Annotated in this window: 48 protein-coding genes and 3 tRNA genes (2 of these 51 cut by a window edge); 41 read left to right on the forward strand and 10 right to left on the reverse strand. The window is 65.6% G+C overall.

The genetic code is table 11. The features are described from left to right. Positions 1-1,265, reverse strand: partial view of a DNA mismatch repair protein MutS gene (gene mutS / locus BLR71_RS03055; RefSeq protein WP_092523027.1) — the 5' portion only. The gene continues 1,339 nt to the left of window position 1, outside the view; 1,265 of the gene's 2,604 nt are visible here — the first part of the coding sequence; its start codon is at positions 1,263-1,265; its stop codon lies off the left edge, out of view. Positions 1,266-1,460: 195 nt separating this feature from the next. Between mutS and BLR71_RS03060 the strand changes: the two genes are divergently transcribed. From BLR71_RS03060 to BLR71_RS03115, 12 genes are all read left to right on the forward strand, one after another. Next, entirely contained in the window at positions 1,461-2,003 is a 543-nt protein-coding gene (locus BLR71_RS03060) for a CinA family protein (RefSeq protein WP_092523029.1), read from the forward strand. Between the two features lie 116 nt (positions 2,004-2,119). Further along, positions 2,120-3,181: a recombinase RecA gene (gene recA / locus BLR71_RS03065; protein WP_092523031.1), complete on the forward strand. Its 1,062-nt coding sequence runs from the start codon at positions 2,120-2,122 to the stop codon at positions 3,179-3,181. A gap of 3 nt (positions 3,182-3,184) precedes the next feature. After that, positions 3,185-3,682: a regulatory protein RecX gene (locus BLR71_RS03070; protein WP_092523033.1), complete on the forward strand. Its 498-nt coding sequence runs from the start codon at positions 3,185-3,187 to the stop codon at positions 3,680-3,682. Between the two features lie 135 nt (positions 3,683-3,817). Then, positions 3,818-6,427 (forward strand): alanine--tRNA ligase, encoded by a 2,610-nt coding sequence (gene alaS, locus BLR71_RS03075; RefSeq protein WP_092523035.1) that lies wholly within the window; start codon positions 3,818-3,820, stop codon positions 6,425-6,427. A gap of 103 nt (positions 6,428-6,530) precedes the next feature. After that, positions 6,531-7,784: an aspartate kinase gene (locus BLR71_RS03080; RefSeq protein ID WP_092523037.1), complete on the forward strand. Its 1,254-nt coding sequence runs from the start codon at positions 6,531-6,533 to the stop codon at positions 7,782-7,784. 211 nt (positions 7,785-7,995) lie between these two features. Then, positions 7,996-8,196, forward strand: a complete 201-nt coding sequence (gene csrA / locus BLR71_RS03085) for a carbon storage regulator CsrA (RefSeq protein WP_092523039.1) — start codon at positions 7,996-7,998, stop codon at positions 8,194-8,196. Between the two features lie 260 nt (positions 8,197-8,456). After that, a tRNA-Ser gene (locus BLR71_RS03090) sits at positions 8,457-8,549 on the forward strand. Positions 8,550-8,605: 56 nt separating this feature from the next. Continuing rightward, positions 8,606-8,682, forward strand: a tRNA-Arg gene (locus BLR71_RS03095). Between the two features lie 87 nt (positions 8,683-8,769). Beyond that, positions 8,770-8,846, forward strand: a tRNA-Arg gene (locus tag BLR71_RS03100). A gap of 546 nt (positions 8,847-9,392) precedes the next feature. Continuing rightward, the gene (locus BLR71_RS03105) at positions 9,393-10,148 is read left to right on the forward strand and encodes a 5-oxoprolinase subunit PxpA (protein ID WP_092523040.1); all 756 of its coding nucleotides are present in this window, start codon (positions 9,393-9,395) and stop codon (positions 10,146-10,148) included. Continuing rightward, complete coding sequence (gene pxpB, locus BLR71_RS03110) at positions 10,145-10,867, forward strand: 5-oxoprolinase subunit PxpB (RefSeq protein ID WP_092523042.1); 723 nt, start codon at positions 10,145-10,147, stop codon at positions 10,865-10,867. The genes BLR71_RS03105 and pxpB overlap by 4 nt, the downstream gene beginning before the upstream one ends. After that, entirely contained in the window at positions 10,864-11,826 is a 963-nt protein-coding gene (locus tag BLR71_RS03115; RefSeq protein WP_217629306.1) for a 5-oxoprolinase subunit C family protein, read from the forward strand. Before pxpB ends, BLR71_RS03115 begins: the two co-directional genes overlap by 4 nt. 41 nt (positions 11,827-11,867) lie before the next feature. On the opposite strand, the gene BLR71_RS03120 is transcribed toward BLR71_RS03115, so the two are convergent. Next, complete coding sequence (locus BLR71_RS03120; RefSeq protein ID WP_092523043.1) at positions 11,868-12,857, reverse strand: tRNA dihydrouridine synthase; 990 nt, start codon at positions 12,855-12,857, stop codon at positions 11,868-11,870. A gap of 159 nt (positions 12,858-13,016) precedes the next feature. Between BLR71_RS03120 and BLR71_RS03125 the strand changes: the two genes are divergently transcribed. The 3 genes from BLR71_RS03125 (at position 13,017) to BLR71_RS03135 (ending at position 16,490) form a co-directional block, all read left to right on the forward strand. Continuing rightward, complete coding sequence (locus tag BLR71_RS03125) at positions 13,017-13,265, forward strand: OadG family protein (RefSeq protein ID WP_092523045.1); 249 nt, start codon at positions 13,017-13,019, stop codon at positions 13,263-13,265. A gap of 66 nt (positions 13,266-13,331) precedes the next feature. Then, a complete protein-coding gene (gene oadA, locus BLR71_RS03130; RefSeq protein WP_092523046.1) occupies positions 13,332-15,155 on the forward strand; it encodes a sodium-extruding oxaloacetate decarboxylase subunit alpha in 1,824 nt (607 codons plus the stop codon). Positions 15,156-15,167: 12 nt separating this feature from the next. Continuing rightward, the gene (locus BLR71_RS03135) at positions 15,168-16,490 is read left to right on the forward strand and encodes a sodium ion-translocating decarboxylase subunit beta (RefSeq protein WP_092523048.1); all 1,323 of its coding nucleotides are present in this window, start codon (positions 15,168-15,170) and stop codon (positions 16,488-16,490) included. Positions 16,491-16,573: 83 nt separating this feature from the next. Here BLR71_RS03135 and BLR71_RS03140 read toward each other — a convergent pair whose 3' ends face one another. Together BLR71_RS03140 and BLR71_RS03145 are read right to left on the reverse strand one after the other, a co-directional pair. Continuing rightward, positions 16,574-17,191 (reverse strand): IMPACT family protein, encoded by a 618-nt coding sequence (locus BLR71_RS03140; RefSeq protein ID WP_092523050.1) that lies wholly within the window; start codon positions 17,189-17,191, stop codon positions 16,574-16,576. Beyond that, entirely contained in the window at positions 17,191-17,661 is a 471-nt protein-coding gene (locus tag BLR71_RS03145) for a LexA family protein (protein WP_092523051.1), read from the reverse strand. The genes BLR71_RS03140 and BLR71_RS03145 overlap by 1 nt, the downstream gene beginning before the upstream one ends. A gap of 235 nt (positions 17,662-17,896) precedes the next feature. Here BLR71_RS03145 and ccmA point away from each other — a divergent pair, with 235 nt between their 5' ends. The 13 genes from ccmA (at position 17,897) to BLR71_RS03210 (ending at position 33,047) form a co-directional block, all read left to right on the forward strand. Beyond that, positions 17,897-18,541 (forward strand): cytochrome c biogenesis heme-transporting ATPase CcmA, encoded by a 645-nt coding sequence (ccmA, locus tag BLR71_RS03150; protein ID WP_092523053.1) that lies wholly within the window; start codon positions 17,897-17,899, stop codon positions 18,539-18,541. Beyond that, positions 18,528-19,259, forward strand: coding sequence for a heme exporter protein CcmB (ccmB, locus tag BLR71_RS03155; RefSeq protein WP_092523055.1), 732 nt, complete (start codon positions 18,528-18,530; stop codon positions 19,257-19,259). The genes ccmA and ccmB overlap by 14 nt, the downstream gene beginning before the upstream one ends. Positions 19,260-19,272: 13 nt before the next feature. Next, positions 19,273-20,013 carry a heme ABC transporter permease gene (locus BLR71_RS03160; protein ID WP_092523056.1) on the forward strand — a complete coding sequence of 247 codons (741 nt, stop codon included), beginning with the start codon at positions 19,273-19,275 and terminating at the stop codon, positions 20,011-20,013. Beyond that, positions 20,013-20,213, forward strand: coding sequence for a heme exporter protein CcmD (gene ccmD / locus BLR71_RS03165; protein WP_092523058.1), 201 nt, complete (start codon positions 20,013-20,015; stop codon positions 20,211-20,213). The genes BLR71_RS03160 and ccmD overlap by 1 nt, the downstream gene beginning before the upstream one ends. Beyond that, positions 20,203-20,703, forward strand: coding sequence for a cytochrome c maturation protein CcmE (gene ccmE / locus BLR71_RS03170; RefSeq protein WP_092523059.1), 501 nt, complete (start codon positions 20,203-20,205; stop codon positions 20,701-20,703). The genes ccmD and ccmE overlap by 11 nt, the downstream gene beginning before the upstream one ends. A gap of 12 nt (positions 20,704-20,715) precedes the next feature. After that, positions 20,716-22,746, forward strand: coding sequence for a heme lyase CcmF/NrfE family subunit (locus BLR71_RS03175; protein WP_092523061.1), 2,031 nt, complete (start codon positions 20,716-20,718; stop codon positions 22,744-22,746). Continuing rightward, positions 22,743-23,270, forward strand: a complete 528-nt coding sequence (locus BLR71_RS03180) for a DsbE family thiol:disulfide interchange protein (RefSeq protein WP_092523062.1) — start codon at positions 22,743-22,745, stop codon at positions 23,268-23,270. The genes BLR71_RS03175 and BLR71_RS03180 overlap by 4 nt, the downstream gene beginning before the upstream one ends. Continuing rightward, positions 23,267-23,788, forward strand: a complete 522-nt coding sequence (locus tag BLR71_RS03185) for a cytochrome c-type biogenesis protein (RefSeq protein ID WP_092523560.1) — start codon at positions 23,267-23,269, stop codon at positions 23,786-23,788. Before BLR71_RS03180 ends, BLR71_RS03185 begins: the two co-directional genes overlap by 4 nt. Beyond that, positions 23,789-25,105: a c-type cytochrome biogenesis protein CcmI gene (ccmI, locus tag BLR71_RS03190; protein WP_092523064.1), complete on the forward strand. Its 1,317-nt coding sequence runs from the start codon at positions 23,789-23,791 to the stop codon at positions 25,103-25,105. It begins immediately after the preceding gene. Between the two features lie 2 nt (positions 25,106-25,107). Beyond that, entirely contained in the window at positions 25,108-28,632 is a 3,525-nt protein-coding gene (smc, locus tag BLR71_RS03195) for a chromosome segregation protein SMC (RefSeq protein WP_092523065.1), read from the forward strand. Positions 28,633-28,888: 256 nt separating this feature from the next. Beyond that, positions 28,889-30,559: a cell division protein ZipA gene (zipA, locus tag BLR71_RS03200; protein WP_092523067.1), complete on the forward strand. Its 1,671-nt coding sequence runs from the start codon at positions 28,889-28,891 to the stop codon at positions 30,557-30,559. Positions 30,560-30,696: 137 nt separating this feature from the next. Further along, complete coding sequence (gene ligA, locus BLR71_RS03205) at positions 30,697-32,787, forward strand: NAD-dependent DNA ligase LigA (protein WP_092523069.1); 2,091 nt, start codon at positions 30,697-30,699, stop codon at positions 32,785-32,787. Then, complete coding sequence (locus BLR71_RS03210; protein ID WP_092523071.1) at positions 32,784-33,047, forward strand: YheU family protein; 264 nt, start codon at positions 32,784-32,786, stop codon at positions 33,045-33,047. The genes ligA and BLR71_RS03210 overlap by 4 nt, the downstream gene beginning before the upstream one ends. 256 nt (positions 33,048-33,303) lie before the next feature. Here BLR71_RS03210 and BLR71_RS03215 read toward each other — a convergent pair whose 3' ends face one another. Beyond that, entirely contained in the window at positions 33,304-34,608 is a 1,305-nt protein-coding gene (locus BLR71_RS03215) for a 2-hydroxycarboxylate transporter family protein (protein ID WP_092523073.1), read from the reverse strand. 324 nt (positions 34,609-34,932) lie between these two features. Between BLR71_RS03215 and dcuS the strand changes: the two genes are divergently transcribed. Together dcuS and BLR71_RS03225 are read left to right on the forward strand one after the other, a co-directional pair. Next, entirely contained in the window at positions 34,933-36,582 is a 1,650-nt protein-coding gene (gene dcuS, locus BLR71_RS03220) for a DcuS/MalK family sensor histidine kinase (protein ID WP_092523075.1), read from the forward strand. Continuing rightward, positions 36,579-37,307, forward strand: coding sequence for a response regulator (locus tag BLR71_RS03225; protein WP_092523077.1), 729 nt, complete (start codon positions 36,579-36,581; stop codon positions 37,305-37,307). Before dcuS ends, BLR71_RS03225 begins: the two co-directional genes overlap by 4 nt. A 27-nt stretch (positions 37,308-37,334) precedes the next feature. Here BLR71_RS03225 and BLR71_RS03230 read toward each other — a convergent pair whose 3' ends face one another. Further along, positions 37,335-38,000 carry a TetR/AcrR family transcriptional regulator gene (locus tag BLR71_RS03230; RefSeq protein ID WP_092523079.1) on the reverse strand — a complete coding sequence of 222 codons (666 nt, stop codon included), beginning with the start codon at positions 37,998-38,000 and terminating at the stop codon, positions 37,335-37,337. A 197-nt stretch (positions 38,001-38,197) separates the two neighbouring features. Here BLR71_RS03230 and BLR71_RS03235 point away from each other — a divergent pair, with 197 nt between their 5' ends. Both BLR71_RS03235 and BLR71_RS03240 read left to right on the forward strand, forming a co-directional pair. Beyond that, positions 38,198-39,415, forward strand: coding sequence for an HlyD family secretion protein (locus tag BLR71_RS03235; protein ID WP_092523081.1), 1,218 nt, complete (start codon positions 38,198-38,200; stop codon positions 39,413-39,415). Beyond that, complete coding sequence (locus BLR71_RS03240; protein WP_245696324.1) at positions 39,412-40,977, forward strand: DHA2 family efflux MFS transporter permease subunit; 1,566 nt, start codon at positions 39,412-39,414, stop codon at positions 40,975-40,977. The genes BLR71_RS03235 and BLR71_RS03240 overlap by 4 nt, the downstream gene beginning before the upstream one ends. A gap of 113 nt (positions 40,978-41,090) precedes the next feature. On the opposite strand, the gene BLR71_RS03245 is transcribed toward BLR71_RS03240, so the two are convergent. After that, on the reverse strand, positions 41,091-41,678 hold the full coding sequence (locus BLR71_RS03245) for an HD domain-containing protein (RefSeq protein WP_092523083.1): 588 nt from the start codon (positions 41,676-41,678) through the stop codon (positions 41,091-41,093). Beyond that, on the reverse strand, positions 41,675-42,829 hold the full coding sequence (locus BLR71_RS03250) for a TauD/TfdA family dioxygenase (protein WP_217629307.1): 1,155 nt from the start codon (positions 42,827-42,829) through the stop codon (positions 41,675-41,677). The genes BLR71_RS03245 and BLR71_RS03250 overlap by 4 nt, the downstream gene beginning before the upstream one ends. Positions 42,830-42,925: 96 nt before the next feature. Here BLR71_RS03250 and BLR71_RS03255 point away from each other — a divergent pair, with 96 nt between their 5' ends. The 7 genes from BLR71_RS03255 (at position 42,926) to BLR71_RS03285 (ending at position 52,947) form a co-directional block, all read left to right on the forward strand. Beyond that, complete coding sequence (locus BLR71_RS03255) at positions 42,926-43,867, forward strand: LysR family transcriptional regulator (RefSeq protein WP_092523087.1); 942 nt, start codon at positions 42,926-42,928, stop codon at positions 43,865-43,867. Between the two features lie 189 nt (positions 43,868-44,056). Next, a complete protein-coding gene (locus BLR71_RS03260) occupies positions 44,057-45,961 on the forward strand; it encodes a PhoX family protein (protein ID WP_092523562.1) in 1,905 nt (634 codons plus the stop codon). A gap of 391 nt (positions 45,962-46,352) precedes the next feature. Next, positions 46,353-48,095 carry a thiol reductant ABC exporter subunit CydD gene (gene cydD, locus BLR71_RS03265; RefSeq protein ID WP_217629308.1) on the forward strand — a complete coding sequence of 581 codons (1,743 nt, stop codon included), beginning with the start codon at positions 46,353-46,355 and terminating at the stop codon, positions 48,093-48,095. Then, positions 48,095-49,888 carry a thiol reductant ABC exporter subunit CydC gene (cydC, locus tag BLR71_RS03270; RefSeq protein ID WP_092523091.1) on the forward strand — a complete coding sequence of 598 codons (1,794 nt, stop codon included), beginning with the start codon at positions 48,095-48,097 and terminating at the stop codon, positions 49,886-49,888. Before cydD ends, cydC begins: the two co-directional genes overlap by 1 nt. Before the next feature lie 132 nt (positions 49,889-50,020). Next, entirely contained in the window at positions 50,021-51,601 is a 1,581-nt protein-coding gene (locus BLR71_RS03275; RefSeq protein ID WP_092523093.1) for a cytochrome ubiquinol oxidase subunit I, read from the forward strand. A 3-nt stretch (positions 51,602-51,604) separates the two neighbouring features. Continuing rightward, positions 51,605-52,738, forward strand: a complete 1,134-nt coding sequence (cydB, locus tag BLR71_RS03280; protein WP_092523095.1) for a cytochrome d ubiquinol oxidase subunit II — start codon at positions 51,605-51,607, stop codon at positions 52,736-52,738. Between the two features lie 14 nt (positions 52,739-52,752). After that, on the forward strand, positions 52,753-52,947 hold the full coding sequence (locus tag BLR71_RS03285; protein ID WP_092523097.1) for a hypothetical protein: 195 nt from the start codon (positions 52,753-52,755) through the stop codon (positions 52,945-52,947). A 77-nt stretch (positions 52,948-53,024) separates the two neighbouring features. On the opposite strand, the gene mnmC is transcribed toward BLR71_RS03285, so the two are convergent. Next, positions 53,025-55,082 (reverse strand): bifunctional tRNA (5-methylaminomethyl-2-thiouridine)(34)-methyltransferase MnmC2/FAD-dependent 5-carboxymethylaminomethyl-2-thiouridine(34) oxidoreductase MnmC1, encoded by a 2,058-nt coding sequence (mnmC, locus tag BLR71_RS03290; protein ID WP_092523099.1) that lies wholly within the window; start codon positions 55,080-55,082, stop codon positions 53,025-53,027. Between the two features lie 337 nt (positions 55,083-55,419). After that, positions 55,420-55,719 carry a YciI family protein gene (locus BLR71_RS03295; protein WP_092523101.1) on the reverse strand — a complete coding sequence of 100 codons (300 nt, stop codon included), beginning with the start codon at positions 55,717-55,719 and terminating at the stop codon, positions 55,420-55,422. 213 nt (positions 55,720-55,932) lie between these two features. On the opposite strand from BLR71_RS03295, the gene BLR71_RS03300 reads away from it, so the two are divergent. Further along, positions 55,933-56,772 carry a PHP domain-containing protein gene (locus BLR71_RS03300; protein ID WP_245696341.1) on the forward strand — a complete coding sequence of 280 codons (840 nt, stop codon included), beginning with the start codon at positions 55,933-55,935 and terminating at the stop codon, positions 56,770-56,772. A 42-nt stretch (positions 56,773-56,814) separates the two neighbouring features. Then, on the forward strand, positions 56,815-57,308 hold the 5' portion of the coding sequence (locus tag BLR71_RS03305; RefSeq protein ID WP_092523103.1) for an L-threonylcarbamoyladenylate synthase. The gene runs 130 nt beyond the window's last position; the window shows 494 of its 624 coding nt (coding positions 1-494); the start codon lies at positions 56,815-56,817; its stop codon lies beyond the right edge, outside the window.

Raw genomic sequence — 57,308 nt, forward strand, 5'->3', positions numbered from 1 at the left:
TCGCGGATCACCACCGGCGGGTTCTCCACCAGCGCCCGGGTCAGCGTCTCGGCAAGGGCGGGATAAGGGCGGATATGGCGCTTGAGCTCATCGAGTGCGGTGCCCTCGTCGAAGCCGGAAAGGCTCGCCTCGAGGCCGGGCAGGGCGTTCAGGGCGTCACGCAGCCGGGCCAGGTCGCGGGGGCGTGCACTGCGTAGCGCCACCCGCGCCAGGATGCGTTCGACGTCGCCGATGGCCTTCAGGTCGTCGCGTAGGGGCAGGAAGGCCTCGTCGTCGAGCAGCAGCGCCACGGCGGCCTGGCGGGCCAGCACCCGCGGGCGGTCGTGCAGCGGCCGGTTCAGCCAGCGCTTCATCAGCCGCGAGCCCATGGCGGTGGCGGTGGTATCGAGCACGCTGGCCAGGGTGTTATCTCCGCTGCCGCCCAGGTTGGTGTCGATCTCCAGGTTGCGCCGGCTGGCGGCGTCGATGACCACGGCATCGTCGCGGTTCTCGACGCCGATGGCGGTCACGTGGGGCAACTGGGAGCGCTGGGTGTCACGGGCATAGTCGATCAGCACCCCGGCGGCGGTCATGGCGGCCTCGAGGTGGGCACAGCCGAAGCCGCGCAGGTCCTGTACCGCGAACTGGTCGCACAGGGTGCGGGTCGCGGATTCGAGATCGAACAGCCAGTCGCTCTGGCGGCGCAGGCCGCGGCGCTCGGCAAGCGAGGGCGGAAGGTCCTGGCTGTCGGCGATCAGCAGCTCGGCGGGGTCGAGGCGCTGTACCTCGGCGAGCATCTCGGCCTCACCCTCGACCTCCAGTACGCTGAAGCGCCCGCTGGAAAGCTCCAGCCAGGCCATGCCCCAGGTCTCGCCACGCGGATAGGCGGCCAGCACCAGGTTGTCACGGCTGGCATCGAGCAGCGCCTCATCGTAGAGCGTGCCGGGGGTGACGATGCGCACTACCTTGCGCTCCACCGGGCCCTTGCTGGTGGCGGGGTCGCCGATCTGTTCGCAGATCGCCACCGACTCGCCGGCCTTGACCAGCCGCGCCAGGTAGCCCTCGGCGCTGTGGTAGGGCACGCCCGCCATGGGAATGGGCTTACCCGCCGACTGGCCGCGCTGTGTCAGGGTGATGTCGAGCAGTGCGGCGGCGCGCTTGGCGTCGTCGAAGAACAGCTCATAGAAGTCCCCCATCCGATAGAACAGCAGCACCTCGGGGTGCTCGCGCTTGATCTTCAGGAACTGGCTCATCATCGGGGTGTGCTGGGCGCTGGCCTGGGTCATGGGTTTCCTTGATTGCTTTGGCGTGCGTGGCGCTGCAAGGCGCGGCTGGACGTGACAGCGAGGACATGGCACCACCTGGACGGGTGGCTCGTCAGGGGCGGTCAAAAGGCGATATTCTACCCGCTCACGGGCGCCTCGTCAGGCGCTGACCCTTCATGGCGCTCGCATTGCGCCGCCAGCCGCCAGGGAAGCCAGATGATGGACAACACCGCGGCCCTCGAGGCCCTCGATACGCTCACTCTCGCCACTCGGCTTGGCGAAGCCTGCCGGGCTCGTGGCGCGTCCGTGACCGCCGCCGAGTCCTGCACCGGTGGCGGTGTCGCCCATGCCATCACCGAGGTCGCCGGCAGCTCCGGCTATTTCGAGACCGGCTACGTGACCTATTCGAATGCGGCCAAGACGCGCCAGCTGGGCGTGCCGGAAGCGACCCTTGCCGCCCATGGCGCGGTCAGCCGCGAGGTGGTCCATGCCATGGTCGCCGGCGCCTGTCGCGATAGCGGCGCCAGCCTTGGCGTTGCCATCAGCGGCGTGGCGGGCCCCGGTGGCGGCAGCGAGGCCAAGCCGGTGGGCACAGTGTGGCTGGCTTGGGGAGACACCCACGCCCAGCAGGCCGTATGCCGACACTTCGAGGGTGATCGTCATGCGGTGCGCGAGCAGGCACTGCGGGCGGCGCTAGCAGGGCTGATCGTCCGGCTCGAGGCCGAGCAGGCGACTCAGGAAAAGTTCGCCGAGCGGTAGGCGCGGCCGATTTTTTTCTCCATAATACTGTGCAGTCATACAGTGCTTGGCTCCAGTATCGAGATCCAGCATTCAGAACTCATCGTTTTCCCTTTGATGACTCCAGGAGGCCATCCATGGCACAGGACGACAATCGCTCCAAGGCTTTGAACGCGGCGCTTACCCAGATCGATCGCCAGTTCGGCAAGGGCACCGTGATGCGCCTGGGCGACGCGCCGCGCGTGGTGATGCCTTCGGTTTCCACCGGCTCGCTGGGCCTGGATATCGCACTGGGCATCGGCGGGCTGCCGCTGGGCCGGGTCGTCGAGATCTACGGGCCGGAATCCTCGGGCAAGACCACCCTGACGCTGTCGGTAATCGCCCAGGCCCAGAAGCAAGGCAAGACCTGCGCCTTCGTCGACGCCGAGCACGCGCTGGACCCGAGCTACGCCGAGAAGCTGGGCGTCAACCTCGATGACCTGCTGGTCTCGCAGCCGGATAACGGCGAGCAGGCGCTGGAAATCTGCGACATGCTGGTGCGCTCCGGCGGTGTCGACGTGATCATCGTCGACTCGGTGGCGGCGCTGACGCCACGGGCCGAGATCGAAGGCGAGATGGGCGATTCCCACGTCGGCCTGCAGGCACGCCTGATGTCACAGGCGCTGCGCAAGATCACCGGCAACATCAAGAACGCCAACTGCATGGTGGTGTTCATCAACCAGATCCGCATGAAGATCGGGGTGATGTTCGGCAGCCCCGAGACCACCACCGGCGGCAACGCCCTGAAGTTCTACTCCAGCGTGCGCCTGGACATCCGTCGCACCGGCTCGGTGAAGCAGGGCGACGAGGTGACCGGCAACGAGACCCGCGTCAAGGTGGTCAAGAACAAGACGGCGCCGCCGTTCCGCCAGGCCGAGTTCCAGATCCTCTACGGCAAGGGCATCTACCATGCCGGCGAAGTGGTCGACCTGGGCGTGCAGTGCAACCTGGTCGACAAGGCCGGCGCCTGGTACAGCTACAAGGGCAGCAAGATCGGTCAGGGCAAGGCCAATGCCGCCCAGTACCTCGAGGACAACCCGGCGATCATGGAAGAGATCGAGAGCCAGATCCGCGATCAGTTGCTGGCCAAGGCCGAACCGAAGGATGACAAGGCCGAAAGCGAAGCCGTGGCCAGCGACGAGCTCGACGACAAGGCCTGATCCATGGCGTTCGAGTCCGGCAAGGCGACACGTGGCGGTGGCGGCGATCAGCCGTCACCCCGTGACGACGCCATTCGGCTGCTGGCGCGGCGAGAGTATTCCCGGTACGAGCTCGAGAGCCGCCTGTCAGCCAAGGGGCATGCTCACGGAGACGTGGCGGCCTGCCTCGATGCGCTGGCCGAGCAGGGCCTGCAGTCGGACGAGCGCTTCGCCGAGCACTTCGTGCGCTCCCGCATCCAGCGGGGCCAAGGCCCACGCAAGGTGCGCGCCGAATTGGATCAGCGCGGCGTGGGCCGGGACACGGTCGGCCGCGCCCTCGAAGATGCCGAGGTCGACTGGTATCAGCTGGCCGCCGAGACCCTGGCGCGTCGCTTCAGCGATCCCGGTGACGCACCCAAGGAGCGTGCCAAGCGCGAACGCTTCCTTGCCGGCCGCGGTTTCGACTTCGACCAGCTCAAATACGCCCTGTCCCATGCCTGGGACGCCAACGAGCTCGACTAGCCCGCGTTTCCCCCCTGAAAGTTTTCTGACGACTCGTTATACTCCAAGGTTTGCGACGACACCGGCGTGCCGTGTCGGTCCGCTTCGGCGGCCGCTCGCCCGCAGCGTCAACACGCTTATCGCCACGGACTTGATATGAAAAGCGCAGAGATCAGACAGGCCTTTCTGACCTTCTTTGAGGAGCAGGGACATTCCATCGTGCCGTCCAGCTCGCTGGTGCCGGACAACGACCCGACCCTGCTGTTCACCAACGCCGGAATGGTGCCCTTCAAGGACGTTTTCCTGGGGCGCGACCCGCGTCCCTATGTGCGCGCCACCTCGGCCCAGCGCTGCGTGCGCGCCGGCGGCAAGCACAACGACTTGGATAACGTCGGCTACACCGCGCGGCACCACACCTTCTTCGAGATGCTGGGTAACTTCAGCTTCGGCGACTACTTCAAGCGCGAAGCCATCCAGTTCGCCTGGACCTTCCTGACCGAGCGTCTAGGGCTGCCGGCCGACAAGCTGTGGGTCACCGTGCACATAAGCGATGACGAGGCCGAGCGCATCTGGAAAGACGAGATCGGCATCGATCCCGAGCGTTTCTCTAAGCTCGACGAGGACAACTTCTGGCAGATGGGCGATACCGGTCCCTGCGGACCGTCCTCGGAAATCTTCTTCGATCATGGCCCCGAGGTCTGGGGTGGCCCTCCCGGGAGCCCGGAAGAAGATGGCGATCGCTACATCGAGATCTGGAACCTGGTGTTCATGCAGTTCGATCGCGATGCACAGGGCAACATGAACCCGCTGCCCAAGCCGTCCATCGATACCGGCATGGGGCTCGAGCGGGTGGCTGCCGTGCTGCAGGGCGTTCACTCGAACTACGAGATCGACCTATTCCAGAACCTGCTGGCGGCCGCCGCCGAGGCGACCGGCCATCGCGATACCAGTTCCCCGTCGCTGCGAGTGATCGCCGACCATATCCGTTCCTGCGCCTTCCTGATTGTCGACGGCGTGCTGCCGTCCAACGAGGGGCGCGGCTACGTGCTGCGCCGGATCATCCGCCGTGCGGTACGCCACGGTCACAAGCTGGGCGCCGAGGGCAGCTTCTTCCATACCCTGGTAGCGGCGCTTGACGCTGAGATGGGCGAGGCCTATCCGGAACTGCGCCAGGCTCGCGCTCAGATCGAGACGGTGCTGGCCAAGGAAGAGGCGCAGTTTGCCCGTACCCTGGATCACGGCATGGGCCTTCTGACCGAGGCGCTTAACGCCCTCGAGGGCGACGTGCTGCCCGGCGAGACGGTCTTCAAGCTCTATGACACCTACGGCTTCCCGTATGACCTGACGGCCGACGTCTGCCGCGAGCGCGGCGTGTCTCTCGACGAGGCCGGCTTCCAGGCGGCGCTCGAAGCCCAGCGTGAACGGGCGCGTGCAGCCAGCCAGTTCGGCGCCGACTACGGCGTTACTCTGGAACTCGACGGTGAGACTGCCTTTACCGGCTACGACCGTCTCAAGGACGAAGCCAGGATCACCGCGCTGGTCGATACCGAAGGCAACGAGCTGGCGGCACTGGAAGAAGGCCAGAAGGGCGTAGTGGTGCTCGACCGCACGCCTTTCTATGCGGAGTCCGGCGGCCAGGTCGGCGATACCGGCTACCTCGTGGTCGATGGCGGGCGCTTCCAGGTCACCGACACCCAGAAACAGGCCGGCCACCACCTGCACCAGGGCGTGATGGTCGAGGGCAGCCTCGAGGTGGGCGCCACGGTAACGCCGACGGTCGATGCCAGCCTGCGTGCCGCCACGGTGCGTAACCACTCGGCGACCCACCTGCTCCATCAAGCGCTGCGCATGGTGCTCGGCGAGCATGTCCAGCAGAAGGGCTCGCTGGTCAGCGCCGAGCGTCTGCGCTTCGACTTCAGCCACCTGGAGGCGGTAACCGCCCAGGAGCTCGCCGAGATCGAGGCCATCGTCAATGCGCAGGTGCTGGCAAATGCGCCGACTCAGATCGAGAACATGACCCTCGACGAGGCCAAGGCCAAGGGCGCCGCCGCGCTGTTCGAGGCCAAGTACGCCGACAATGTGCGGGTGCTGACCATCGGCGCCGACGACTTCTCGGTAGAGCTGTGTGGCGGCACTCACGTGGCCCGCAGCGGCGACATCGGCTGCTTCCATATCATCGCCGAGACCGGCATCGCCTCGGGCGTGCGTCGCATCGAAGCCATCACCGGCGAGGCGGCCCTGGCCTACTTCCAGGGGCAGGAAGCACAGCTAACGCGGGTCGGCGAGCGCCTCAAGGCCAAGCCCGAGCAGGTCGAAAGCCGCGTCGAGTCACTGCTCGAGCGCAATCGTAGCCTCGAGAAGGAGCTCGAGCGCCTCAAGGCCAAGCTGGCCTCGAGCGCAGGTAACGACATGTTGAGCGACGCTCAGGACATCGCCGGGGTTCGCCTGCTCGCCAAGCAACTAGAGGGCGTGTCCGGCAAGGAGCTGCGTACCGTGATGGACCAGCTCAAGCAAAAGCTAGGCTCCGGCGTAGTGGTACTGGGGGTGGCCGATGCCGAGAGTGGCAAGGTCAGTCTGATCGCCGGTGTCACCAATGACCTGACTGGACGTCTCAAGGCTGGCGATCTCGTCAAGCACGTGGCCGCCCAGGTGGGTGGCAAGGGCGGCGGCCGCGCCGATATGGCGCAGGCCGGGGGTAGCGATCCCGAGGCCCTTCCAGGGGCCCTGGCCGGTGTGCCGGCCTGGGTAGAGGAGCAGCTGGGCTAGGCTACTCTCAAGGGGGTCGTGGGCTTTGCCCCGGCCCCCTTCTTGTTTCTCGCCCGACAAACGCGTTCTTTCCTTTCATCCTTTCACTTCAAGGCAATCGCATATGGCGCTATACGTACAGAAATTCGGTGGCACCTCGGTGGGCTCGGTCGAGCGCATCAAGGCCGTGGCCGAGAAGGTCAAACGTTTCCGTGACAACGGCCATCAGGTGGTGGTGGTCGTCTCGGCGATGAGTGGCGAGACCAACCGTCTGGTCGACCTAGCAAGCCAGATCAATGACGAGCCAACCCCGCGCGAGCTGGACATGCTGGTCTCCACCGGCGAGCAGGTCACCATCTCGCTGCTGGCCATGGCCTTGCAGAAGCTGGGCGTGCCGGCGACCTCCTATACCGGTGCCCAGGTCGGCATCCAGACCGACAGCGCCTATACCAAGGCGCGCATTCAGCGCATCGAGACCGACGATATTCAGTCCGACCTGGATGACGGCCAAGTGGTCGTGGTGGCCGGTTTCCAGGGGGTCGATGAGGAAGGCAACATCACTACCCTCGGCCGTGGCGGCTCCGATACCACCGGTGTGGCCCTGGCCGCTGCGCTGAAGGCCGATGAATGTCAGATCTATACCGATGTGGACGGGGTATACACTACCGATCCGCGGGTCTGCTCCAAGGCGCGCCGGCTGGAGACCATCACCGTAGAGGAGATGCTCGAGCTGGCAAGCCTGGGCTCCAAGGTCCTGCAGATTCGCGCCGTCGAATTTGCCGGCAAGTACAACGTGCCGCTGCGCGTGCTCTCGAGCTTCGAAGACGGCGGTAACGGCACCCTAATCATTGCTGACACAGATGACGAAGAGGATTCCATGGAAGAACCGCTGATTTCCGGTATCGCTTTCACCGCCAACGAAGCCAAGCTGACCCTGCTCAATACCCCGGACGTGCCGGGTGTGGCCTCGCGAATCCTCGGCCCGATCGCCGATGCCAACATCGAAATCGACATGATCGTGCAGAACGTGGCGCCGGCCGGCGACTACACCGACTTCACCTTCACGGTCGGCAAGGGCGACTACAAGCAGACCATGAAGATCCTCAAGGAGCAGGTGATTCCAGATCTGGGTGGCGGCGAACTGCGTGGCGATGACAATATCGCCAAGGTCTCGCTGGTCGGCGTCGGCATGCGTTCCCATGCGGGCATCGCCTCCAAGATGTTCCGCGTGCTGGCTGACGAGAACATCAACATCCGCATGGTCTCCACCTCCGAGATCAAGATCTCCGTGGTCATCGACGAGAAGCACATGGAGCTTGGGGTGCGTGCCCTGCACAAGGCCTTCGGTCTGGATAAGGATGATATTGAGCAAGAGTGATCGCCGCTGCTGACGCCGATCACTTTCGCTAGGCTATAGTGATGGTCACCACCCCAGGTGGTGGCCCACTTAACAGGTCGTGAGCGGTGTCGCAAAGGAAGAGCGTTTAGGAAGGGCGTTTGGCTTGAAGCCCTGTGTCGCGCATACTCTCGCATCGCTTGGAGATAAGCGTGCATATCCCGTTGCAAGAAGTCTGAAAAGGAGATCGGTCATGCTCATCCTGACCCGCCGTGTTGGCGAAACCTTGATGATTGGTGACGACGTCACCGTGACTGTGCTGGGCGTTAAAGGGAATCAGGTACGCATTGGCGTAAATGCCCCCAAAGATGTCGCGGTACATCGTGAAGAAATCTATCAGCGTATCCAGCGCGAGAATACCGAGGAAGACGGCGAGCAGGAGCCGTTGGCGTAATCCCCGGGACACCCGTGGCGTTGTTAGCCCCTGGTGTGAAGTAAGATGCCTGCATATGGTAAGCAGTGGTCGATAAAGTGTGGTAGGCTATCGCCGCTGGGTTGCAGGAGTGGTAGTAAAACACTCGGAGCCCGGCAAACCGTGATCAAGCGTTCGTTGTGAGTTTCAGACGTGTCCTGATCGCGGTAAGCGCAAAAAAGTTGCCAGAAGGGTTGGACAAACACCTTCAGAAACGGTAACATACGCGCCGTGTTGATGAGGGAGAGGTGGCCGAGTGGCTGAAGGCGCTCCCCTGCTAAGGGAGTATGGGGTTTATAGCCTCATCGAGGGTTCGAATCCCTCTCTCTCCGCCATTAACTGCGATTCGTCGCAGTGTCATCATCACAACGAAGATGCAGTGCACAAGCACGCGCCCGTAGCTCAGCTGGATAGAGTATCTGACTACGAATCAGAGAGTCGGAGGTTCGAATCCTCCCGGGCGCGCCATCTTCTCTCCAGCGTGAAAGTCATTTCTCGCCGGATGCTGGATTGCGGTCTAGATGGCTGTCTTCCAACACGAGCAATACCCGATACGCGCCCGTAGCTCAGCTGGATAGAGTATCTGACTACGAATCAGAGGGTCGGAGGTTCGAATCCTCCCGGGCGCGCCAGATTTCAACCCGTCCTTTCGAGGGCGGGTTTCGTGTTTCTAGCCTCGCTATCCTTCGGTAGTCCAGGCTCCTTCCGTCGTTTTTGATATAGCACTTGATTCCTTCTTGATACCGCCCCGGCGTTACCAGCCCACACTGGTGATCCAGGCATGATCCCTCATGCGTCGTCTCCATCGCGAGCGGTGCATTTTTTGCCTACCTCTTTTGATGCGTAGCATCGACCCGTTACTGCGCGCTCTTGGCGGTCAGGCTGTCGATGAAGGTCCTATACAAACCGCGCCCTACTCAAAGCGCTATTCAACGCCCTACTCTTGAACTCGGGTCTTGGCGCTTACTGAGTGCCGTATAGCCGGACTAGCGTTTGGCGCGACGGGGCGCGCGCTTGCCGGCGCCGTCGGGCGAGACATTCGGTGGCTGGCGGCTTGGGCGTGTTTCATTCCCAATGGAGTCACCGTGCCCGTCTAAAGTCGCTCTGTTTTTGGTGGTAATTTGACGATAAAGTGTCTATAAATTGTCATAACAAGAATTCAACAAGAGAGGACGCCAATGACCAGACTGCTGCTCAACGCCGATATGGGCGAAAGCTTCGGCCCCTGGAAAATGGGGCTAGATCACGAGGTCATGCCGGTCGTCGATCTGGCCAACGTAGCCTGCGGCTTTCATGCCTCGGACCCGGATACCATGCGTGCCACCGTCCGCCTGGCCGCTCAACACGACGTCACGGTCGGGGCGCACCCGGCGTATCCCGACCTGGTTGGTTTCGGTCGTCGCTCGATTGCCTGCTCGAGCGAGGAAATCGAGAATCTGGTGCTTTATCAGATCGGCGCGTTGGCCGCGATGTGCCGCGCCGAGGGGGCGCGGCTGGGCTATGTGAAGCCTCATGGCGCCCTCTACAACGACATGATGCGCGATCCTGCCAAGCTCGCCGCCGTGATGCGTGCCCTCAAGGCCTTCGATGCCGACTTGCCGCTGATGGTGATGGCGACCCGCGACCCCTCGTCGGCCCGTTCCTTGGCGGCAGAGCATGGCCTTACCCTGTGGCTCGAAGCTTTCGCCGATCGCGCCTACGATGCCGAGGGGCGGCTGGTCAGCCGCCGTGAGCCCGGCGCCGTACATCACGACGCCGAGGTGATCGTCGACCAGGCTAAGCGAATCGCCACCGGCGCGCCCCTCACCGCTTCCGACGGCAGTGAGCTGGTACTCGAAGCCGATACCCTTTGCGTGCACGGTGACAACCCGGAGTCGGTCGCCGCGGTCAAGGCGATCCGTCAGGCTCTGATGGATATCGAGGCCGCCTCATGAGGCTGCCCCGTCTCGAGAATGCGGGCGTGGATGCCTGGTTGGTGCGCCTCTTCGACAGCATCGATGAAGCCAATATGCCGTGGCTGATGGCGCTGTGTCGCCGCTGTGAAGACGCCTTCGGAACGGCGCTGGTCGATCTGGTGCCATCCTATACCACCCTGCTGGTGCACTATGACGCCGCGCGGCTCTCGGCAGATGAGGCCCGCAGTTGCTTGGCGAGCATCCTTGCCGACCTGCACCCGGATGAAGACGCCGCGGCAGGTGCCATCAAGGAGCTGCCGGTCTGGTACGACAAGAGCGTGGGTCCCGAACTCGAACGCCTGATGGCGGCCACCGGACTCGACCGCCAGGCGCTGGTCGAGCTGCATGCAGGCCACGAATACCGTGTCTTCGCGCTGGGGTTTGCGCCGGGTTTCGCCTTCATGGGCAGCCTCGATGAGCGCCTTGCAATGCCCAGGCTCGACACCCCGCGTCAGCGGGTGCCGGCCGGTAGCGTCGCGGTGGCCGGGCGCCAGACGTCGGCCTACCCGCGCCAGTCTCCTGGGGGCTGGAATTTGATCGGACGCACGCCGCTCACGCTCTTCGATCAGCACCGCGAGGAGCAAAGCTATCTGCAGGTCGGCGATCGGGTGCGCTTCAAGCCGGTGGATCGCGCCGAATTCGAACGCCTGGGCGGTGATACCCGACCCGTTGCCGCGACTCAGGAGGCGCGTTCATGAGTGAGATGGCAATCACGGGTGCCGATGCACTGCGCGTGGAGAAAGCCGGGCCACTGGCCACCCTACAGGATGCCGGGAGATTCGGCGTGCGTCGGATGGGCGTGACCCAGGGCGGCCCGGCCGACCTGCACGCCTTCGCCTGGGCCAATTACCTGCTGGCCAATGCCTGGGGCGCGGCGGCGCTCGAGATCACGCTTGGCGGCTTGGTCCTGGTCGCCGAGCGGGACCTGCGCTTGGCGCTGTGTGGCGCCGACCTGGGCGCCACTATCGACGACGAGCCGCTTGCGCCCTGGCAGGTCTTTACCCTGCACAAGGGACAGCGCCTGGCGTTCGGGACGCCGCAGGCCGGAGTGCGCGCCTACCTGGCCGTGCCCGGCGGTTTTATGGGCTCGCCGGTGCTTGGCAGCCTTGCCTGCGTGACCCGCGAGGGGCTTGGTGGACATAGCGGCGCGGGTACCCCGCTTGCTGAAGGTGAGCGCCTGTGCGTCGATGTCGACGCATTGGCCGGCGCCTCAGCCGGCCAGGCGCGAGCCGTGCCCATGAAGGAAAGGCTCGACTATTTGGCGCCGGCGGTGCTGGGGCTGATTCCCGGCGCCCAGATCGCCGACTTCACCGGGCCGAGCCTGTTTCGTGCCTTCCACGCCGAGTGGCAGGTCGATGCCCGGGCGGACCGAATGGGCGTGCGGCTTACCGGGCCAAGGCTCGAATGCCGGCTGGATGGCATGATCTCGGAGGGAATTGCGCTGGGGGCCGTGCAGGTACCGCCGGACGGTCAGCCCATCGCGCTGCTCAACGACCGCCAGACGGTCGGGGGCTATCCAAGGCTTGGCACCCTGACGCCCCTTGCCTGCTCGCGGCTTGCGCAGTGCAAGCCCGGGCAGGCGGTGCGCCTCGCTCCGGTGGCATTGGGCGCGGCGCAGAGCGAGTATCGACGCTTTCTCGCCGCCCTGCAGGCTTGAGGGGGCCGCCTGGCTCACGCTTTTCATGTGGCTTACGTCGCTCATGTCGCGAGGGCGGCGGCCGGTGGCCGGCAAGCCTGGTGAACGGCGCTTGCCGCCGGTGTGTGCTCGGCGAGGCCGGCCAGGAAAGGGTCCAGGCGAGTCTCGCGGCGCAGCGTCTGGAAGCGGCGGGCGGCTTCCGGGTCACGGGCGCGCATCTGATTCAGCCACTGCTTGAGCAACGAGACCACGACGCGTTCCGGAAGTGTGCTACGCTGCAATGCAGCATAGGTGCAGAGAATATCGGCACGAACCGCCCAGGAGGTGGCGGGTAGGCGCTCGTTGGTACGCTGCCAGTGGCGGATGCGCGGGGCCAGGAAGGGGTCGGCGAGGGCGCCGCGTCCCAGCATCACGTCCGGACACCCTGACAGGGTGCGCGCCTTCCAGTAATCCTCGAGTGTCCAGATGTCGCCATTGGCGATCACCGGGATGCGCAGGGCATGACGGATGCGCCCGATCCACTCCCAGTGGGCCGGCGGGCGATAGCCCTCGTCGCGGGTGCGGGCGTGTACCACCAGCGAGGCGGCGCCGCCTCGCTCGGCGGCCAGCGCGCAGTCTAGGGCGCGTAGGCGGTCAGAGAAGCCCAGGCGCACCTTGGCAGTGACCGGTACGGCGCCTTCCACGGCCTGATGCACGGCGGCCACGGCCCGCTCGAGGCGGCGCGGGTCGCGCAGTAGTGAGGCGCCGCCGTCGTGACGATTGACCGTCTTGGCCGGGCAGCCGAAGTTCAGGTCGAGGCTGACCGCCCCCAGGCTGACCGCTTGGCGCGCATTGGCGGCCAAGGCCGTCGGGTCCGAGCCCAGCAGTTGCAGGTGGACCGGAATGCCATGGGGTGTCGCGACCCGCGCCTGTGTCAGCTCCGGGCAGTGCTTGTAAAAGACGCGCGGCGGCAGACGCACGTCGACCACGCGCACGAACTCGGTCACCGTCCAGTCGAAGCCTGGGTGCTCGGTGAGCAGAGCGCGGGTATGGGCATCAATCACGCCTTCCATGGGCGCTAGGCCGATGCGGCCTTCATGTAGTAAATTAACTACGTTCTGCTCAACCATGGTGTCATTGCATTATTGGTAGGTTCAGGCAGGTTATTGTACCAGTCGAATAGCATGCCCAGGGCAGTCATGGTTGGGCGCGACCGAGCAAGGGGATTTTATATGCAAGACTCGCTGATGCAGGAAGGCCTGATGCTGATGGCGTTTGGGATGGGCTTCGTCTTCGTCTTCCTGACGGTGCTGGTCATCGCCACCACCGGCATGTCCAAGCTGGTTGCCCGTTGGTCGCCGGTGCCGGCCAAGCCCGAAGCCGCGCGCACGCCGGCGCCAGCGGCCGCCGCCCAGGATGACGATCTGATGGTCGTGATCAGCACCGCCGTTCACCGCTATCGCCAGCGCCATCGTCGCTAGGCAGGCGGTCATCACATCACGCCGCTCGCCAGACAGAATCAACGATAAAGACAAGGATAAGCCGTTATGAGTGAGACTCGACGCCCGTTGGGCATCACCGATGTGGTGCTGCGTGACGCCCACCAGTCACTGTTCGCCACGCGCATGCGTCTGGATGACATGCTGCCGATCGCCGAGAAGCTCGACCGTGTCGGTTTCTGGTCGCTGGAGTCCTGGGGTGGCGCCACCTTCGATTCCTGCATCCGCTATCTGGGAGAAGACCCCTGGGCCCGCATTCGCGCCCTCAAGGAAGCGATGCCCAATACGCCGCAGCAGATGCTGCTGCGCGGTCAGAACCTGCTGGGTTATCGCCACTATGCCGACGACGTGGTCGACAAGTTCGTCGAGCGCGCCCGCATCAACGGCGTCGATGTCTTCCGCGTTTTCGATGCCATGAACGACCCGCGCAACCTCGAGCGTGCCATCAAGGCCGTGCGTGCCAACGAAGGCCATGCTCAGGGCACCATCGCCTATACCGTGAGCCCGGTGCACACGATCGATGGCTGGGTCGAGCTCGCCAAGCAGATCGCCGACATGGGCGCTGACTCCCTGGCGATCAAGGACATGGCAGGCCTGCTGGCGCCCTATACCGCCTTCGAGCTGGTCTCCAAGCTCAAGAAAGAACTGTCGATCCCCATCCACATGCAGTGCCATGCCACCACCGGCATGTCCACGGCGACGGCCCTCAAGGCTGTCGAGGCCGGCATCGACAATATCGATACCGCCATCTCCTCGATGTCGATGACCTACGGCCACAGCCCCACCGAATCGGTGGTGGCGATGCTCAAGGATACCGAGCGCGACACCGGCCTGGATCTCGAGCTGCTCGAGGATATCGCGGCCTATTTCCGCGAAGTGCGCAAGAAGTACGCCGCCTTCGAAGGCTCGCTGAAGGGGATCGATTCACGGATTCTGGTCGCCCAGGTGCCCGGTGGCATGCTCACCAACATGGAAGGCCAGCTCAAGGAGCAGGGCGCCGGCGACAAGCTCGATGACGTGCTCAGCGAGATTCCTCGGGTCCGCGAAGACCTGGGCTTCATTCCGCTGGTGACCCCGACCTCGCAGATCGTCGGTACCCAGGCGGTGATGAACGTGATGATGGGTGAGCGCTACAAGTCGATCTCCAAGGAGGTTCAGGCGCTGCTCAAGGGCGAATACGGCTCCGCACCCTCCGACTTCAACCAGGACCTGCAGTCCCGGGTGCTGGAAGGCAATGAGCCGATCACCTGCCGTCCGGCCGACCGGCTGGAGCCGGAGTGCGAGCGCCTGACCCAGGAGCTCGAGGCCAAGGCCAAGGAAGAGGATATTCGCCTCGAAGAGGGCGAGCGGCGCATCGACGACGTACTGACCTATGCGCTCTTCCCGCAGATCGGGCTCAAGTTCCTCAAGAACCGCGACAATCCCGAGGCTTTCGAGCCGGCGCCCAAGGCCCCGGAAGCCGGTGTGCCGGCCACCAGCGCGCCTGCCAATTCGGGCGGCGGGGCGCCGGCGGCGGGTCCCGAGACCTACACCATTACCGTCAACGGCAAGCAGTATGTGGTCGAGGTCGCCGAAGGCGGCGAGATCGGCCAGGTTCAGGCCCAGGGTGACGCCGGCCAGGCGGCCGCTCCGGCTGCCCCAGCGGCGCCGGCCGCTTCCAGCGGTGAGACCGTCAGTGCGCCGCTGGCCGGCAATATCTTCAAGGTCAACGTCAAGCCGGGCGATCAAGTCGCCGAGGGCGACGTGGTGATTATTCTCGAGGCCATGAAGATGGAGACCGAAATCCGCGCGGCAAGCGCCGGCACTGTCTCTGCGGTCAATGTCAAAGAAGGCGACAGCGTATCCGTGGGTGATGCGCTGGTCGTCCTGTAAGGGCCCCGATTGATGGATAAACTGCTGACTCTCTGGTACGGCTCGGGACTCTACAACCTGAGCCTTGGGCAGGCGGTGATGATCGTCATCGGCCTGCTGCTGCTTTACCTGGCGATCCACAAGAAGTTCGAGCCGTTGCTGCTGGTGCCGATCGGCTTCGGCGGCATACTGGCCAACATCCCCGAAGCCGGGCTCGCCCTGTCCGCCGCCGAGCAGGCGGCGCACCTGGCGCGTCCCGAGGTATTGGGGCGCATGGCCGATGCGCTGGGGATGAACCTGGATCCGACAACGCCGATCGAGACCGCACGCCACGCCATCGCCTCGATGGTGCATGGCGATACGGCGCCGAACCTGGTGCGGGCCGCCCAGGACGTGGCTCAGGATGAGGGCTTCGCCAATGGCATGCTCTACAACTTCTACAGTGTGGCCATCGCGTCGGGCATCGCGCCGCTGGTGATCTTCATGGGCGTGGGCGCCATGACCGACTTCGGTCCGCTGTTGGCCAATCCGCGCACTCTGTTTCTCGGTGCCGCGGCGCAGTTCGGCATCTTCGCCACCCTGATCGGCGCGGTGGGGCTGACCTCGCTTGGCTGGATGGACTTCTCGCTCAAGCAGGCCGCCGCCATCGGCATCATCGGTGGGGCCGACGGTCCGACCTCGATCTATGTGTCGAGCCTGCTGGCGCCGGAGCTGCTCGGGGCCATCGCTGTGGCGTCGTATTCCTACATGGCGCTGGTGCCGCTGATTCAGCCGCCTATCATGCGGGCGCTGACCAGCGAAAAGGAACGCCGGATCGTCATGACCCAGCTGCGGCCGGTGTCCAAGCTCGAGAAGATCTGCTTCCCGCTGGTGCTGTTGATCCTGGTGGTGCTCTTCCTGCCGGATGCTGCGCCGCTGCTCGGCATGTTCTGCTTCGGTAACCTGATGCGCGAGTGCGGCGTGGTCGAGCGCCTGTCGGATACGTCACAGAATGCGCTGATCAATATCGTGACCATTTTCCTCGGCCTGTCGGTGGGCTCCAAGCTGATCGCGGATCGCTTCCTGGCCGTCGAGACCCTGGGCATCCTGAGCCTCGGCATCATCGCCTTCGCAATCGGTACCGCCTGCGGCGTGTTGATGGCCAAGCTGTTGAACACCTTCAGCAAGATGGAGATCAATCCGCTGATCGGCTCGGCCGGCGTATCGGCGGTGCCGATGGCCGCGCGGGTATCGAACAAGGTGGGGCTCGAGTACAACCCCCACAACTTCCTGCTCATGCATGCCATGGGCCCGAACGTGGCCGGCGTGATCGGCTCGGCGGTGGCCGCCGGCGTGATGATCAAGTACCTGGGCTGACTCGCGCGGTGACGACGCCGATGAATGAAAAAGCGGCGCCCTTAGGGCGCCGCTTTTTTGTGGCGGAAAGACGCCGGCTGGCGTCAGTCGCTCAGATGTTCGAGCTGTCCCTTGAGCCGGCTGTCCAGGGCACTGAGGTCCGTCTCTTGGTCGGCGGGCCAGCCCACGGTCAGCACGACGCCATCGGCGCCGTAGTCGGCCTGCTCGACGGGAATGTCTTGCTCACTGAGCCAGGAGCGGGCCTCGGCCTCGCCGGCGAAGCCGAGCCTCATGCGTAGCGGGGTGCGCTGGGTGAAGTCGCGGGTCGGCAGTGTCTCGAGCGCCTGAGCCACGGCCTTTGAATAGGCCCGTGCCAGACCGCCGGTGCCGAGCTTGGTGCCGCCGAAATAGCGAGTAACCACGCAGCCCACCTGGCCGATGTCGGCGCCCTCGAGCACCTGAAACATGGGGCGCCCGGCGGTGCCGCCGGGCTCTCCGTCATCCGAGAAGCCGATGGCCTGTTGCTCACCCGGCGGGCCGGCGATGAAGGCGCTGCAGTGGTGGCTGGCGTTGGGGTGGCGAGCCCTCGCCTCGGCCAGCAAGGCCTCGAAACTCGCCGTGTCCGGGGCGTAGCAGGTCCAGGTCAAGAAGCGGCTCTTCTCGACCTCGAGTTCGGTTTCGCGCCAGTTGCCAAGGGGGAGATCGGGAATCGGGTAGCGCATCAGGCCGCCTGTGCCGGCTGGCGCACCACGCCCATGACCAGGCCAAGCACCTGGATGTCGTCGTTCTTGAGAAAGATCGGAGCCATCGTCTCGTTGGCCGGCTGCAGGCGCACGCCGGACTTCTCGATGTAGAGTTTCTTCAGGGTGACCTCTTGGTTGTTGATCAGCACCACGGCGGTTTCGCCGTTCTCGGCGCTTTCCTGGCGCTCGATGATGATCACGTCACCGTCGAAGATATTGCAGTCGATCATCGAGTCGCCGCAGACCTTGAGCGCGTAGGTATTGCGTCGCACCATCCGCGACGGGATGAGCACGCTGGCCTGGTCGGGGCAAGCCTCGATGGGCAGGCCAGCGGCGACCTTGCCGAGCAGCTCGACCTCGACCATGTCGCTGGCCGTTATCTCCTCCCAGGCATTGCTGAGCGGCAGGTTGGGTAGACGGTGCAGATAATGCGGTGCGGTGTGCGGCATGATCCTTCTCCCTTGGCGCGACGTCGAGATGAGCCCAGGGCTCAGTAGCTGTTGTTATTTACAGTATTCTTGGCGGTGCCTATGCATCATAGCAAGGGCAGCGAGGCTCGCAAGAGAATCAGGCTACTACCGCCCCATGACAGGTCAATGCGACCTGCCGCCGCAAGCCCCATGCTGGCGAGAAATGGCCGCAGCGTGTACAGTGCCGAGCGGATTATCGACCCTGGGAGACCCCGTGAGTGCTCGCCTGCAAGCGCGAAACCTGAGCTGTGAACGCGATGGGCGCATGCTGTTTCGCGACCTTGATCTGGCGATCGGCCCCGGCGAACTGGTGCGTGTCGAAGGGCCCAACGGCAGCGGCAAGACCACGCTCTTGAAGATTCTCTCGGGACAGTTCGACGACTATCAGGGCGAGCTTCGCTGGGGCGATGCGCCGCTATCCCGTGTGCGGGAGGCCTTCCTGTCCAACCTCGTCTATTTGGGACATGCTACCGGCATCAAGGCGGCGCTGACAGCGCTCGAGAACCTTGCCTGGTATCAGGCGCTGGCCGGCGATACGGGCAGCGAGGCGTCGCGCCTAGAGGCGCTGCAGGCGGTGGGCCTCATGGGGTTCGAAGACCTGCCGGTGGCCCAGCTCTCGGCGGGACAGCAGCGCCGAGTGGCGCTGGCACGCCTCGAGCTTACACCGCGTCCGCTATGGGTGCTCGATGAGCCCTTCACTGCCATCGACAAGGCGGGCGTCGCTGCATTGGAGCAGCGCCTGCATGACCATGTCGCCGGCGGCGGTAGCGTGCTCTTGACCACCCATCATGACCTGACCGCTCAGGGGAGCGTGAAGCGCGTTCAGCTCGGTGAAGGAGGGGACGATGTCATCCTCTGACAGGGGCGCGTCGAGGGCGGTCGAGATGGTGGAGCCCCGCGGCGGTCTCGGCGTGGCCATGGCTGCCATCGTCAAGCGCGACCTGACCCTCGCCGCGCGCCGGCGCAGTGATATCCTGAACCCTCTGGCGTTCTTTGCCCTGGTTATCACGCTGTTTCCGCTTGGCATCTCGCCACAGCCGGCATTGTTGGCCAGCATCGCGCCGGGGCTTTTGTGGGTAGCAGCGCTGCTGGCGACGCTTTTGTCGCTGGACACGCTGTTTCGCGCCGACTTCGATGATGGCAGCCTCGAGCAGTTGCTGCTCGCGCCGCAGCCGCTGTCGGCGCTGGTGCTCGGCAAGGTCGCCGTGCACTGGCTGATGACCGGGCTGCCGCTGGCGCTGATGGCACCGCTGCTGGGCCTGCTGCTGGCACTACCGGCCGGCAGCTACGTGATTTTGTCGCTGTCACTGGCGCTGGGTAGCATCAGCCTGAGCCTGATCGGCGCCATCGGTGCCGCCCTGACGGTCGGCCTGTCTCGGGGCGGCGTACTGCTCTCGCTGCTGGTACTGCCGCTGAATATTCCGGTGCTGATTTTCGGCACCGGCGCCGTCCAGGCGGCCATCCTCGGCGACCCAGTGGGCCCGCACTTGGCGATCCTCGGCGCGCTGTGCTGCGGCGCGCTGATGCTGGCGCCCTTCGCCATCGCCGCGTCGCTGCGCATCAGTATCAACGGATAAGGAATTTCGGGGTATGTGGGCGTTCATTCACAAGGTCGGATCACCCAAGTGGTTTTACGCCATCAGCGGAAGGCTTCTGCCCTGGTGCTGGATCCTGGCGGTGGGCCTGATCCTCGTCGGCAGCCTATGGGGGCTCGCCTTTGCCCCGGCCGACTACCAGCAGGGCGACAGCTTTCGCATCATCTATGTGCATGTGCCGGCGGCCTTCCTCGCGCAATCGATCTTCGTTTCCATGGCGGTGGCGGCGCTGGTATTCATGGTCTGGAAGATCAAGGTCGCCGACATGGCCGCCGCGGTGATGGCACCGCTGGGCGCGGTGATGACCTTCGTGGCGCTGTTCACCGGCTCGGTGTGGGGCATGCCCACCTGGGGCACCTGGTGGATATGGGATGCCCGCCTGACCTCGATGCTGATTCTGCTCTTCCTGTATTTGGGCGTGATCGCCCTGCGCGGGGCCTTTGCCAGCCGCGACAGCGGGTCCCGGGCCGCCTCGGTGCTGGCCATGGTCGGCGTGATCAATATTCCGGTGATCAAGTATTCCGTCGACTGGTGGTACACCCTGCATCAGAAGGCCTCCTTCTCGATCACCTCGCGTCCCTCGATGCCGGTTGAGATGTGGTGGCCGCTGCTGCTGATGGTGGTGGGCTTCTATGCTTTCTTCATCGCCATGACGCTGATGCGGACCCGCAGCGAGATCCTGCGCCGCGAGGCCGGCAAGCACTGGGTGCGTGAACTCGCCGCGGGAGGAGCCTGATGGCCTTCGATTCCCTCGACGCCTTCTTCGCCATGGGCGGTTACGGCGCCTACGTGTGGTCGGCCTGGGCGGTCACGGCGCTGGCCATGGTCGGCAGCGTGGTGCATGCCCGGATCGAGCGCCGCGGCCTGCTGCGTGATCTTGAACGCCGGGCGCGCCGTGAGTCCGCCACCCAGAGGAAAGGCCGCGATGCATCCTAAGCGCAAGCAGAAGCTCTTCATCATTCTTGGCCTGATGACCCTGGCCGCGCTGGCGATCGGCCTGACCCTGTACGCCCTGCGCAGCAACATCAACCTGTTCTTCAGCCCTGTGCAGGTCGCTGCCGGCGAGGCGCCGGTCAACCGCACCCTGCGTGCCGGCGGCATGGTCAAGGAGAACAGCGTGGCCCGAGACGCCGATAGCCTGGATGTGACCTTCGTGATCACCGATTACGTCGAGGATCTCGAGGTACGCTACAGCGGCATCCTGCCCGACCTCTTCCGCGAGGGGCAGGGCGTGGTGGTGGTCGGCAAGCTCGATGGCGAGGGCCACCTGATGGCGAGCGAGGTGCTGGCCAAGCACGATGAGAACTACATGCCCCGCGAGGTCGCCGACGCCCTGAAGGCGGCCGGCTATTCCCCCGCCGACTATTCGTCCGCTGGCGGTGACAGCGCCCCCAAGGCCGGTAGCGCAAGCGACGCTGCCTACTGACCCGGAGTTGCCATGCTGATTGAGATGATTCCCGAACTCGGCCACTTCGCGCTGGTGCTGGCCCTGCTGATGGCCGTGGTGCAGGCGATAGTGCCGCTGGCCGGCTCAGCGACGCGCCGGCCGCTGTGGATGGCTTTCGCCCAACCCATGGCGGCGGGCCAGCTATTGTTCCTGCTGGTCGCCTACGTCTGCCTGACCGCCAGCTACCTGCTGGATGACTTCAGCGTCGCCAATGTCGCCAACAACTCCAATTCGATGCTGCCCTGGTACTACAAGGCCAGCGCCGTCTGGGGCAATCATGAGGGCTCGGTGCTGCTGTGGAGCCTGCTGCTCGGCGCCTGGGGGTTTGCCGTCAGTCTTTTCTCCCGAGACTTGCCGAGAGACATGCTGGCCCGGGTGCTGGGGGTAATGGGGCTAGTGAGCGCTGGCTTTCTGACCTTCGTGCTGATGACCTCCAACCCCTTCACGCGGGTGCTGCCGGTGCCGCCACAGGACGGCGCCGACCTCAATCCGCTGCTGCAGGACGTTGGCCTGATCATCCATCCACCGATGCTCTACATGGGCTATGTGGGGTTCTCGGTGGTGTTCGCCTTCGCCATTGCCGCCCTGCTCGGCGGCCGGCTGGATGCCGCCTGGACCCGCTGGGCGCGCCCCTGGACCAATATCGCCTGGGCCTTTCTAACGGTCGGCATCGCCCTGGGCAGCTGGTGGGCCTACTACGAGCTGGGCTGGGGCGGTTGGTGGTTTTGGGACCCGGTCGAGAATGCCTCCCTGCTGCCCTGGTTGGCCGGCACCGCGCTGATTCATTCGCTGGCGGTGACCGAGAAGCGCGGCTCCTTCAAGAGCTGGACCGTGCTGCTGGCCATCACCACCTTTTCGCTGTCGCTGCTCGGTACCTTCCTGGTGCGCTCGGGGGTGCTGACCTCGGTGCATGCCTTCGCCAACGACCCGTCGCGGGGCATGTTCATTCTCGCCTTGCTGGGTATTACCGTCGGCGTGTCGCTTGCGGTGTTCGCCCTGCGCGCGCCCCGAGTGAGCCATGCGGTGCGATTCAGTTGGCTGTCGCGGGATGCACTGCTGCTGATCAACAACATTCTGCTGGTGATCATGACCGTCACCGTACTGCTCGGCACCCTTTATCCGTTGGTGCTCGATGCCCTGAACCTTGGCAAGATCAGCGTCGGCCCGCCGTACTTCAATACGCTGTTCGTGCCGCTGACCGTGATCCTCTGCGTGTTCATGGGCCTGGGCCCGCTGTCGCGCTGGAAGGCCATGCCGGGCCGCGAGCTGGCCCGTCGCCTCGCGGTGTCGGGGCTCGGGGCGCTTGCCATCGGCATCGTTGCCCCGCTGATCTATGGCGGGGAATGGAATCTCTGGGTGTCGCTCGGGCTGGTGTCGGCACTCTGGGTGGTGCTGCCGCTGGTGCGTGACCTGATCGACAGGATGCGCCGGCAGGGCGCGCCGCTGGCTGCACTCAAGCGTCTGTCGCCGGCCTATTGGGGCATGGTGCTCGGCCATCTGGGGCTCGCCGTGACCATCATCGGCGTCACCGTGGTCTCGAACTACAACGTCGAGCGCAATGTGCGTCTCGACGTAGGCGAAAGCGTCAGCGTGGCGGGCTATGACTTCACCATGACCGAGCTCGGCCAGCAGCGCGGCCCCAACTACCTGGCCGATACCGCCACCATCGCCGTCAGCCGCGGCGGCGAGTCGCATCTGTTCACCATGCACCCGGAGAAGCGCGTCTATATCGCCCGGGGCATGCCGATGACCCAGGTCGCCCTGCGCCCCGGTCTCCTGCGCGATCTGTACGTGGCGATGGGCGAAGAGCTGGACGACGGCTCCTGGGCGCTGCGCATTCAGTTCAAGCCCTTCGTGCGCTGGCTGTGGCTCGGGGCGTTGCTGATGGCCGCCGGTGGGCTGGTGGCGGTGATCGACCGGCGCTATCGCCGGCGCGTCAAGGCCCGCAGCGCTCGGTCAGGGCGCGAGGGCACCGCACCTGATGGCGCATCACGGGCTGGCGCTGAGGAGGCTCGGGCATGAAGCGTCGTCTGTTGCTGGCCATTCCGCTGCTGCTGTTCATCGCCCTAGCGGCGCTGCTCTATCGCGGCCTGTCGCTGGATCCTTCATCCCGAGACTCGGCGCTGCTGGCGCGCGACTTCCCGGCCTTCAGTCTGTCCAGCCTCGAGGACCCCGAGGCGCGCCTGGATGCCTCGCTGCTCAAGGGCCAGGTGACCCTGGTCAACGTCTGGGGCGAGTGGTGCCCGACCTGCAAGCAGGAGATGCCGCAGCTGCTCGATCTCGCCGCGCGTGACGTGCGCTTGATCGGCGTCGACTACAAGGACAGCCGCGAGAAGGGCCGCGCCTTTCTCGAGGAGTTCGGCAACCCCTTCGAGGTCAACCTCTTCGACCCCGAGGGTGAGCTTGGCTTCGATCTCGGCGTCTACGGCGCGCCGGAGACCTTCCTGGTCGATGCCGATGGGGTGATCCGCTATCACCACACCGGCTATATCACTCCCGAGGACGTCACCGAGACCATCATGCCGGAGGTGCGCAAATGGCAATGACCGCTACCTCTCGCCTCGCGAGCCGCTGTCTCGGCCTTACGCTGCTCGCGGCGCTGTTGCTTGCACTGCTGATGGGGGCTTTCGCCGATCCGGCCCGGGCGGCGGTCGAAGTGCGCGACTTCGACTCCCCGGTGACCGCCGAGCGCTACCGCTCGCTGACCGGCGCCCTGCGCTGCCCCAAGTGCCAGAACCAGGCGATCGGCGATTCCAATTCGCCGGTGGCCAAGGACATGCGCGAGCGGGTCGCGGCGCTGCTGCGCGAGGGCCGCAGCGACCGCGAGATTCAAGACTTCATGGTCGCTCGCTTCGGCGACTATGTGCTCTACAATCCGCGCCTGGAGGATCGCACCCTGCTGCTGTGGGGCCTGCCCGCCGCCCTTACGCTGCTCGGCGGTGTCTTGGTGGCGCTGATCGTGCGCCGCCGACGCCGTGCATCGGCCCGCGAGCTCTCGGCCGACGAGCGCGCGCGCCTGAATGCCCTGCTCAATCGACCCCCTGATACTTCAGGAGATCACTGAATGACCCTACTCTGGCTTGCCCTGGCCGTATTGCTGCTGCCGGCGCTGTGGCTGCTGGCCCTGCCGCTGCGCCGCGCCAGTGCTTTCGCCACGGCCCAGCGCGACTATGAGGAGAGCGATCGCAGCGCCGAGCAGAACCTGGCGATCTATCGCCGGCGCCGGGCCTCCCTGGAGGCCGCCCGGGAACGCGGCGAGATCGATGATGCCCGCTTCGATGAGGATCTCCTGGAGCTCGAACGCAGCCTGCTCGAAGACACCGCCACCCAGGCCAGGCGCCCGCTCAAGCCTGCCGGCGCCGGCCGGCTGATGGTGCCGATCACCATGCTGGCGGTGGCCGTGGCGGCCTTCGCCTGGTACAGCCAGCAGGGTGCCACTGGTGATCTGGCCCTCTATGCCCTGCAGCAGGAGGTTCGCCAGGCCCCGAACGGCTCGCCGGCGATGATGATCAATCGCCTCGAAGAAGAAGCCACCCGCCAGCCCGACAACCCCAACGTCTGGGCCTCGCTTTTTCCGCTGTACCGTGACGGCGGGCAGCTTCCACAGGCCGAGACCGCCCTGGAACGGCTGATCGCCCTGGAAGGCCGCCAGCCGTCGCTGCTTGCCCAGCTGGCGCAGATTCGCTTCTTCGACGCCAACCGCACCCTGACGCCTGAGGTGCAGGCGCTGGTCGACGAGACCCTCGACAAGGACCCCCGCGAACCGACCATCCTCGGCATGCTGGGCATCGAGGCGTTCGACCATGGCCGCTATGAGGCCGCCATCGACTACTGGCGGCGTGCCGTGGCCGGCTTTAGCAACCCGGACACCGCCGAGTCGCTGCGCCAGGGCATCGCCGTGGCGAAATCGCGGCTGGGCCAGACAGCATCGAGTCAGGCTGCATCGGGCCAGGCAGCCACCAACCAGAGCGCCGCCAGCCAGCCGGCCGCCGCTGGCCCGGGTATCCGCGTGCGGGTTAGCTTGGATCCGCGCCTCGCCGAGCGGGTCGATGCCGGCGCCAGCGTCTTCGTGGTGGCCCGGGATCTGGCCGGCGAGAAGCCCCCGCTTGCCATCGTGCGCACCACGGTGGGCGAACTGCCGCTGACGGTACGTCTCGATGACGGTGACGCCATGAGCCCCATGGCCAAGCTCTCCCAGGTCGATCAGGCGCGCCTGGTGGTGCGGGTCTCGCCAAGCGGTCAGGCCGCGCCCCAGCCCGGTGACCTGGTCGGCGAGCACGCGGCGGTGCCTGTCTCAGCGGCAGGGGATGAAGACGCGGGCGCCCCGGTCGAGGTGACCATCGACCGGGTCGTCGCCACCAGCAACGAGGCCGACGACTAACCATGCAGCTCAAGTCCATCAAACTGGTCGGCTTCAAGTCCTTCGTCGACCCCATCACCGTGCCCTTCGACGGCAACATGACCGCTATCGTCGGCCCCAACGGCTGCGGCAAGTCCAACGTCATCGATGCCGTGCGCTGGGTGATGGGGGAATCCTCGGCCAAGACCCTGCGCGGCGAGTCGATGACCGATGTCATCTTCAACGGCTCCACCGGCCGTAAACCGGTCGGTCAGGCGTCCATCGAACTGCTGTTCGACAACCGCGACGGCAGCATGGGCGGTGTCTACGCCCAGTACGCCGAGATCGCCGTCAAGCGCGTGGTGACGCGCGACAGCCAGTCCAGCTACTTCTTCAACGGCCAGAAGTGCCGGCGCCGCGACATCGCCGACTTGTTCATGGGCACCGGCCTTGGGCCGCGCTCCTACGCCATCATCGGCCAGGGCATGATCTCGCGGCTGGTCGAGGCGCGCCCCGAAGAGCTGCGTTCGACCCTCGAAGAAGCCGCCGGCATCTCCAAATACAAGGAGCGCCGTCGCGAGACCGAGAACCGCATGCGGCGCACCCAGGAGAATCTGGAGCGCCTCGACGACATTCGCGAAGAGCTCGACAAGCAGCTCGAACGCCTCAAGCGACAGGCCGACGCCGCCAAGCGCTACCAGACCCTCAAGCAGGAGGAGTACCGGCTCAAGGGCGAGCTGGCATTGCTGCGCGGCCGCGCGCTGCGCGCCGAGCAGAGCGAACAGGAGAGCCGTGTCCGCGAGCTCGAGACCGGCGTCGAGCGCGAGGTATTGGGAGCCCGCCAGTGCGAGACCCGGCTCGAACAGGCCAGAAGCGAGCATGATCGCCTCGCCGAAGAACTCGAAGGCCATCAGGCCCGCTTCTATGAAACCACCACCGCCATCGCCCGCCTCGAGCAGAGCCTCGAGCACGCCCGAACCCGCGAGCAGCAGCTGGCGCGGGATCTGGAGAGTGCCCGCGCCGAACTCGCCGACCTCGACCGGCTGAACGACAGCGACGGCGAGCGCTTGACCGCGCTGGACGAGCGCCTCGAAACGCTGGGGCCCGAGCAGGAGGAAGTGGCCGAGGAACTGGCCCAGCTCGAAGAGGCCCTCGAGGAAGCCGAGGCCGCCAATACCGAACACAGCGAGCGCTGGGACGCCTTCAATGAGCGTCACCAGCAGGCGAGTCACGAAGCCGAACGCGCTCAGGACCGGGTTCGCAACCTGGAGCAGGGCGTCGAGACGCTGGCCGCCGAGGTGCAGCGCCGCCGTCAGCAGCGCGCCGAGCTCCCCGATGCCAGTGAGCTTCGCGAGCAGCGCGCCGAGTTTGCCGAGCGTCTGGCCGAAGCCGAGCTGGAGCGCGAAGCCCTGGAAGATCGCCGTCAGCAGGCGCTGGAGCGCCGCCAGCAGGCTCGCGACGAGCGTCGCGACGCCGAGGCGCGCCGGGAAGCCGAACGCCAGCGCCGCAACAGCCTGCAAGGCGAGCTTGCCTCCCTCGACGCGCTGATCGACGCCGCACTGGCCGATCACGACGAGGCCCTGGAAGCCCACCTGGCCGAGCATGGCCTGGGTGATGCGCCGCGCCTCGGCGAGCGACTGTCGGTGGAGGCCGAATGGGAGGACGTCGTCGGCTGGATTCTCGCCCCCTGGCTCAACACCCGGCTGGTCGACCTGGGCCGCGCCCGCCAGGCGCTGGATGCCGGCCCGGAGACTACCGCGCTCGGCGACCTGGCGCTGCTGGATGGCGACCTTGATACCTCGAAGGTTAGTGGCAGCCAGGGCGGTGCCAGCCTGGCCGCCAAGGTGCAGGGTGCCGGTGCCGCGGCGCTGCTGCTTACCGGCATTCACTGCGCCGCCGACGAGCAAGAGGCCTGGTCGCGGGTCGCGAGCCTGCCGCCTGGGGAAAGTCTGGTGACGCCTGCCGGCCTGTGGCTAGGCAAAGGCTTCGTGCGCCGGCGGGGCGAGGCGCAGGGCAGTGACAGCTTGCTGACTAGCCGTCGCCGCCGGGACGAGGTCGCCGTGGAGCTCGATGAGGTGGGCGCTACCCTGGCCGCGTTGGACGAACAGCTGGCCGCGCTGGAGAGCCGCGATCAGGATGTCGAGGCGACCCTGGAGCAGTGCCGTCGCGACGAGACCGAACAGCAGGGGCGGCATCAGCAGTGGACCCTCGCCGAGGCCAACCTCGCCACGCGCCTAGAGCACCTGGAGTCGCGTGCTCGGGAAATCGACGAAGAGCTCGAACGGATCGAAGAGCAGCGTGAGGAGCGTGCCCTGGAACTGGAAGAGGCCCGCGAAGCGTGGCAGGCCGCCATGGCGCGCCTAGAAGACGATAGCGCCGAGCGGGAGGGCCTCGAGCGTGCCCGCCGCGAGGCCCAGGAGCGGCTCGCCTCGCTGCGCACCCGCCAGCGGCCCTTGGCCCAGCGCGCCCAGCAGCTGGCGCTCGACCATCAGCGGCTAACTACCGAACGCGCCGGCCTCGGTCAGCAGCAGGGGCGCGCAGAGGAGTCCCGGGCCCGCCTGGAGGAGAAGTGCGCGGAGCTCGAAGAAAGCCGCGAGATGCTGCGCGAGCCTGAAGAGGAGAATCGCGAGCGCCTGGAAGAGCTACTGCACCAGCGTGACCGTGACGAACGCGCCCTGACCGAGTGCCGCGACAAGACCGCCGCCTTCACCGAACAGCTACGTGAGGATGAGCAGGCGCGCCAGCAGCACGAGCGAAACCTGGAAGGCATCCGCGAGCGGCTGCAGGAAGCGCGCATGCAGGTTCAGGCCCTGGCCTTGAAGGCCGACGCCCAGGACGAGCAGCTCGCCGAACTCAATCACGATGCCGATGCCCTGGCCGAGCACCTCGATCCCAACGCCACCGAATCCGCCTGGCGTGAGCGCCTCGACGGCCTGGGCGACAAGATCCGCCGGCTCGGCGCTATCAACCTGGCCGCCATCGAGGAATACGACCAGCAGGCCGAGCGCCGCGACTACCTGGAGGCCCAGCATGCGGAGCTGACCGAGGCCCTGGAGACGCTCGACCGGGCCATCCGCAAGATCGATCAGGAGACCCGGACCCGTTTCAAGGAGACCTTCGATCAGGTCGATGCCGGCCTGCAGACGCTTTTCCCCAAAGTCTTCGGCGGCGGGGCCGCATGGTTGACGCTTACCGGCGATGATTTGCTCGAGACCGGGGTCGCCATCATGGCAAGGCCGCCGGGCAAGAAGAACAGCACCATTCATCTGCTGTCGGGGGGAGAAAAGGCGCTGACTGCTTTGTCGCTGGTGTTTGCCATCTTCCAGCTCAATCCCGCACCGTTTTGCATGCTGGATGAGGTCGATGCGCCGTTGGATGATGCCAACGTGGGCCGCTATGCCAAGTTGGTGAAGGAGATGTCCGAGACGGTGCAGTTCATCTATATCACCCACAACAAGATCGCCATGGAAGCGGCGGAACGTTTGATGGGTGTGACCATGCAGGAGCCTGGGGTTTCGCGCTTGGTATCGGTCGGTGTCGAGGAGGCAGCGGTGCTTGCCGAGGCCTGAATACGGCGCAGCCTGGGCCGGGTCGGTAAAATGCGACGCTTGCACCCGGTTGTGAAAGCGGGTAACAAGACGGGATATATGAATGAGGTAGGTGACGCACGCGTAGGGTGATTACGTGGGTCATTCGACATGCTGTCAGGCAACGAATGTCGCTTGACAATCAAAAAAGACATGGCCCTTTTTTTGGTAATCGCGCTATGCTAATGGCTGTTAATCTTTCCGGCATGGTGCCCCTAGCAGACAGGCAAGACGACTCATGGAACTTAGAGAGTGGCTGATCATTCTGGGGTTGGCGCTGGTGACCATCATCGTGATCGATGGTGTACGTCGCCTGCAGCGTCAGCGTCGCGTCCCTAGGCTGGATCAGGTCGATTCGACATCGACTGATGCAGACCCGGCAGCATACACCGACCCGGAGCAGGAAGCTCGGGATGCCGAAGTGCGCAGCGAGCTGCCCAATGGCGGGGCACGGGTCGTTAGGCCCGCCGCCTACGAGCCGCGTTCGAAACCCAAGCTTGAGCGTCAGGAGCACCCGGGCCCGTCCCGGGTGCTGTCCAGTTGGCGCCAGACCCAGGAAGCCCGGCCCCAAGAATCCCGAACAGGGGACACTCTTGGCCAAGGACGTTCGCAGGTCGGCGATGCCTCGGGTACCGAGACGTCCGGTCGTGCAGCGCCTCATCGCCAAGAGCCTCGCCCTCAAGAGCCGCGCTATCAGGATACCGCGCCGCTGCAGGAGGACGTCCCTCAGGCGCCGCGTGCGGATGCTGATCAGAAGGCCAATCAGCCGCAGGCCAAGCAGCCAGTGATGGGTGAGCCCAGCGAGATCGATGACGCTGCCCATGCCCGGATGAATCTTGAACCGGAGGATGCGGTCGCGGCGGAGCATCAGGACGAGATGCTGTCCGGCATTGCCGCCGATCCCGCGGATCATGAAGGCTACCATCACGATGAAGAGCGCTATCAGCTGGTCGATTTTGACGGCATGTCCGATTCGCTGCGGGATCGTTCGGCCAGGGTCGGGGATTCGATGCAGCGCTTCGGCTCCTCGATTCAGAAGAAGATGGCGAGCCGTAAGGAGAAGCGCAAGAAGGACAAGCTGGAGCGCGAGCGTCAGAAGGCCGAGCGTCAGGCACGCGAAACCAGCCGCCGGCAGCAGGAGCAGGCCGAGCGTGAGCAGGAGGCCCGCCGCGCGGCCGAAGCCGCCGCACAGCGCGATGGCGACGATCCGCTGTTTTCACCGCGGCTGTCTGCCCAGAAAAGTGCCCAGGCAAGCGCAGAGGCAAGTGATCGCGCACGCCTGGATGACAGGCGCCATCCTGAGCCAGAGGAAAGCGGTGATGAACGCTACGCCGCCTTCGATGCCTCTTACTATGCCGATGAAGCGGCCGGGCTAAGCGATGGTGCCGAGTCGCAGCATCCGACGTTGCAGCGCGCGCTGCGCAACGGCGTCAAGGTCGAACATGCCCGCGAGACCCTCAGCGGCGCCGAGGAAATCATCGTCATCAGCGTGATGTCTCGGGACGAAGAAGGCTTCTCCGGTACCGCACTGTTAGACCTGATGCTGGCCTGCGGCCTGCGCTATTGTCGCGACATGCAGATCTTCCATCGCTTCGAGACCCAGGACCCGCACAGCGAGCTGCAGTTCTCGATGGTCAACGTGATCAAGCCGGGAACCTTCCCGGTCGCCGACGGCGTCGATTTCACCACGCCGGGCATCAGTCTGCTGATGCCGCTGCCCGGGGCCCACGACAGCTCTGCGGCCTTCGAAGCCATGGTCGAAACCGCCATGGTCGTGGTGCGTCATCTGGGCGGCGAGCTGAAGGATGAGAACCAGAGCGTGATGACCGCCCAGACCGTGGGCTTTGCCCGCGAGCGGGTGCAGGAGTTCGAGCGCCGCCACCGGCTGCACCGCACTCAGGCCAACTGAAGCGGCTTACGCTACCGCCGCCACCCTTCATATGGGCTCCCTCGGGAGCCCATATGTCGTTTAGTAGCCGCCGTGTCGTTTGGGACCCGCCGCCGCTACAATGTCCGTTTGCTTCCTAGACGTGATGCCACCCCTTCATGAGCCAGCCTGATACCAAGATCCGCGACGAGGTGGCCGAGCTGCGTGCCGCCCTCGATGACGCCAACTATCGCTACTATGTGCTCGACGAGCCGCAACTGACCGACGCGGACTACGATCTTAAACTGCGCCGTCTGCAGGAGATCGAGGCCGAGTACCCGACCCTGGTGACCCCGGACTCGCCGACCCAGCGTGTCGGCGCCGCCCCGGCCGATGGCTTTCCCGAGGTGATGCATGACGTTCCCATGCTGTCGCTCAACAACGCCTTCGACGAGGAGGAGCTGGCCGATTTCGTGCGTCGGGTCGCCGACCGTCTGGAGGTCACGCCCGAGTCGCTGTCTTTCTGCTGCGAGCCCAAGCTCGATGGCGCCGCCGTGTCGCTGGTCTTCGAGCATGGCGAGCTGACCCGAGGTGTGACCCGGGGCGACGGCCGCACCGGCGAGGGCATCACCTCCAATCTCAAGACACTGAAGTCGATCCCGCTCAGGCTGCGTGGCAAGGAATGGCCGGAGCGCCTGGAAGTGCGTGGCGAGGTGACCATGCGTCACGCCGACTTCGAGGCCATGAATGACAAGGCCCGGGAGGAGGGCACCAAGGTGTTTGCCAACCCCCGCAACGCTGCCGCCGGCAGCCTGCGCCAGCTCGACCCGCGCATCACCGACAAAAGGCCCCTGGAGTTCAGCGCCTATCAGCTCGTCCAGGGAACGGTCAGTGTGGCCGATATCGATACGCCTACCCATAGCGAGCAGATGGCCCTGCTGCGTGACTGGGGCTTTCGCGTTAGCGCTGAGCTTGACGTCGTCCAGGGGGCTAAAGGCATCATCGACTACTGCCGACGCCTCGGCGAGAAGCGTGACGGCCTTGGCTATGATATCGACGGCGCGGTGATCAAGGTCGATGACCTGCGTCTGCAGCGCGAGCTGGGGTTCGTGGCCCGGGCGCCGCGCTGGGCGATTGCCTTCAAGTTTCCCGCCCAGGAACAGGTCACCACCCTCGAGGACGTCGAGTTTCAGGTCGGGCGTACCGGTGCCATCACCCCGGTGGCGCGGCTGGCGCCGGTCTCGGTGGCCGGCGTGACCGTCTCCAATGCCACCCTGCATAACCAGGACGAGATCGCCCGCCTCGGCGTGATGATCGGTGATCGGGTCAGCATTCGCCGCGCCGGCGACGTCATCCCCCAGGTGGTGAGGGTGATCGAGGAAGAGCGCCCCGCGGATGCCCGCGAGATCGTCTTCCCCGAGTGCTGCCCGGTCTGTGACTCGCAGATCGAGCGGCTTGAAGGCGAGGCCGTGGCGCGCTGCTCCGGTGGGCTCTACTGCCCGGCCCAGCGCAAGGAGGCGCTCAAGCACTTCGCCAGCCGTCGCGCCCTGGATATCGAAGGGCTCGGCGTGAAGCTGATCGATGCGCTGGTCGAGCTCGACTGGGTGAAGAGCCCGGCGGATCTCTTCACCCTGAGCGCCGAGGCGCTGGCCGGCCTGCCGCGGATGGGCGAGAAGTCGGCGGCCAACCTGGTCGCGGCGCTGGAGAAAGCCAAACAGACTACGCTTGCGCGCTTCATCTATGCGCTGGGCATCCGCGAGGTCGGCGAGGCCACCGCCAACAACCTGGCCCGCCACTTCGGCACCCTAGACGCCTTGATGGCCGCCGAGCAGGCGGATCTCGAGGCCGTGGACGACGTGGGGCCGATCGTCGCCGCCCATCTGCATACCTTCTTTCGCCAGCCCCACAACCGGGAGACCATCGAGGCGCTGATCGCGCAGGGCCTCACCTGGCAGGAAGAGGCGGTAATCGAGCGGCCTCAGCCGCTGGCGGGAGAGACCTGGGTGCTGACCGGCACTCTCGAGAACCTGACCCGCGACGAGGGCAAGGCGCGTCTGCAGGCGCTGGGCGCCAAGGTCGCCGGCAGCGTGTCGAAGAAGACGGCCTGCCTGGTGGCCGGTGAGGCCGCCGGCAGCAAGCTCACCAAGGCGACGGATCTCGGCGTGCCGGTGATCGATGAGGACGAGTTCCTGACCCGCCTGGCCGCCTGGGAGCGCGGTGAATCCATGGGCGCTGAAAGCGACGCCGACCATCAAGAGGAGACGCAATGAGCCGTTTCGTGGAAGTCCCCTATCGCATGTTGCCCGGCGAGACGCTCGATTCCCTGCTTGAGGCCTTCGTGACCCGCCAGGGCTATGACACCACCGATACCGGCGAGGGCATGCGCGGCTGGACCGGCGAGCTCAAGGGCCAGCTCGAGCGCGGCGAGCTGCTGATCGCCCATGACCTGCAGACCGAGCTCACCGAGGTGATGACGCTGGCCCAGTGGCGTGCCTTCGGGCGGGATATCGCCGACGATGAAGAGGATTGAGCCCGGTTCTCGAGCGATAGGACTGGTCGAGAGGGCTGGTTGAGAGGGCTGGTTGAGAGTGGTGCTCTAGAGAGGGCTAGAGAGTTGATCGACAGAGCTTCGCAAGGACCCGCTCTCGCATCTTGAGGCCCGCAAACGACAGCGGCCCCGCTTGGCGGGGCCTCTGTCATTGCAAGGGCGGCATTACGAGTTGGTCATTAGGCAGATGTCGTTGCCCGTGTGTGGCTTTGTAGGCCCGCCGTAAGACGAGCCTCGCTCAGCCTGCCAGCATTGGCACCAGGGCACTGGAGATCAGCAGAATCAGTGCGCCGCCCAGCCGTGAAGAGATCTGCGCGAAGGGCATCAGCGACATGCGGCGTGCCGCGGACAGCACCGCCACGTCACCGGTGCCGCCCATGTTGGCCATGCACAGCCCGGCGGTGATCGCCGACTCGATGGGGTAGAAGCCCACCAGCTTGCCGACGATGCCCGCGCCGAAGGCGGCACCGGCGACCACGGCCAGCACGATCAGCACGTAGGTCAGGGAAATGGCGTCGATCACCTGGCCAAGGTCGGTGTAGGCGATACCGATGCCGAACAGCAGCGCGAAGGTCCAGTTCTTGGCCACGAATTGGAACCACTGCGAGGCCGCCTCGTTGATGCGTTCCGGCACCAGGTTGAACACTTTGAACAGCGCCACCAGCACGATCATCAGGGCATAGGGATGCAGCGGGATGAAATCGCCGAGAATCTCGCCGGTGGTGAAGAAGGTCAGCGCCACCACCAGGCCGATGCCCAGCGTAGACGGGTCGAATACGCTCTTGCGATCTTCGATCTCGACGCCCGGCATCATCTGGCCGTTGCCGGTCAGGTTGGGGAAGCGATTGGCCAAGCCGTTGAGCAGCCCGGCGATGATGATGGCGAAGACGTTGCCCAGCGCCAGGGCCGGCACCAGAATCGAGATGTAGTAGCTGGCCGGCTGACCCAGTAGCTGCTCGTAGATCTGGCTCATCGGCACCGCGCCGGCGCCCATGCCGCCGCCCATGATCGGCAGGGTGATGACCACCAGGGCATCCTGGGGCGAGAAGCCCAGCAGGGCGCCGACGGCCATGGCGAACAGGCCGGCAAACAGCACCGCACAGATCAGCGGCAGGGCGAAGCGCGAGCCGACCTTGACCAGCACCTTGGAGTCCATGCCAAGGATGCTGCCGGTGATCAGCGCCGCGATGTAGAAATTCAGAAAGCCGCCGCTCTTCATGAAGCCGGTGACGTTGTCGACTACATCGCTTGGCAGCCAGCCGAGATAGACCAGGGTGGCGGCACCGAAGATCGAAAGAATGGCGCCGCCGCCCAGGTAGGTCTTGATGATCGGCAGCCGGTCGCCGATGAAGCCCGTCAGCTCGCCGCATACCATCAGCACCAGAAAGGCGCCGATCATGCCGGTAGGCAGGGTGTCGGTGGCCAGGGCGACGATCATTACGCCGGCGATCAGGGCGAAGGCCCCCATCGGTAGGCCGAAGATGCGCGGCAGTGCGGAGCGACTGCTCGGCATCCCAGTCGCGGATTCGGTGGCGTAGCTCATGTATATCCTCCAGGCCGCCAGGTAGCATGCGAGGGCGGCATCATAGTGCCTGAGCGGGGCCAGGCAGCGTCGTCAATGGGGTGTCCCTTGAGAGGTAGTCGGCACTTCTTGCCAAGGGGTAGGCCGAGGATAAGTCGCCCTGGCGTGGCGCCAAGCTTTGCAAAATTAACAAAGCGTTTTGAAACTAATGAAAGTCGAGGTGGGCGTGTTGATTCAGCAAGCGCAGACAGGGAATGCCACCAAGGTCGCAATTTGGCCCTGTCGCGCCTGGCGGGGAAAACAGTGCACTGGTCCGGTGGCGGCGCACGCCGACCGGAGATCGCCATGAGCAGACCTCGCCTTAGCCTGAGTGCCCTGATTTCGCTGCTGGTGGCGGTGATGATCGTGCTGTCGCTAGGCCTGGCGCTGTGGCTGTTCATGGGGCAGCAGCGAAGCGCCCTGGAGCAGGCGCAGTCCACTCGCGTGACCGACCTGGCTCAGGTGGTGGCGGGCAGGGCCGACGTGCGCTCGGCACTGGCCAGGCGGCGCGATGACGCCAGCCTGGCGCCAGGCCCGCTCCAGGCCTCCATCGAGCGGCTGCGCCAAGAGCTGGGCGTCGATTTCATCGTGGTGATGACCGAGACCGCGCGGCGCCTGACCCACCCCGATCCGTCGCGTATCGGGCACTTCTTTCAGGGCGGTGATGAGGGGCCGGCCCTCGAGGGCGAGCGCTATGCGTCACGCTCCAAGGGCACCCTGGGCACCAGTATCCGCGGTTTTGCACCGGTGCTTGGCGGTGACGGCGAGGTGATCGGAGCGGTGGCGGTCGGCGTGACCATGTCCTCGCTGCTGCCGACCCTTGAAGCCCACCGTCATCAGATCGTGCTGGGCGTGCTGGCGCTGATGTTGGCCGCCGCCCTGGGGGCGGGCCTACTGGCGCGCTATATCAAGCGGGTCTTGCTGGGGCTCGAGCCTTACCAGATCGCGCAATTGGTCGAAGAGCGGCAGGCGATGCTGAGCTCGGTGCATGAGGGAATTCTGGCCGTCGATGCCGAGGGGCGCATCACGCTGGTCAATCAGGCCGCCCGGCGGCTGCTGCAGCGAGCGGGACTTAAAGCGCCGCAGCCGGGCATACCGCTTGCCGATTATCTGCCCGAGGCCGGCATGCTGGAGGTGCTGGCCGAAGACCGACCGTCCCTCGATCAACAGGTGGCGATCAATGATCAGGTATTGCTGGCCAACCGGGTGCCCATCCACCATCGCGGCCGGATGATCGGTGCCGTGGCGACCCTGCGCGACAAGACCGACGTGCATCGGCTGGCCGAGGAACTGACCGGCGTGCGCCGTTACGCCGAGGCGCTACGCGCCACCACCCATGACTTCAAGAATCGCCTGCACGTGATCACCGGCCTGGCGGCCCTCGGTGACCTGGTCGCCCTCAAGCGCTATCTGCGCGAGCTCAACGATGGCCAACGGGTGGTATCCGACGGCCTCAACGAGGCGATTCGAGACCCGGTGCTAGCCGGCTTTCTGCTCGGCAAGCGCAGCGAGGCCCGCGAGCGCGATATCACCCTGACGCTCTCGGCCGAGCAGCCGCTGCCGGTGGCTGCCGATCCTGAGATGGGCCACACCCTGGTGACGGTGATCGGCAACCTGTTGGAAAATGCCTTCGAGGCGCTGGCGAGCAGCGAAGAGCGCCGGGTGAGCCTGACCCTTGATTATCAACACGACTGGCTGACCCTCGAGATTCAGGACACCGGGCCCGGTATTGCGCCGGCGCTTCAGGCGCGGGTCTTCGAGCGGGGGCTTTCCACCAAGGGGCAGGGGCGCGGCTTGGGGCTTGCCCTGGCCCGGGAGCGAGTCGAGGCCCATCAGGGCGTGCTGTCGCTCTACAGTAGCGAAGGGCAGGGCACGCTGATCGAAGTCGCGCTACCCTATGCAGCGGCAACCGATGCCCCTTCATCACCTGACGTTTCCCGACAGGAGGCACCATGAGCGATCCCATCCGTGTGCTGATCGTCGAGGACGATCCCATGGTGATGCGCCTGAATCTCGAGTACCTCAACCGCCTGGACCACGTCACCCTGGCGGCCCAGTGCCGCGATGTACCCTCGGCGCTGGATGTACTGGAGCAGGGCGGTATCGATCTGGTGCTGCTGGATGTCTACCTGCGGGAGCGCAGCGGACTGGACATCGTGCGCCAGTTACAGCGCCAGGGGCGCGATATCGACGTCATTCTGATTACCGCGGCCTCGGAGGTCGAGACGGTGCGCCAGGCGCGAAAGCTCGGTGTTAGGGACTTTCTGGTCAAACCCTTCGAGTTCGAGCGTTTCCGGGATGCGGTAAGCGCCTGCGTCGCCGCCCGGGATTCGCTGCGTCACCTGCCCGCCGAGGCCTCTCAACGCGACCTGGACCGTCTGTTTGGCCGCTCGGGGTCGGGGCCGATACGCCATCCCGATGACCTGCCCAAGGGACTCACCGCGCCTACCCTTGCCCAGGTGGCGCGGGCGATCACCGCACAGGGCGATGCTCAGTTCGCCACCGAAGCGCTGGCGCCGGCCACCGGAATGTCGAGGGTCTCGCTGCGCAAGTACTTAAAGCACCTGGCCGAGACCGGCATTCTCGAGGAGTCGTTCCATTACGGTCAGGTGGGCCGTCCCTCGTTCAGCTATCGCTGCCTCGACCACCAGGCGCTGGATGCCCTGGCCGCATCAGGGTGAGCCTGGAAGGCAGCGCGAGTGACGGCCTCAGGGCGATGAACGACTGACGCCGGAGAGAAAGATCGCCGCGCAGCGCTTCGCCCGGGCATCGCACGCGGCCTCATCGAGTCGCAGGTCGCGGCCCAGCAGGGCATCGATGTGCCATTCACCGAGCAGCATGCCCATGAACATCCCGGCGGCTTCGCGCGGGTTTTCAAGGTCTAGGCGGCCACTGTCGACCTGGTCGCTTAGATAGGTGGCGAGCGCCTGGCGGGTCTGGTCGGGGCCACGGGTGAGGAACAGCTCGCCGAGTTCGGGCGTCCGCTCGGCCTCGAAGGCCAGGCCGCGTACCAGGCGAATCACTCCCGGCTCGAACACCAGCGCCAGCATGCGACGGCCAAGCTCGTACAGCACCTGCTCGGGCGCCTGGCGACTGCGTCGTCCCGCCTCTAGCACCTCCCAGGCGTTGGAGATATGGCGTTCCATGGCCGCGGTGAACAGCCCTTCCTTGTTGCCGAACTGCTTGTAGAGCGTCGCCAGTGAGCCGCCGGCGCGGGCCACCACCTCGTTGACGCTGGCGCCGGCATAGCCTTGCTCGAGAAAGACATCCCGGGCGGCATCCAGCAGGCGTTCGCGCCGCGCTATCCCGCGCGGGGTAGGGCGGGCATCGGTCTTTTGCGGGTCGTTGGGGTCGGAAGGGGCTGAGCGGGGCATTCATATTCCTGTCGCGGCATATCTGCGGCATCTAGAGCGGCCACGGCTAAGAGGTCGGCGCTGGCGGAACCTGCCCGTGGCGCAAGGCATTCCGCGGTGGTCATGTAGTGTAGCATTCATTACACTGTAGGGCTTCCCTCCCGAAAAACCGACTTCCCACAGAAGCCCGTCGGGACGACATGCATTGAGGAGTGGCCATGACAGCGGATGGCAATCAGGATAGCACCTCGGACCTGGGCGAAGGTTCGGTCGCTAACCAGAGCGAGGGGCCGGCCACGGCCGCAGAGGCCCGAACCAGCGGGAAATCGAGCCGCAAGATTCTGGCCGTGCTGGTGGGCCTCATCGCCCTGGTGGCACTTGGTTGGTGGGGCCTGCACTGGTGGCAGGTCGGGCGTTTCATCGAAGAGACCGACAATGCCTATGTGCACACCGACAGCGTGGCCGTGCGCGCCGAGCTGTCGGGGCGGGTCGCCGAGGTGGCCGTGGACGACAACCAGACGGTCACGAAGGGCGATTTGCTGGTGCGCCTGGACGCCGAGAGCTATCGCGACCAGGTGAGCCAGGCCGAGGCCCAGCAGGCGGTCGCGGCGGCCTCGATCGTTCAGTCCCGGCGCCAGGTCGAGCTGCAGCAGGCCTCCATTGATCAGGCCAATGCTCAAATCGAGGCCTCCCTGGCGGATGTCGAGCAGGCTCGCCAGCATCTTGAGCGCTCCTCGTCGCTTGCCGCCAACAATTATGGGTCACGCCAGCAGCGCGAAGACGACCAGGCGGCGCTGCGGGTCGCTGAGGCCAATCTGGCCAAGAGCCGTGCAGCGGTGGTCTCGGCCAAGCGCCAGCTAGCGGTCGCCGAGAGCGACGTGACCCGCGCCGAGGCCAACTTCGATGCCGCCAAGGCGGATCTCGACTATGCCCGCCATCAGCTCGACAAGACGCGCATCCTTGCTCCCCGCGACGGCATCGTCGGCAATCTGCAGGTCGAGGCCGGCACCCTGGCGCAGCCGTCGCTGACGCTCTTGCAGCTGGTGCCCATTGAGTCGGCCTATGTGGCGGCCAACTACAAGGAAACCCAGCTCGAGCGGATTCGCGTTGGCCAGCCGGCCGAGGTGAGCCTGGATGCCTATCCGGACATCACCTTCGAGGGCGTTGTCGACAGCCTGTCACCGGCTACCGGCACCGAGTTCAGCCTGCTGCCCCAGGACAATGCCACCGGCAACTTCAACAAGATCGTGCAGCGGGTGCCGGTCAAGATTCGCATCACCGGCCCCGTCGAATCGCTCGACCGCTTGCGTTCCGGGCTGTCGGCGGTGCCGGCGGTGGACACCCGCGATCTGGACCCCGGCAATGACCACCAGGCGTCCGACGATGACGTGGCCAAGGCGGCCACCACGCCTTCTGACGATCAGGCCGGCTCGTGAGTAAAGGTGCCGGCAGCGCGGCCGCTCCCGCTCCGGCGGCGCCGGTCAGCGACATGCCGCCCTGGCGGCAGCGCATCGGCTTCATCGCCGCGGTGTTCGGCATGTTCATGGCGATCCTGGACATCCAGATCGTCGCCAGCTCGCTCAATGAAATTCAGTCGGGGCTCTCGGCCAGCGAAGATGAGATCTCCTGGGTACAGACCTCCTATCTGATCGCCGAAATCGTCATGATCCCGCTGTCGGGCATGCTGATGCGTATCCTCTCGACGCGGGTGGCCTTCACGCTGTCCTGCGCCGGTTTCACGCTGGCAAGCCTCGGCTGTGCCTTGGCCACCTCCATCGAGCAGCTCATCGTACTGCGCGCCATCCAGGGCTTCATGGGCGGGGCGATGATCCCGATCACCCAGGCGGTAAGCTTCTCGATCTTTCCCCGCCGGGTGATGGGCAGCGTGCAGGCGGTAATCGGCATGGTGGTAACCATGGCGCCCTCCATCGGCCCCACCGTAGGCGGCTATATCACCGAGACGATGAGCTGGCACTGGCTGTTCCTGGCCAACGTGATTCCGGGCGTGCTGGTGTGCTGGGCCGCCTGGAGCTTTCTCGATATCGACAAGCCCAACCACGCGGTGGCGCGCAATCTCGACCTGATCGGCCTGGTGCTGATCGCGGTGTTTCTGGGTTCGCTGGAGTTCGTGCTCGAAGAGGGCCCGGGGGATGACTGGTTCGCCAGCGACCGCATCATCATCTTCAGCCTGACTTGCCTGGTCGCCGGGGTGTGGTTCTTTGCCCGCACCCTGAGAAGCGATCATCCGATCGTCGATCTGCGCGCCTTCGCCAACCGCAACTTCGCGATCGGCGCCGGGATGGGCTTCATCATCGGCATCGCCCTCTACGGGCTGGTCTACATCATGCCGCTGTTCTTCGGCTATGTGCGCGGCTACTCGAGCCTGCAGATCGGCGAGGTGATGTTCGTCACCGGGCTGACGATGTTCCTGTGCGCGCCGATTGTGGGCCAGGCCTCCAATCACATTGACCTGCGGGTGCTGCTGTTCTTTGGCCTTGCGCTGGTCGGCGTGGGTACCATGATGAACGCCAACCTCACCGTGGAGTCCGGATTCTGGCAGTTTTGCGTGCCGCAGATCGTGCGCGGCATGGGGCTGATCATGTGCATCATCCCGGCCTCGCGCATTGCCCTGGGCACCCTGCCGCCCGACGAGGTGGGCAACGCCAGCGGGCTCTTCAACGTGATGCGCAACCTCGGTGGCGCCATGGGGCTGGCGCTGCTCGATACGGTGCGTGACATCCGCGAGGACTACCACTGGAACCAGCTGATCCCGGCCATCGATACCGGCCGCGAGGTGGTGGTGGCGGAAATCGCCAAGTACGAGGCGATGCTCGCAGGCTCGGTGCCCGATGCCTACCACGCCGCCGTCGGCATGCTGGTGCAGCGGGTCTCCCAGCAGGCCCAGGTGCTGGCCTTCAACGACATCTTCACCTGGATGGGGCTGATCTACGTGTTCAGCGTGCCGCTGGTATTTCTGCTGCGCCGCCTGCAGGCCTGACCCGCCAAGGCGTTCGTTGACGCTTCCCATGCAAACGCGGCCCCTGCCTCAGCAGGGGCCGCGTCGTTTTTATAACCTGCCGGTATCGAGGGGCAGGGCGCGTTATCGGTGCCTTACAGGTGGCGAACGCTTTCGTCGCCGACATACGCCGGGTCGAAGGCCGGGCGGCTGAAGATGCGCCGGACCATGGGCGCGAAGTGCTCCAGCGGCCGGGTAGGGTAGTCCGGGTCGAAGGAGGCCTGGTCCCAGCGCTCGCAGAAGTCGACGCAGCGCTGATACCAGGGATGGTCCTGATAGCGGTCGCGCTCCAGCGGATCACCGCCGAAGTGGTGAATGTAGTAGTAGTTCTGGAAGAGCCCGTGGTGCTCGATGATCCAGGTCACCTCGGCCCGCACATAGGGGCGGATGATGGACGCGGCATACTGCGAGTGATTGTGGGGGGCCAGGTCGTCGCCGAGGTCGTGGATCAGCGCCGCCACGATCATTTCCTCGTCTTCACCGTCTTCCTCGGCACGGGTGGCGGACTGCAGCACATGATCGAGCCGCGAGACCCGGTAGCCGGAGAGGGTGTTCTCGAGCGCCTTCAGCGCCTCGAGGATACGCTCGGGCAGGCCCTCGACGAAGCGGTCCTCGAGCTCGCCGAGCATCAGGTACTCGTCCCTGGTGCCATCCTTCATCTGGGTGAACGTTACGGTATTCATGCGGCAGTCACGCTCTCGGTTGAAACGGTGGCTTGAAAGGCGCGCGCCTGCTTGACCATCGCCCGGAAGTGGCCGGTGGGGCCGTCGCGGTCGATGTAGCAGCCCTGCAGGTGGCGGAAGCCTTCGTTCTGATCGTAGGCGGTGCGGCCGTGCAGCACCCGGTTGTTGTCGAACATCATCAGCTCGCCATCGCCCAGCGCAAACTGGATCTGATAGTCCGGGTGGGCGAACAGCTCGCCGAGGCGGCGCCGGGCACGATGAAAGGCCTTGGTGCTCTGCTCATCCATCAGCGGCAGGTAGTCCAGGCGCGGGCTGTAGTGCACGCCGTCCATCTTGCCCATGGCGTCGAGGTGGATCATCGGCCGGCGCTCGATCAGCTCGACCCCATCGTCGATGAAGCGAAAGCGTACCGGTACGGTCGACAGCAGGCGATAGCCCTCCGGGTCCTCGGTGCGCAGTTGATCGGCGACGGCCAGGCTGTCGACCAGCGTCGACAGGCCGCCGGTGGTCTCGTTGGTCAGGCAGTGCAGCAGTTGGATGCCGGGCACCGGGTCGCGATAGGGGTTGTCGGTATGCGGTGCCAGGGGCACGCTGCGATAAGCCAGATCATTGGACTCGGGGCGCGAGCAGACCTCGAAGTATTTGCCGAAGTTGGTCGAGCGAACGTGGCCAAAGGTTTCGCCAACATCGACCAGATGGCCGCCGTCGGTCGGCACATTCTTGAGAATGATCACGCCATGTTGCAGGTAGGCCTCGAGGGTGTCGCGGAAGTAGTCGTGATCGTCGATCTTGTCCCAGTCTCTGGTGATGCTGGCGAAATCGATGCTGCTGTCCCACAGCCGCGGAGCCGGCAGGCCGTCGTCATCATCGAAGTCATCGACGAAATGGCGCAGATCATAGCGCCCGCTATGGCCGTCGCTGAAGCTCAGGCGTACCTCCTGGTCGCCCATAAGCTTGGCTTCTACCAGCGTCAGGTCCTCATCCAGGTTGTGCGGGTTGAACAGGCGCTGCTGGGTGGCGGCGTCCAGGCTCTCCGGCTCCTGGCAACGTTCGCGAAGCCACAGGGCCGGCAGCTCGATGCGCGTGCCAGCGGCGTTCGTGGCGAAGACCTTGGCGGGGGATTCTTGGACGTGAAAAGCGGGTTCTGACATCATCTCGGCTCTGACGGAACGTGTGGGCTGGCATTTTACGCATCGCGAAAATGCCGGGTAGGCGCGCCCATCTTATGCATCCCATAGAGTTGCCTTATGGCCCAAATCGACGAGTCATTGCCTAGCCTCAAGGCACTCATCGCCTTTGAAGCCGCTATTCGCCTGGGCTCGCTGACCGCCGCTGCCAAGGCGCTCGGTGCCACCCAGCCGGCGATCTCCCAGCGCATTCGCGGACTGGAGAGCCAGGTAGGGCTGGTGCTCTTCGAGCGCAGTGGCGGCGGCCTCGCGCCGACCCGTGAGGCGCTGCGTTTCTATGATGACATCGCCCCGGCGCTCAACCGCATCGACAGTGCCGTTCACACGCTCAGGGCCCGCGCGTGCTCGACCCGCCAGCGGGTGCTGATTGCTGCCAACTTCGGCTTCGCGCATCTCTGGCTGTTGCCCAGGCTCTCGAGGCTCGAGGCGGCCTTTCCGCAGGTGGATATCGAGGTGCTGGCCGTCGACCGGGACGATCAGGACCACCGCGCCGATATCGCCATTCACTGCGACCGGGATAGCGAACAGAACGATATCTTCACCCCGGAAGAGGTGTTCCCGGTCTGTAGCCCCGCCTTCGCCGCCCAGCATGGCCTGCTCGAGGGCGACACCCCGCCGCGCTGGTCGGCGCTACCGCTTCTGCATATGGATGAGCGCAATTCGCGCTGGCTCGACTGGCGGGAGTGGAGCGCCCTGGCCGGGGTGCCCTATGAGGATCCCTATGAAGAGCGGGGAGCCGTCTTCAAGTACAACAACTATCCGCTGCTGATCAATGCGGCCCAGGCCGGCAAGGGCATTGCCCTGGGTTGGGACCTGCTGGTCCAGGATGCGCTCGAGGACGGTAGCCTGATACCGCTGGCGCCGCCGGTTCGCCGCGAGAGCCACGGCTATATCCTGCGCACCCGCTATGCCCACAGTGCCCTGATCGGCGAGATCATGCGCTGGGTCACGGCGGAAATCGGCCGCGATCCCGCCCGGGCCGGGGATGCACAACGGGGGTGAAGGCCCGGCCTCGGTCTTGAATCTGTCATGGCGGTTGCATCCAGCGGACACGGAACTGTCATCAAATCGAGAGACTATCCATGGTGCCGGTCAACGGCGTTGGTGCTCGCCGCGAGGCGAAGGCGTCGCCGTTCGACATGACCTCTATCCGTGATGATCTCGATCCGCTTGATGACCAAGGATGTTTCCATGACTCAGTCCGTCGACACTAATCGCCGCCGTCTCCTCGGCTTCATGGCGGGAGCCCCCCTGCTGCCTCTCGCCGGAGGCCTTGCCAGCCTGGGCGCCAGCACCGCCGCCTTCGCCGAGAGCAAGGCGACGGTGACGTCCGTCAAGTTCCTGCCCATGGCAGCGCCTTCGTTGAGCAATCCGGCAGCGATGGCGACCACCACCATCGGCTCGGCCATGCAGCTGAAGATGAGCGACGGCACCAGCCGTCAGGTCAAGCTGGCCTATCACCCCTTCTTCATCACCGGTGACCGCGTGCCCGACGGCAAGGGCGATACGGTGGTCGCCGGCGGCTATTACGATATCGATAACCAGCCGATCCTGGATCCCACCGCCGGCAATCGTCAGTTCTTCTCCGACTGCCCGGATGGCACCAGCCTGCTGACGGTCGAGAACGCCCAGGTCGAGGGTGTGTATGGCAACCCGGTGTTCGCCGTGGTGCAGTTCGAGTACACCACCCGCAACGGTGCCGAAGAAGGGATGTACGGCCAGCTGCCCTCGCCGATCGCGGTACTGACGCTTGATCAGAACCCAGAAACCGGCGAGCTGTCACTGGTCAAATACCACAACGTCGATACCTCGGCGGTCAACGGCCTGTGGATCACCTGCGGTGCCAGCCTGTCGCCCTGGGGCACCCACCTGTCGAGCGAAGAATACGAGCCGGATGCCGCAGCGCCGGACGACACCTTCAAGAGCTTCTGCCGGCACCTGTTCGGCGACGAGAGTCGCGGCAACCCCTACGACTACGGCCACCTGCCGGAAGTGACCGTGAACCCCGACGGCAGCGGCACCCTCGTCAAGCACTACAACATGGGTCGCATCTCCCATGAGCTGATTCAGGTGATGCCGGACGAGCGCACCGTGCTGATGGGCGATGACGCCACCAACGGTGGCCTGTTCGTGCTCGTCGCCGATAAGCCGCGGGATCTGTCGTCCGGCACCCTGTACGTGGGCAAGTGGACCCAGGTCTCGGGCAAAGGGCCCGGCGCCGGGGATATCAGCTGGATTCGTCTGGGCCACGCCAGCAGTGACGAGATCAAGGCCATGATCGACGACGGCATCCAGGCGGCGGACATCATGGACATCCGCACCGAGGATCCCAACGACGACGGCTTCACGCGCATTCCCTTCAGCGGCAAGGTCAACTGGGTCAAGCTGAAGCCGGGCATGGAAAAGGCCGCCGCCTTCCTCGAGACTCACCGCTACGCGGCTCTGATGGGCGCCTCGATGGGCTTTACCAAGATGGAAGGCACCACCGTCAATGCCGCCGACAAGAAGGCCTACTCGGCCATGTCCTACGTCTACAAGACGATGACCGACGGCAGCAGCGATATCCATGTCGAAGGGCCGGTCGCCGGCGCGGTTTACGAGCACACCCTGCGCGGCGGACAGAAGGACAGCGATGGCCAGCCCATCGACAGTGAGTGGATGTCGGTGCACATGGCGGCGCCGGCCAACCTCATCGGTGAGGACCTGGCCGAGGCCGATGCGCTGGGCAACACGGCGCATGCCGAACGCATTGCCAACCCCGACAACATCAAGTACTCCGAGGCGCTGCGCACCCTGTTCATTGGCGAAGACAGCGGCAATCACGTCAACAACTTCCTGTGGGCCTACAACGTCGACAGCGGTGAGCTGACGCGTCTGCTGTCCTGCCCGGCCGGCGCCGAGTCCACCGGGCTGCAGGCCGTCGATGCGATCAATGGCTGGACCTACATCATGAGCAACTTCCAGCACCCGGGCGACTGGGATAGCCCCCTGCACGACAAGGTCCGCGATACCCTGGATCCCTACGTGCGCGCCAACTTCAAGGACCGCTACGGCGCTGCCGTGGGTTATATCACCGGCATGCCCAAGCTGAGCTGAGCACACGCCTCACCGGGACGCCGCCGCGGCGTCCCTGCCTTCCGCATCGCCTAGGCCGGCGCCCTTCGAACGCGCCGGCCTAGGCATCCTGCATCCCCCGCACCATCCAAAGATCCCTAACCGAGTTTCCCGCTTCTCGCCATTAGCGGGTCGCGCGTCGCCACCGTGCGCCGTAGCACCTGAGCGCGGCCCTCTAGGTGATGGATCGTGAACCATGTTGATGCAGGTCAAAGGATGGAAAACCGCAACGCGTAGACTGGGCTCGAAATGGACGGCGGTGCGCCCGAGGGCATGTCGCGTCCCATAACGAGACTGACTCCCTGACTCCGGTTCTACGATGCAAACCACTACGACCAAACCTCTCGGCTGGCTTAAGCAGGAAAGCCGCCGCGTGCGCACGCCCGTCACCTGGGCCATTGGCCTGGGGCTCGCCAGCGGCGTGCTGCTTATCGTCCAGGCGATGCTGCTTGCCCATGTCGCCGACGGCGCGATCTTTAAGCAGGCGCCGCTGGCCACGCTGTGGCCGGCCTTCGCCGCCATGCTGGCGATCCTTGTACTGCGCGGCGGGCTGACCTACGCCGTCGAACACTTCGCATTCAGCGCGGCGAGCACCGTCAAGCTCGCGGTGCGCGAGCGCCTGATGCGCCAGTTGCAGGCGCTGGGGCTGGTCTGGCAGCGCGGCGCCCAGACCGGTGACGTGGTCAACACCGTCACCGACGGCGTCGAGCATCTCGAAGCCTACTACGCACGCTACTTGCCGCAGACGGCGCTTGCCGCGCTGATCCCGCTGGCGATCCTGGCGGTGATCCTGCCCATCGACTGGGTCTCGGCGCTGATCCTGATGGTCACCGCGCCGCTGATCCCGGTGTTCATGATCTTCATCGGCAAGGGCGCGGAGAAGCTCAACCAGCGCCAGTGGCGGCGCATGGGCCAGCTCTCCGGGCACTTCCTCGATGCCCTGCAGGGGCTGACCACCCTCAAGGTCTTCAACCTGGGCCGACGCGAGGCGCGGCTGATCGAACGGCTCTCCGACGAGTACCGCACCAGCACGCTCAAGGTGCTGCGCCTGGCCTTCGTCTCGTCGCTGGTGCTGGAATTTCTGGCCACCGTGAGCATCGCCCTGGTCGCGGTGCTGATCGGTTTCCGGCTGCTGTGGGGCGAGCTGGACTTCGAGTCGGGCTTTCTGGTGCTGCTGCTGGCGCCGGAGTTCTATCTGCCGCTGCGCAACATGGGCGGGGTCTATCACGCGCGCATGGAAGCCCTCGGAGCCGCTGAGCGCATCGTCGAGCTGCTCGACGCGCCGACCCTCGAGTGGACCGGCACGCGGCGCGACGGTCTCGGCGCGGGACAGGTGCCGCGGGTCGAGCTGGCCGGGCTCGGCTACACATATCCCGCCGACGACGTCGCCAGCGATGATGATGCCACCGCCGACAAGGCACAGGCGCCGCGCAAGCCGGCGCTCGATGACGTCTCGCTGTGTATCGCCCCGGGCGAGACGGTGGCGGTGGTCGGCCCCTCGGGGGCCGGCAAGAGCACCCTGGCGCTGATTCTGCTGGGCCTGCTGCGCCCCGACCGTGGCGCGGTCAGCGTCGATGGCGTGGCCCTGGACGAGATCGACATCACCGCCTGGCGCGAGTCGCTGGCCTGGGTGCCGCAGCAGCCACGGCTATTCTTCGGCACGGTGCGCGACAACCTCTGCCTTGAGCAGAACGTCGATGACGCCACGCTGTGGCGTGCGCTCGAGCAGGCCCAGGCGCGGGAGTTCGTCGCGAGCCTGCCCCAGGGGCTCGATACCCCGCTCGGTGAGCGCGGTGTTCGCCTCTCCGGCGGCGAGGCGCAGCGTCTGGCAATCGCCCGGGCACTGGTGCGCAACGCCAGCTTTGTGGTCGCCGACGAGGTCAGCGCCCATCTCGATGCCGACAACGAGCGCGCCCTGGTCAAGGCCCTGAAGGCGTTGGGCAAGGGGCGCAGCCTGGTCGTCATCGCCCATCGGCTGGACACCGTGCGCCACGCTGATCGCATCGTGGTGCTCGAGGACGGGCGCGTCCGCGAGCAGGGTAGCCACGACGAACTGCTCGCCGCTGGCGGGCTCTATGCCCGGCTGGTCTCGGGCGCTACCGGGGAGGCACTGTGATGGGCGATCTGCGCTGGTGGCTGACCCTGGCCCGTCCCTATCTCGGTTACTTCGCGCTGGGCATTCTGCTCAGCGTGGTGACCGTTTCCGCCAATATGGCACTGCTCGCCGTATCGGGCTGGTTTCTGGCCAGCATGGCAGCGGCGGGGCTGGTCGCGGCGGACTTCAACTACTTCACCCCGGCGGCGTTGATTCGCGGCCTGGCGATCACCCGCACCGTCGGGCGCTACTTCGAGCGACTGGTCAGCCACGACGCCACGCTGCGACTGCTCACCGGCCTGCGGGTGTGGTTCTACCGCCAGGTGGAGCCGCTCTCGCCGCTGCAGTTGCAGGGCCTGCGCAGCGGCGACCTGCTGGCGCGCATCCGTGCCGACATCGACACCCTGGATAGCGTCTATCTGCGGCTGCTGACGCCTGCGGTGGTGGCGCTGGTCTGCGTGACTGGGGCGGTGGCCGTGCTCGCCGTCTACAGCCCGGCGGTGGCGCTGGTCGATCTGGCGCTGCTGCTGGCGGCGGGGGCCTTATTGCCGGCGCTGGTCGAACGGCTGGGGCGGCGCCCAGGGACCGAGGCGGTCGAGATCGGCGCGGCGCTCAAGGCCGAGGTGGTCGATGCCGTCGAGGGTCTGGGCGAGCTGACGGTGTTCGGTGCCTTCGACGAACGCCGGCGCCGGGTGGATGAGCTGGGGCGGCGCTGGATCGCCTGTCAGGCGCGGCTGTCGCGGCTCTCGGGGCTGTCTCAGGCCGGGGTGCTGGTCTTCACTCATCTGGCGGTGCTGGCCACCGCCTGGTTGATGGTGCCGCTGCTGCAGTCACCGGGGGTGGCGGCGGTGGACTTCGCGCCGGTGGTGCTGCTGGCGATGGGCTGCTTCGAGGCCGTGGCCCAGTTGCCCGGGGCCTGGCAGGCGCTGGGCCAGATGCGCGCGGCAACGCGCCGGCTGCGTGCCTTCGAGGCGCTGCGTCCGGGGGTGACCGAGCCCGAAGCGCCGGTTGAGGCGCCGGCCAATGACGCGCTGCGCTTCGTGGGTGTCGGCGTGCGCCATGCGCCTGAGGGAGCGGCGGCGCTCGATGGCCTCGATCTGGCCATCGCGCCCGGCGAGCGGGTCGCCCTGGTCGGGCCCAGCGGCGCCGGCAAGAGTACCGTCGCCCAGCTGCTGCTGCGGCTGGTCGAAGCCGAGCGCGGCACGCTTCACTGGGATGGCCGGCCGATCGGCGATTATCGCAGCGAGGACCTGCGCGCCCGCATCGCCTATGTGCCGCAGAAGGTCTATCTGTTCCACGCCTCGGTGCGCGACAACCTGCTGATCGGCGCCCCCGAGGCCGGCGAGGACGCGATGATCGAGGCCGCGCGGCTGGCCTGCCTGCATGACGAGATCCTGGCACTGCCCGAGGGCTACGACACCCTGGTGGGCGAGGAGGGGCTCAAGCTGTCCGGTGGCCAGATTCGCCGGCTGGGCATCGCCCGGGCGCTGCTGCGCGACGCGCCACTGTTGATCCTCGACGAGCCCTGCGAGGGGCTGGACAACGCCACCGCGGCTCGGCTGTGGCGCAACCTCGACGGCTATCTCGCCGGGCGCACCCTGCTGCTGATCAGTCACCACATGGCCTGGGTACGCGAGGTCGACCGGGTGCTGATGCTCGAGCGCGGCCGCCTGTTGGCCGAGGGCGATCATGCCACTCTTGCACGCGACTGCACCGACTACCGGCGCCTGGCCGGCGGTGGGCTTTCAGGCACCAGCAGTGACGATGAAAGCGCCTGCGACACCCCGCCGCGGCCTGCCGAACTCTCCTCTTGAGCCGCCCTTGATGCAGGTCAAAAAGCCAGACCGGGCATTGGTTTACCCTGATTGTGTATCTTTCCCCGGTCTCGCTTGCGTCTCGCATCCGGCGCCGGTTTCTCAGCAGGGATCACAGAGAGCACTTCCGCCATGCAAGAACTAGACACCGTCATCGAGTTGTCGCGGACTCAGTTCGCGGCGACGGCGTTGTACCATTATCTCTTCGTGCCACTCACGCTGGGCCTGTCGGTCCTGCTGGCGACGATGGAGACCATCTACGTCATCACCGGGCGCGATATCTATCGCCAGATGACGCATTTCTGGTCGAAGCTATTCGCCATTAACTTCGCCCTGGGCGTGGCCACCGGGCTGACCATGGAGTTCGAGTTCGGCACCAACTGGTCGACCTACTCGCACTTCGTCGGCGACATCTTCGGTGCACCGCTGGCCATCGAGGGCCTGATGGCGTTCTTCCTCGAGTCGACTTTCGTCGGCCTGATGCTGTTCGGCTGGGGCAAGCTATCCCGCGGCAAGCACCTGCTGGTGACCTACATGGTGGCGCTGGGGTCCAACCTCTCGGCACTGTGGATTCTGGTCGCCAACGGCTACATGCAGAACCCCGTCGGCTCGGTGTTCAACCCCGACACCATGCGCATGGAGCTGACCAGCCTGCCTGACCTGATCTTCAGCCCGGAGGCACAGGCCAAGTTCGTGCATACCAGCATCGCCGGTTACGTGACAGCGGCGATCTTCGTGGTGGGCATCAGTTCCTTCTACCTGCTGCGTCGCCGTCATATCGAGCTGGCCAAGCGCTCCTTCCGGGTCGCCGCGCTGTTCGGCGTGTTCGCCACGGTCGGCGTGATCTCGCTGGGTGACGCCCTGGGCTTCATCAACGGCAGCGCCCAGCCCACCAAACTGGCTGCCATGGAAGGGCTGTGGGAGACCGCCGAGGCGCCTGCTGGCTTCAATCTGATCGCCTGGCCCAACCAGGAGGAGAAGCGCAACGACTTCGAGCTGCAGGTGCCCTATCTGCTCACCCCGCTGGTCACCCATACCTTCGACGAGTCGATTCCCGGTGTAAGCGACCTGGAAGTCGATGCCGAGGCGAAGATCCGCGATGGTATTCCGGCGCTGACCGCGCTGCAGACCCTGCGTGAGAACCCCGACGATGCCGAGGCGCGCGCCACCTTCGAAGCCCATCAGGACAACCTGGGCTACGCGCTGCTGGTCCAGCGCTACGTCGAGGATGTCTCCCAGGCCACCGATGCCCAGATCGCCAAGGCGGCGGCCGATACCATTCCGCCCGTGGCGCCGGTGTTCTGGTCATTCCGTGTCATGGTGGTGACGGCCTTCCTGATGATGGCCTTCCTGATCCTCGCGGTCATCTACTCGCTGCGCAACACCCTGCATCGCCATAACTGGTTCCTGCGCCTGGCGCCGTGGATGATTCCGGTGCCCTTCATCGCCAACGAGGCCGGCTGGATCGTTGCCGAGCTGGGCCGCCAGCCGTGGACGGTCTACGGTCAACTGCCGACCTGGTTGTCCGCTTCCACCCACAGCGTCGGTTACATGATCTTCTCGCTGGTCGGCTTCGTACTGCTCTACACCCTGTTCATCGTCATCGAGATGTACCTGATGGTGAAATTCATTCGCCTGGGGCCGAGCGAAGACACGCACGTGCCGCAAACCGAACCGACCCAACGTCATTCATCCCAGTGGAGCGAGGCCTAAGCCATGGATCCGTACATACTACTCAAAGTGACCTGGTGGGTGCTGCTGGGCGTGCTGTTGATCGGCCTGGCGGTGATGGTCGGCATGGACATGGGCGTTGGCGCGGCGCTGCGCTACTTGGGCCGCACCGACGGCGAGCGCCGCGCGGTGATCAACATGATAGCCCCGCACTGGGATGGCAATCAGGTGTGGTTCATCCTCGGCGGCGGCGCGGTGTTCGCCGCCTGGCCGACCATCTACGCCACCGCCTTCTCGGGGCTCTACGTGGTCATGCTGGTGCTGCTGTGGTCGATGATCGTGCGGCCGCTGGGCTTCGAATACCGCAGCAAGCTGCCCAGTGATCGCTGGCGCGGTGCCTGGGACTGGATGCTGTTCGTCTCCGGCGCGGTACCGATGATCGTCTTCGGTGCGGCGATGGGCAACATGCTCCAAGGCGTGCCCTTCCACTTCACCTGGAACATGATTTCCTACTACACCGGCAGCTTCATCAGTCTGTTCAACCCCTTCGCCGTGCTGTGTGGGGTGATGTCGCTGGCGCTGGCGCTCTACCAGGGTGGGACGATGGTGATGAACCGCGGCACCGGCGTCATTCGTGAGCGCGCTTGCCGGCTAGTTACCGTTGCCGGCCTGACAGCCCTTGCGGTGTTCACCATCTGTGGCATCTGGGTGTCGATGATGCATGGCTACGAGATCACTGCGGGTGGCGATCCCGCCGGCCCGGCATTGCCGCTCAACAAGACGGTGGAAACCGCGTCCGGTGCCTGGCTCTCTAACTACATGGCGCATCCGGCACTGTGGCTGGTTCCGGCAGCGGTCTACCTGGCCGTGCTGGGTGGCATCGCCTCGGCGCGTGCTGGCTTGTCGCACCTGGCCTGGTGGCTCGGTGCGCTGGCCTGGGCCGCCACCTTGGTCACGCTGGGCGCGGCGATGTTCCCGTTCCTGATGCCGTCCTCCAGCGAGCCTAGCCACAGCCTGACCGTGTGGGACGCCTCCTCGAGCCTGGGTACGCTGGGCTGGATGCTGGCATTCACCGTGGTCTTCATTCCGATCATCGCCATCTATACCAGCTGGGCCTTCTGGGTCATGCGCGGCAAGGTGACGCCGGAATCGATCGCCCACGACGAACACGCCTACTGATTGCGGAGCGCACCATGAAACATGTCTTGATCTTTCTCTTCTGGTTGTTCGTCGCCGTGGTAGCGATCAGCCTGACCATTGTGCTTGGAGAGCGTGGCGCCTGGTACTTCGCCTGGGTGCTGGGCACGGTGATGATCGTGCTGATCGCGGCGGCGGGTACGGCGGTCATCGATGCCCGCTACGATGAGCATCACGACGACCAGTACTGAACACTAGGTCGTTCAACCCGCACACCGACGCCCCGGCCATGGCCGGGGCGTCGGCGTTTCGGGCCCAGCCCAGCCGATCAATCCTTGGTCTGTCCCTTGATCAGCTCGCTGATCAGCCGACGGCCGGGGTGCAGGTGGTCGGCCAGGGGGCGCTCTAGCGGCAGCGGCTCGTCGCAGAGGCGTGAGGCGATCACCTCGGCACAAAGGGGCGCGCTGGCAAGCCCGCGGGAGCCGTGGGCAGCGCTGATCCACAGCCCCGGATGATGTGACCCGGGGGTGTCGGGGATGCGCCGGGCGTCCTTGGCTAGCGTCGAGTAGGCCTCGCGCCATTGGGCAGCGTCCGGCACCGGGCCTGCATACGGGGTCTTGTCGGGGCTCGCCGCACGGATCGCCACTCGGCCATCGAAGTGTTCCGGCGTCAGGTCGACGCCGGCTTCTCTGAGTGCCGCCGTGAAGTGCGGCAGGCTCGCCTCCAGTTCGGCAAGATTCGCCGCATGATCGGCCTCGCGCAGCGCGGTGTCGGTGTCATGGGGCGCGAAGGTGGCGCCGAAGCTCAGGATGTCGTCTATTGCCGGGGGCACGTAGCCGCCGGCGCAGATCACCCGCGAGAGCCTAGGCAGTTCAGCCCCCTTGGGCAGCCTAACGGCGCTGACCTGACCGCGAATCGGTTGCAGCGGCAGCGCGGCGGTCTGTGCGAAACGGTTGGCCAGCGCCGCGGTGGCGATGACGACCTGATCGGCGACGAGGGTCTCGCCGTCCTTGAAGCTTATCGTCCAGCCTTCATCGGGTGCCGTGGGGCGAGCGCCTGGCGTGAGTTCGGTGACCTCGCCCCGATGCAGGGTGATGCCCGGTGTGGCGGCAAGGCGGGCGCATAGCAGATCTGGCCGCACCCAGCCGGCGCCGGCATAGTCGAGCCCCGGCGAGTCGATGGCCACTCCCGCGCGTGCGGATGCCGCCTCGGCGTCCACGCCTGCGACGACGTCATTGGGCAGCGCATGGTTGGCGAGAAAGAGCGCCTGGCGCTTGGCTTCGCGCTCGCTGGTGGCCAGTTGCAGCACGCCGCAGTCGTTCCACAGGGTGCGCTCGGGGTCGAGCATGGCAAGCCAGCGGCGGCTGTACAAAAGCCCGGCGAGATACATCCGGCTCTGGGCGTTGGTCTCGGCGGCCAGCTTGACGTAGAGCGCGCCCTGGCGATTGCCGGAGCCGCCGGCTCCTGGGGCTTCGCGCTCGATCAGCGTCACGTCCACGCCGCGTCGTGCCAGGGCCTGGGCCACCGTGGTGCCGGCGAGCCCGGCGCCGATTACCGCGACATGTCGAGCGGGCTTCGCTGAGGGCGGCGTGAACCAGGGCGTGTTTGGGCGCGGGTCATGGTGGGGTGGCGCGTCGATTTCGCCGGCGAGCATCTCGCGCTTGCGCCCGTGCCCGGGCATCTTGCGCCAGGCAAAGCCCGCCGCCTTGAGGCCGCGCTTGACCACGCCGGCGCAGGTGAAGGTGGCAAAGGTCGCGCCTGGCCGGCTGGCGCGGGCCATGGCGGTGAAGAGCGCGGGCTGCCACATGTCCGGGTTCTTGGACGGCGCGAAGCCATCCAGGAACCAGGCATCGACTTGGCCATCAAGCTGACTTAGCCGCTCGGCGCTGTCGCCGAAGTGCAGGTCCAGGGTCACCCGCGCGCCAAGGTGCAGCCGGTGCACCCCGGCCAGCGGCGCCGGCCATTGGGCACTGAGGCAGGCGGCCTTGTCGTGAAATTCCGGCCAGGCGGTCAGCGCCCGCTCGAGATCGCTCCGGCTCATCGGGAAACGCTCGGTGGAAACCAGGTGCAGCCGCGCCGAGGCCGGTGCGTGGCGCTCGAAGGCGGCCCAGGCACACAGCATGTTGAGGCCGGTGCCGAAGCCGGTCTCGCCGATCACGAAGGGCCTTGGGCCCTGCCAGGCCGCAAAGCGCTCGGGCAGGCGGTTGGCGTTGATGAAGACGTGCTCGGTCTCGGCGCGGCCGTCGTGGCGCGAGAAATAGACATCATCGAAAGCGCTTGAGTGGGGCGCTTCGCTGTCGGCGTCGTCGCGGGGCCAGTCGAGGCGTGCGACGTCTAGGGCGGCCAGGGGAGGTAGGGGCGCGTGGCGGTCGTCGGCGGCACTCAAAGCGTGGGCTCCGGAAATCGGCAGGATGAATCGGGGTCAGGCCAGTCGGCGCTGGGGTTATCCATAGCGGGGCTTATTCATAACGAGGCTTATCGCCAGGCAGGGCTTTTCTAGAAAGTGCTGTTCTAGAAAGTGCTCTGCGTGAAAGCGTTGGCCCGAGCCACCATCATGCGAACAGGTTTGGTTAAAAAATAACCAGTTTCGCCGACATGGCGTCTCGGCTGGCTTATGGCAAGGCGTCCGCGGGCTTTCAACAAACTTTTCCACAGCCACTGTGCAAAACTGGCTGTGGAAAAAACAGGTGGCGAAGGAGGGCGGTGGCGGTCTCCGATGCCGTTCAGGGCAGCACTTTCTTGAACGGTTTGACGGTCACCTTGGCGTAGACGCCGGCGATCACGTAGGGGTCGGCGTCGGCCCAGGCCTGGGCGGTGGGCAGATCCTCAAACTCGGCGACCACCAGGCTGCCGCTGAAACCGGCATCGCCCGGGGTTTCGGCGTCGACCGCCGGGTGCGGGCCGGCCAGCACCAGACGGCCTTCGTCGCGCAGCTTCTCGAGGCGTGCCAGGTGATCGGGGCGGGCGGCCATGCGCCATTCGAGGCTGTTCTTCACATCTTCACTGATGATGGCGTAGAGCATCGCAGTTTCCTTCGATGGATGAGGCAGGAGGGCGCCGTCGCACCTGAAATTGACCGCAACCGGCGCGGCGCGCACCATGGTAGTCCTATTCTGACAAAGTCGCCTGCCGGCGTCATGCCGATGAACGAGACTCCCGTGTCACCTGCCACACTCGCTGAACCCGCTTCCCCGGCGGTTACGTCGCTTGCCGATGCCCAGGGCATCGATTTTCACATGCACTCCACGGCATCCGACGGCGCGCTGTCGCCCGCTGCCTTGATGTCGCTATGCCACGAGCGGGGCATCAACCGGCTGTCGCTCACCGATCATGACACCCTGGATGGCGTTGCCGAGGCCCAAGAGGCCGCCGATGCACTGGGCATGACGCTGTTGCCGGGGCTCGAGCTGTCATCGCAATGGCAGGGCATGAATATTCATGTGGTGGGTCTTTTGCCACAAGGGGCACGGGGCAGCCTTGTCGCCGGCCTCGAGGCTCAGGCCAAGGCGCGAGTGACACGCGGCGAAGAGATCGCCCGGCGTATGGAGAAGCTAGGGCTCAGTGATGCCCTGGCCAAGGCGCGAGCCCAGGCCGGCAGCGATCGCCCGCTGGGGCGCCCGGACTTTGCGCGGGCGATGGTCGCCGATGGCCTGGTCAAGGACATGGGCACGGCCTTCAAGAAGTACCTGGGCAGCGGCAAGCGAGGCGACGTCAAGGCCGGCTGGCCGTACCTGTCCGAGGTGGTCGAGTGGATCAACGATGCCGGCGGCGTGGCGGTGCTGGCGCATCCGCTGCGCTATGGCCTGACCCGCCGCAAGCGCGGGCTGCTGCTGGATGCCTTCACCGCCGCCGGCGGCGAGGCCTGTGAGCTGGTCAGCGGTTTCCAGAACGCCGATGTGACCCGCGATCTGGCGCGCCAGCTCGATGAGCGGGGCCTGTATGGCTCGCTGGGCAGCGACTTTCACTTTCCCGGTGGGCCGGTGGCGCCGGGCAGCATGAGTCCTGTGCCGCGCACGTCGCTACGTCCTGTCTGGCAGCATCCCCGTCTGGCTGCGCTTTTCGCGGAAGCGGCCTGACCTGCGGTTTATCATCATGGATCACGCAACTCAGGAGAGAGCATGACGCAATTCTTCCAGCTGCACCCCGAGAATCCCCAGAAGCGCCTGATCGACCAGGCGACCGAGATCATCCGTAAGGGCGGCGTGGTGGCTTATCCCACCGACTCCGGCTATGCGCTGGGTTGCCACCTGGGCGACAAGAAGGCCATCGAGAAGATCAAGTGGCTGCGCTCGCTGGATGACAAGCACAACTTCACCCTGGTGTGCTCGGACCTGTCGACGATCGGCACCTACGCCAAGGTCGACAACGCCGTCTTCCGGTTGCTGAAGACCCATACCCCGGGGGCCTATACCTTCATCCTCAACGCGACCAGCGAGGTGCCACGGTTGCTGCTGCATCCCAAGCGCCGCTCGATCGGCGTGCGGGTGCCGGATCATCGGATCACCCATGCGCTGCTCGAGGCGCTCGGTGAACCGATGATGAGTGTGACCCTGATCCCGGTCGGCGAGGAGTTGCCGATGACCGATGCAGAAGAGATCCGCGAGCGCTTCGG

The sequence above is a fragment of the Onishia taeanensis genome (genome assembly GCF_900100755.1).
GTDB classification, from domain to species: Bacteria; Pseudomonadota; Gammaproteobacteria; order Pseudomonadales; family Halomonadaceae; genus Onishia; species Onishia taeanensis.

Bases quoted from the DNA above. Each gene is read 5' to 3' on its own strand.
- BLR71_RS03060 (WP_092523029.1), top strand. From the start codon at position 1,461: ATGATGGACAACACCGCGGCCCTCGAGGCCCTCGATACGCTCACTCTC.
- recA (WP_092523031.1), top strand. From the start codon at position 2,120: ATGGCACAGGACGACAATCGCTCCAAGGCTTTGAACGCGGCGCTTACC.
- BLR71_RS03070 (WP_092523033.1), top strand. From the start codon at position 3,185: ATGGCGTTCGAGTCCGGCAAGGCGACACGTGGCGGTGGCGGCGATCAG.
- alaS (WP_092523035.1), top strand. From the start codon at position 3,818: ATGAAAAGCGCAGAGATCAGACAGGCCTTTCTGACCTTCTTTGAGGAG.
- BLR71_RS03080 (WP_092523037.1), top strand. From the start codon at position 6,531: ATGGCGCTATACGTACAGAAATTCGGTGGCACCTCGGTGGGCTCGGTC.
- csrA (WP_092523039.1), top strand. From the start codon at position 7,996: ATGCTCATCCTGACCCGCCGTGTTGGCGAAACCTTGATGATTGGTGAC.
- BLR71_RS03105 (WP_092523040.1), top strand. From the start codon at position 9,393: ATGACCAGACTGCTGCTCAACGCCGATATGGGCGAAAGCTTCGGCCCC.
- pxpB (WP_092523042.1), top strand. From the start codon at position 10,145: ATGAGGCTGCCCCGTCTCGAGAATGCGGGCGTGGATGCCTGGTTGGTG.
- BLR71_RS03115 (WP_217629306.1), top strand. From the start codon at position 10,864: ATGAGTGAGATGGCAATCACGGGTGCCGATGCACTGCGCGTGGAGAAA.
- BLR71_RS03120 (WP_092523043.1), bottom strand. From the start codon at position 12,857: ATGGAAGGCGTGATTGATGCCCATACCCGCGCTCTGCTCACCGAGCAC.
- BLR71_RS03125 (WP_092523045.1), top strand. From the start codon at position 13,017: ATGCAAGACTCGCTGATGCAGGAAGGCCTGATGCTGATGGCGTTTGGG.
- oadA (WP_092523046.1), top strand. From the start codon at position 13,332: ATGAGTGAGACTCGACGCCCGTTGGGCATCACCGATGTGGTGCTGCGT.
- BLR71_RS03135 (WP_092523048.1), top strand. From the start codon at position 15,168: ATGGATAAACTGCTGACTCTCTGGTACGGCTCGGGACTCTACAACCTG.
- BLR71_RS03140 (WP_092523050.1), bottom strand. From the start codon at position 17,191: ATGCGCTACCCGATTCCCGATCTCCCCCTTGGCAACTGGCGCGAAACC.
- BLR71_RS03145 (WP_092523051.1), bottom strand. From the start codon at position 17,661: ATGCCGCACACCGCACCGCATTATCTGCACCGTCTACCCAACCTGCCG.
- ccmB (WP_092523055.1), top strand. From the start codon at position 18,528: ATGTCATCCTCTGACAGGGGCGCGTCGAGGGCGGTCGAGATGGTGGAG.
- BLR71_RS03160 (WP_092523056.1), top strand. From the start codon at position 19,273: ATGTGGGCGTTCATTCACAAGGTCGGATCACCCAAGTGGTTTTACGCC.
- ccmD (WP_092523058.1), top strand. From the start codon at position 20,013: ATGGCCTTCGATTCCCTCGACGCCTTCTTCGCCATGGGCGGTTACGGC.
- ccmE (WP_092523059.1), top strand. From the start codon at position 20,203: ATGCATCCTAAGCGCAAGCAGAAGCTCTTCATCATTCTTGGCCTGATG.
- BLR71_RS03175 (WP_092523061.1), top strand. From the start codon at position 20,716: ATGCTGATTGAGATGATTCCCGAACTCGGCCACTTCGCGCTGGTGCTG.
- BLR71_RS03180 (WP_092523062.1), top strand. From the start codon at position 22,743: ATGAAGCGTCGTCTGTTGCTGGCCATTCCGCTGCTGCTGTTCATCGCC.
- BLR71_RS03185 (WP_092523560.1), top strand. From the start codon at position 23,267: ATGACCGCTACCTCTCGCCTCGCGAGCCGCTGTCTCGGCCTTACGCTG.
- ccmI (WP_092523064.1), top strand. From the start codon at position 23,789: ATGACCCTACTCTGGCTTGCCCTGGCCGTATTGCTGCTGCCGGCGCTG.
- smc (WP_092523065.1), top strand. From the start codon at position 25,108: ATGCAGCTCAAGTCCATCAAACTGGTCGGCTTCAAGTCCTTCGTCGAC.
- zipA (WP_092523067.1), top strand. From the start codon at position 28,889: ATGGAACTTAGAGAGTGGCTGATCATTCTGGGGTTGGCGCTGGTGACC.
- ligA (WP_092523069.1), top strand. From the start codon at position 30,697: ATGAGCCAGCCTGATACCAAGATCCGCGACGAGGTGGCCGAGCTGCGT.
- BLR71_RS03210 (WP_092523071.1), top strand. From the start codon at position 32,784: ATGAGCCGTTTCGTGGAAGTCCCCTATCGCATGTTGCCCGGCGAGACG.
- BLR71_RS03215 (WP_092523073.1), bottom strand. From the start codon at position 34,608: ATGAGCTACGCCACCGAATCCGCGACTGGGATGCCGAGCAGTCGCTCC.
- dcuS (WP_092523075.1), top strand. From the start codon at position 34,933: ATGAGCAGACCTCGCCTTAGCCTGAGTGCCCTGATTTCGCTGCTGGTG.
- BLR71_RS03225 (WP_092523077.1), top strand. From the start codon at position 36,579: ATGAGCGATCCCATCCGTGTGCTGATCGTCGAGGACGATCCCATGGTG.
- BLR71_RS03230 (WP_092523079.1), bottom strand. From the start codon at position 38,000: ATGCCCCGCTCAGCCCCTTCCGACCCCAACGACCCGCAAAAGACCGAT.
- BLR71_RS03235 (WP_092523081.1), top strand. From the start codon at position 38,198: ATGACAGCGGATGGCAATCAGGATAGCACCTCGGACCTGGGCGAAGGT.
- BLR71_RS03245 (WP_092523083.1), bottom strand. From the start codon at position 41,678: ATGAATACCGTAACGTTCACCCAGATGAAGGATGGCACCAGGGACGAG.
- BLR71_RS03250 (WP_217629307.1), bottom strand. From the start codon at position 42,829: ATGTCAGAACCCGCTTTTCACGTCCAAGAATCCCCCGCCAAGGTCTTC.
- BLR71_RS03255 (WP_092523087.1), top strand. From the start codon at position 42,926: ATGGCCCAAATCGACGAGTCATTGCCTAGCCTCAAGGCACTCATCGCC.
- BLR71_RS03260 (WP_092523562.1), top strand. From the start codon at position 44,057: ATGACTCAGTCCGTCGACACTAATCGCCGCCGTCTCCTCGGCTTCATG.
- cydC (WP_092523091.1), top strand. From the start codon at position 48,095: ATGGGCGATCTGCGCTGGTGGCTGACCCTGGCCCGTCCCTATCTCGGT.
- BLR71_RS03275 (WP_092523093.1), top strand. From the start codon at position 50,021: ATGCAAGAACTAGACACCGTCATCGAGTTGTCGCGGACTCAGTTCGCG.
- cydB (WP_092523095.1), top strand. From the start codon at position 51,605: ATGGATCCGTACATACTACTCAAAGTGACCTGGTGGGTGCTGCTGGGC.
- BLR71_RS03285 (WP_092523097.1), top strand. From the start codon at position 52,753: ATGAAACATGTCTTGATCTTTCTCTTCTGGTTGTTCGTCGCCGTGGTA.
- BLR71_RS03295 (WP_092523101.1), bottom strand. From the start codon at position 55,719: ATGCTCTACGCCATCATCAGTGAAGATGTGAAGAACAGCCTCGAATGG.
- BLR71_RS03300 (WP_245696341.1), top strand. From the start codon at position 55,933: ATGCACTCCACGGCATCCGACGGCGCGCTGTCGCCCGCTGCCTTGATG.